Here is a 57,671-nt window from a genome sequence, read left to right as displayed (position 1 = left end):
CCGGGACGAGGAGCCGCTCGGCGAGGGCGCCGGGCCAACCGTGGCGGATGCCGATCTCGTGCCTGTGCGCACAGAGGTGCTGGCGGCCGCTCGTACACCTGAAGCAGCCGCCACAACCGAGCATGGTGTCGCCCGTGACGCGCCGGCCGACCCAGCTCGCGTCGACGCCGGGGCCTGCCTCGCGGACCACGCCGGACCACTCGTGCCCGATCCGGATGGGGTATTCGGCCTGCCCGTCGTGCAGGTAGGACATCTCGCCGGTGAAGAACTCGACGTCGGTGCCGCACACGCCGGCGCGCTCCACGTCGACGACGACCTGTCCGGCGCCGGCGACCGGCTCCGGGACATCCTGGACCTCGGCCCGGCCGGGACCGATGATGACGAATGCGCGCACGTTCCCATCTTCCGCCGAAGCAGGTGCCATGACACGACTGCGCAGCGCCGACTGGTACGCCGGCGACGACCGCAACGCGTACATCCACCGTGCCTGGATGCGGCGCGGCCTGCCCGCCGACGCGCTCGACGGCAGCCGGCCCCAGATCGCGATCGCCAACACCGCCTCCGACCTGACACCGTGCAACCGCCACCTCGACGAGATCGCCGAGCACGTGGCCCGCGGCGTCTGGGAGGCCGGCGGCGTCCCGCACAACCTGCCCGTCGTCTCCCTCGGCGAGACCCAGGTCCGCCCGACCGCGATGCTGTGGCGCAACATGGCCGCGATGGCGATCGAGGAGATGCTGCGCGCCAACCCCATCGACGGCGTGGTCCTTCTCGGCGGCTGCGACAAGACGATCCCGTCGCTGCTTATGGCGGCCGCGTCGGTCGACCTGCCGGCCCTGGTCGTCCCCGGCGGCCCGATGCTCACCGGCACCTTCCGGGGCGCGCCGCTCGGCTGTGGCACCGACGTCTGGCGGTTGTCGGAGGAGGTACGAGCGGGAACGCTCAGTCCGGAAGGGTTCCTGGACTCGGAGTCGTCGATGATCCGCAGCCGGGGACACTGCAACACGATGGGCACCGCGTCGACGATGGGCCTGCTCGCCGAGGCGCTCGGCATGACACTGCCCGGCACCGCCGGGATCCCCGCCGCCGACAGCCGGCTCCTCGTCCGCGCGCACGCGTCGGGCCGGCTCGCCGTCGACCTCGTGCACGCCGGGCGCCGCCCCTCGTCCGTCATGACCGCCGAGTCCTTCCACAACGCGATCGTCACGCTCGCGGCGACCGGCGGGTCCACCAACGCCGTCGTGCACCTGCTCGCGATCGCCGGGCGTCTGGGTGTACCGCTGAGCCTCGACGACTTCGACCGCATCGGCGCCGGCGTGCCGCTGCTGGTGGACCTGCAGCCGGCGGGCCGGTTCCTCATGGAGGACTTCCATCGGGCCGGCGGCCTTGCCGCTGTGCTGTCCGAGGTGCTGGATCTGCTGTCGCCCGCGGCGCTCTCCGTTACCGGTACCCCGTTCGTGTCGTCGCTGGCGGGCGCGTCCATCTGGGACAACTCGGTCATCCGGCCGCGAGTGGATCCGGTACTGCCCGCCGCTGGGATCGCTGTGCTGCGCGGCAACCTGGCGCCGGCCGGCGCGATCATCAAGCCCGCCGCGGCGACGCCCGCCCTGCTGCGGCACCGCGGCCCGGCGCTCGTCTTCGACTCCATCGAGGACTTCCACGCCCGCATCGACGACCCACTGCTGGACGTGGATGCGTCGTCTGTGCTTGTACTGCGTGGCTGCGGCCCGAAGGGCTACCCGGGCATGCCGGAGGTGTCCAACCTGCCGCTGCCCGAGAAGCTCCTGCGCGCCGGCGTCCGTGACATGGTCCGCATCTGCGACGGCCGGATGAGCGGCACCGCGTACGGCACCGTCGTCCTCCATGTCGCCCCCGAGGCCGCAGCCGGCGGCCCCCTCAACCGCATCCGCACCGGCGACATGATCGTCCTGGACGTTCCCGGCCGCACGCTCACCGTCGACGTGCCGCAGGCCGACCTCGACGCCCGACCGCCGTCCCAGGCCCTCCTCGACGCCCTGGCCCGGCCCGCCCGCGGCTGGGAACGCCTCTACGTCGACACGGTCCTCGGCGCCGACACGGGCGCCGACTGCTCGTTCCTGCTCGGCTCCTCCGGCCCCCGGGTCACCCGCGAATCCCACTGACCCTGCTTCCCGGAGCCGCCCTGTTTGTCTTGCCTGCAGTGGCACGTTCCCGGGATTCGGCGAGGTCAGCGGCTCCGTAATGTTTGGTGCATCGCAAGGAACACACCGCGAACCACCGACATACAAAGGGACATGACATGAGCGAGTACGGCGAGATCGAGACCGGCGAGCAGCACGAGTCGCTGGACCAGCTGCACCAGGTCGACGCGAGCGAGCAGAACTACGACGCGCAGTTCGGCGTGTACGAGCAGGACCACGCGGCGGCCGAGTCGACCTCCTTCGACCAGGGCCACCAGGTGTCGTACACCGACCCGAGCGGCGCGAAGTACGAGGAGTCGGACTTCACCTCCTACGACCACTCCTCCGCCGAGACGGACCACGTGTTCGCCGCCGAGGGCTCCGAGTCGTTCAGCTCCAGCGAGTTCCACCAGCTCGACGCCCTGCGCGCCCAGCTCGACTCCGCGTTCGCCCAGGCGACCGTGGTCCAGGACGGCCCGGCCGAGCTCGCCGCCTCCTGAGCTTCAGATGCGTGAATCCCAGCAGCGGTGCCGGTCAGCCTGAAACATGGCGGGCCGGCACTGACTCGTTGCGGGCCCCGCCGTGCAGGACGAACTCACCTCAGGACGAGGCCAGCGGCAGCGAGGACGCGCGGGCGAACTCACCTCAGGACGGACTCACGCGGTGTACGGGATCCGCATTGTCGACTGGTTGCCGTTGGCGGCGGACGCGTCGATCCGGACCGTGGTCGCGGCGTTGCCGATCGCGTTCCAGACCTCCAGGCGGACACGGCCGTTGCTCATCGCACCGAGCCTGCCGGAGGAGGGACGCTGTGCAGCTCGTTGGGGTGGAACACCTGCGTGAGGAGGCCCACCGGCGCAGCCCGTACAGCCGCAGCCTGGGCACCGGCCGCTCGAGCCGCCTGCGCGTACGTCTCCGTCCCCGGCACCGGTTCGGTGGCGAAGCACCGGTACGTCTCCACGGGTCCCCGCACCCGCCGCGAGGTACAGGCCGGCCCAGCGCGGCGCGAGCCCACGTCGTCGCCGGCGCCCGGGAACTGGCGCTGCGGCCGTTCCCAGCGGCCGTTCCGGCGCGGCCGTTCCAGCGCGGCCGTTCCAGCGCGGCCGTTCCAGCGCGGCCGTTCCAGCGCGGCCGTTCCTCGGCGCGGACGTTCCCCGGCGCGGCCGGTCGTGCGGGACCAGGCCGACGCCGGCGGCGATCGGCTCGGTCAATGCACTCGGACGCGGTGAGGCGCCGGGGGCGGATCGTCGATCGTCACGTGGTGGTGCCGGGGCGGCGGTGGAGCGGGAGCTTGAAGCCTGCGGTGATCAGCCAGGCGAGGGCGGTGAACCTTGCGACCGGCAGCAGGTACGTGGCGGGCTCGAGTAAGAGGCCCAGCGTGGCGACCTCGGCGACGGCGGCGATGGCCAGGCCCGTCCATGCGAGCCAGCGGGGCAGCAGGCCCGCGAGGAGGCCCGGGACCGCGATCCCGGCGAGCAGCAGGCCCAATGGCACCACGTGGCCGGGGCCGCCGGTGGCGAAGGCGAGCAGCTGCAGGGCGCGGATGACGCCCGGTTCGGCGGTCGCGGCCGGCTGGGAGAGTGCCCAGCTGACCAGGCCGGAGCAGGCCATGAAGGCGGCGGCGAGCAGGCCGCCGGCGAGGGCGATGGTGGCGCCCGGGGCGCGGATGCCGAGGCGGTGCAGGCGGGCCGAGGCGGTCGCGGCATAGATGGCGAGGGGGATGGCGGCGGCGAACTGGAGCGTGCCGCCGACGCGCACGGCGAGCTCGTGGTCCTGGAAGTACGCGACGATCTGCGCCGCGTCGCCGAACGGTGACGGGAACGGTGACCCGTCGGCCAACAGGGTGCCGAGCACCAGGCCGGCGAGGAACAGGGCGGTGACGACGACGCCGAGGACTCCGAGCGGTGGGCCGCCTTGCCCAGGCTGGGAAACCGGCCCGGCGGCAGCCCGTGCAGCAGGCGAGGCCATGGAGCGATCCCTTCATCGGATGAATCATTCACTGGAGTGAATTATTCAGTACACTAGCGCTGTGACTAGGCCTGGGCAACCCCCGCAGGGCGCGGCGTTTCTCATCGCGCAGGTCGGTGCGCACGCTGCCGGCAGGTTCGCCGAGCGTGTCGAAGCGCTGGGGCTGACGCCGCCCGAGGTCGGGCTGTTACGCATGATCGCCGGGGCGCCGGGGCGGAGTCAGCAGTCGGTGGCGGCCGACATGGGTGTGGTGCCGAGCCGCGTGGTGGCGATCCTCGACGCGCTCGACCACAAGGGCCTCGTCGAGCGGCGGCCCGGCGTGAGTGACCGGCGGCACCACGCACTGCACCTCACCGACGACGGCCGGCAGGTGCTCATGGAGATGCGGCAGCTCGCCCGCGCGCACGACGAGGACCTCTGCGCCGCGCTCGAGCCGGACGAGCGGGCGCAGCTCGCCGGATTGCTGCAGCGCATCGCCGACCAGCAGGGTCTCACTCCCGGTGTACATCCCGGCTACCGTCAGCTGAGCGCGAGGCGCAGGCGCTGACGTGAGCCAGTGCATCCACTACGGTCTACGACCATGACGGCACCGCAGCGCGCTGAGTTCACGGCGGCAGGCATGGGGGCCCGGGTCGTGGCGCTCGTCGGCGCGCTGGCCGCGGTGCTCGCCATGAGCATGCCGTGGGCCAGCGAGGACAACACGGGCGTCGCCGAGACCGGCGAGGTCCTGTTGCTGCGCGGCGGTGTCGAGTGGACCGGCTGGGGCATCTACGGCGCGAGCCGTCTCGACGGGCACCGCCCCGTGTCGCTGACCGTGGCGATGATCCTTATCGCGGGTACGGTGGCACTCGCGCTCGCGGCGTGGGTGGCGTTCGAGCGGACCCGCCGGCGGTGGTTACCCCCGGCAACGGCCGCCGCAGCCGTGATCATGCTGATCGTCAGCTTCCCGGGCTTGGACGGCGTCAACGGGCGGTTCGGCACAGGTCACCTCACGACGACCGAGTTCGGCATCGTCGTGTGGCGGCTCGCTGTGGCCGCGGTGGCCCTCGGCTCGACCCGCCTCGCGCTGTTACAGGAGGAGACCGCGCAGCCGCTGCGCCACGACGCCCCCTGACACCTCGGCGCCAGGGCTCGCCCTGTGGTGCATGCATCGCTGACCGGCGTCGCACCCGGCACGGCCCGGCCGTGGAACGCGAGGCCGAAGCAAGCGCAAGGCCGAAGCAAACGCGAGGCCGAAACAAGCGGGCCATGGTGGACGACGGCCTGTGCTGGCGGCGCCGGCCGTGTTGCGGTCGGATGGCGCTGGCTGGTGCTGTGGCGCCGGGATCCGTGACGTGGGTGGACCGGTCCTTGATCGGTGTGGTGGGCGGCGGGCCGTGGTGGTGGTGTAGGCAGTCGGGCTGGTGACGGCTGCGGAGTGGGCGGTCGGGGTGGTGGGACTGCGGAGTGGGCGGTCGGGGTGGTGGGACTGCGGAGTGGGCGGTCGGGGTGGGGACTGCGGGGTTGGCAGTCGGGGTGGGGACTGCGGAGTTGACGGTCGGGGTGAAGTGGACATGGGGTCGCGGTGGGTGATGGCTGGGGGATCGCTGTGGGTGGTTTTGTAGAGGTACGTCCGACTGGTGTCACTCTCCGTGTGCGGGTCCGCGCGGTGGGGGAGGGGTTGTCATCCGACCGGGGTGGTGGGGTGCCACTCGGTTGCTGACAACCTCGTCGCACCTGGGCGGCTACCTTAAGTGGACCAGCCACACAGGCTGGCGGGAAGCAGTGATCCGCCGGGCGTCTTTGGTCGCCAGTTTGGTCCGGTGGGGAGCCAGTGGCGAAACCGGGCCCGTCTTCAGGTGAGTATTCGCGGGGGAACCGGTGTGCGTATTTTTGCGCCTTCATGTGCAGCAGTGAATCGCTGACGTAACGCATTCCAAAGTCTTTGCTCTCGATGAATCGAGGGTTTCTCAAGCATGCCGTGCTGCGGCGGGACCGGGGGTTTTCCGTGCTGAAGAAAGCTGCGATGGGCTTCGGTTCCGCTGTTGCCGCAGTGGCGCTGGGTGCCGTGATCTACCTGGCGGCGGCGCATCAGACGCCTGCGGCGGACGCCGGTGTTGTTTCCCGGCCCGCCAGCCGGAGCGAGTTGCAGCCGCCGCCGAAGCCGGAACTGCTGAAGCCGTCCGAGCGCGTCGTCGTCACCAGTAAATAGCGAAGCAAGTCGTCACCGATATACGTACCGCCCCAGATTAGGAGAACTGCGTGTTCCGCTCGAAGAAGCAGAAGATCGCCGCCATCGGTGCGACCGCCGCGGCTGTGCTCGTCGGTGTCGGTGCTGCCGCTTACGGTGCTGTGCCGGCCAGCAACACCGGGGTCATCACCGGGTGCCGGGACAAGAAGACCAGCGCGCTGCGGGTCATCGACTACCAGGCCGGCTCGCGGTGCCGGAGCAGTGAGCAGATGGTGCAGTGGAACCAGACCGGGCCCAAGGGTGCGACCGGCGCGACGGGTGCCACTGGTGCCGTCGGCGCGACCGGTGCCACCGGCCCGAAGGGGGCGACCGGTGCGACCGGCGCGACGGGTGCCACCGGCCCCGCCGGCGCGAAGGGTGCGACCGGCGCGACGGGTGCCACCGGCGCTCAGGGCCCCGCCGGTGCCACGGGTGCCCAGGGTGAGAAGGGCGAGACCGGCGCTGCCGGCGCGCAGGGCGCTCAGGGTGAGAAGGGCGAGACCGGTGCCCAGGGTGCGCAGGGAGCCCAGGGCGAGAAGGGCGAGACCGGTGCCCAGGGTGCCCAGGGTGAGAAGGGCGAGACCGGCGCTGCCGGCGCGCAGGGCGCTCAGGGTGAGAAGGGCGAGACCGGTGCCCAGGGTGCCCAGGGCGAGACTGGCGCTCAGGGTGCGCAGGGTGAGACCGGCGCGCAGGGTGCCCAGGGTGAGAAGGGCGAGACCGGTGCCCAGGGTGCCCAGGGCGAGACTGGCGCTCAGGGTGAGAAGGGCGAAACTGGAGCTCAGGGCGAGAAGGGCGAGACCGGCGCTCAGGGCCTCCAGGGCATCCCCGGCATCAACGGCAAGGACGGCGACCCGGGTCCCAAGGGTGACAAGGGTGACAAGGGCGACCAGGGCGAGAAGGGCGAGACCGGCACCGCTGGTGCCGCCGGTGCCGCCGGTGCCGACGGCGTGACCGGTGCCCAGGGTGAGAAGGGCGAACAGGGCATCCAGGGCATCCAAGGTATCCAGGGCATGCCCGGCCTGAGCGCGTACGACCTGGCCCTCGCCAACGACCCCACCATCGGCACGGTGCAGGAGTGGCTCGCCTCGCTCGTCGGTGTGAACGGGGTCGACGGCAAGGACGCGTACCAGCTCGCGGTCGACATGAACGTGTTCACCGGCACGCCGGACGAGTGGCTGGCCTCCCTCAAGGGCAAGGACGGCGTCGACGGCGCCGCCGGTGCCAAGGGTGAGACCGGTGCCCAGGGTGCGGCGGGCGCGACCGGCGCCACGGGTGCCGCCGGCGCCCAGGGCCCCGCGGGTCCGGCCGGTGCGAACGGCTCGGTCTGGCTGACCGGCACGGGCGCCCCGGCGGGTGCGAACGGCGCGGTCGGCGACATGTACCTCGACACCGCGACGTACAACCTCTACAAGAAGACCGCCGCGACCACCTGGACCCCCAGCGGCAACATCAAGGGTGCGGCGCCCACGGCGACGTCCTCGACGAAGCCCGGCTCGCTCAACATCAGCAGCGGCACGTCGACGAACAACGTCCTGAACGTCACCTGCGACAACGCGGGCATCGCGATGGTCGGCACGTGGAGCGAGTCCGGCTCGGGCAACGTGACGCAGACCGGCGGCAAGCAGTCGGCCGACGGCAAGACCTGGCAGTTCACCTTCACGCACTCGGGCAGCTCCAACACCGTGACCGCGCTGGTCACCTGCGTCAGCTTCAGCTGAACCGAAGCAGCGGCCCCGGCGACCGTGCCGGGGCCGTTTCGTCAACAACGCCCAAACCAAGCGAAAGCGAGCACCTGTGCGCACTGTGGTGAAGCTGGTGGCGTCGACGATCGTCGGCACCATCGCCGCCGGTGGCCTGAGCGCGGCGGCCCACGCCGCGGGGCCGGCGGTCAGCGGGGTCACGCCGAAGAACGGGACGACCGGCGTCGCTGTCGGCGTCCGCCCGACGATCAGCTACGGCGACGCGGTCGACCCGGCGGCGATGCGGTACTCGTTCGTCAAGACCAGCGGTGGCGCCGCGGTCGCGAGCTACTACGCGTACGACGCGCCGACGCACACGTTCACGTTCACCCCGCGCGCCGCGCTCGCCGAGCAGACCAAGTACACGATGACGGTGAAGCTCAGCACGTCGACCTACACGTGGTCGTTCACGACCGGGGTCACCGACAAGGTGGCGCCGAGCGTGCCGGGCGCGCCGAGCGTCGCGGACATCACCACGACGGGCGCGACCGTCAGCTGGGGCGCCTCCACGGACGCCGTCGGGGTCACCGGCTACCAGGTGTTCGACAACGGCACCCTGAAGGCGACCGTCACCGGCACCTCCACGGCCCTCGCCGGCCTGGAGCCGGGCACCGCGCACAGCGTCACCATCAAGGCGCTCGACGCCGCCGGGAATGCGTCAGCGGCGTCGGTACCGGTGAGCTTCAGCACCCTGACCCCGCCTCCGGCACCGGACACGGCTGCGCCGACGGCCCCGGGCGCCCCGGTCGCGAGCGCGCTCACGTCGACCGGCGTGACGCTCACCTGGCCCGCCTCGACCGACAACGTGGGCGTCATCCGGTACACGGTCACCGGCGGCCCGGAGGTCGTGACCAGCACCGTCAACAGCGCCACGCTGACCGGCCTGTCGCCGCTGACCGCGTACTCATTCAAGATCACCGCCGAAGACGCGGCGGGCAACACGTCCCCGGCCTCGCCGAGCACGGTCGTGACGACGCCGGCCACGCCGATCGCGAACGGCGTCAACGGCACCGGCATCCCCGGCTCGACCGGCAAGACCCTGGTGCTCTACGACACCACCGGCCCGTACGGCTTCCTCGGTGAGCTGTACGCGACCGCCGCCGCGAACCTCAGCTCCCACTTCGGCGACTGGACCGCCCAGCCGGTGACCAGCTACGCCGCCGGTGAGCTCGACCAGTTCCAGGCCGTGGTGTACCTGGGGAGCACGTACGACGAGCCGCTGCCGCTGGCGTTCCTCGACGACGTGACTGCGACCACCAAGCCGGTCGTGTGGATCTACGACAACATCTGGCAGCTGACGGCCCGCGACCCGAACTTCGTCGCCAACCGCGGCTTCACGTGGACCGGCTTCGACGTGTCGTCGGTGTCCACGGTGAACTACAAGGCGAAGACGTTCACCCGGGACCCGCAGAACGGCGCCGGCATCATGAACACCACGATCAGCGACGCCACCAGGGCGACGCCGGTCGCGACCGCGGTCCGCGCCGACGGCACGACGCTGCCGTGGGGCGTGCGGTCCGGCAACTTCACGTACATCGGCGAGATCCCGTTCTCGTACATCAGCGCCGACGACCGGTACGTCGCCTTCTCCGACTTCCTGTTCGACGTGCTCGCGCCGTCGACCGCGGAGCGGCACCGGGCCCTCGTGCGCATCGAGGACGTCGGCCCGGACGCGGAGCCGAGCGAGCTGCGGGCGATCACCAACTACCTGTACAGCAAGAACGTCCCGTTCTCGGTGGCCGTCTACTCCCGCTACCGCGACCCGCTGGGCTCCGGCTCGGGCGGCGTCGCCGAGGACTACACCCTCGCCGACCGGCCGCTGGTCGTCGCCGAGCTCAAGTACATGCAGTCGCACGGCGGCACGCTGCTGATGCACGGCTACACGCACCAGTACGAGAGCATGATCAACCCGTACAACGGCGCCAGCGCGGACGACTTCGAGTTCTACACCGCGCACGTCGACCCGGTCACCAACTACGTGATCTACGACGGCCCGGTGCCGGCCGACTCGCAGGCATGGGCGCAGGGGCGCATCGACGGCGCGTTCGCGGCGTTCAAGGCGGCCGGGCTGGCCGCGCCGACCATCTTCGAGTTCCCGCACTACGCCGGCTCCGACGCGTCCAACCGGGCGGTCGCGGCGACGTTCAAGACGCGGTACGACCGCGGCCTGTACACCTCCGGCGCGCTGCGCGGCGGGGCGCTGGACAACAGCCGCATCTTCGGCCAGTTCTTCCCGTACACGGTGCGCGACATCTACGGAGTGCTGACCGTGCCGGAGAACGTCGGCAACATCGAGCTGGAGCCGTTCAACAACCACCCGGCCCACCTGTCGGCGGACATCATCAAGTCCGCGCAGCTGAACACGGTCGTGCGGGACGGTGTGGCGAGCTTCTTCTTCCACCCGTACGTCCCGCTGAGCTACCTGCAGGAGACCGTCACGGGCATCCAGGCGGCGGGCTACACGTTCGTCGCGGCAGGGTCCATGTAGTCACCACGGCAACACCCAGGAAGGCCGGTGCCCCCAAGCGCCGGCCTTTCTGGCTGCCCGGGGGACAGCTCCGCACCCCGATTGCACCTAAATTCGACATGTCAGCAAATTCCGCGCTTGTACCCGCAGGAGGCCCGCGTTGGTAGCGTCCCTGGAGATCTCCGAGGAGCCGGCGACGGCAACGGCTGAACAGACGAAGCCGCGTCGCACCCCGAAGCTCGCCGCCGGTGCGGCCCTGCTCGCCGTCGCGGCCGGCGTCATCGGCTGGCAGGCCCCGCGGGTCGTCGGCGAGCTGACGAAGCCCGCGTACATGGGTGAGCCCGCCGCCAAGGTCGCCGCCGACCTCGGCTGCGACAACTACACCCAGGCGACCACCCACGACGAGTCGGTGTACCGGTTCCACGACCAGGGCACCTGCTCCCTCGAGGGCACCGTCGTCACGATCACCACGTTCGACCGGGTCAGCGACGAGCAGGCGTTCGAGTCGGTGATGAAGGCGCTCATCCCCGTGGTCCACCCGACCTGGGAGGGGGCCACCTACGCGGCCGGCGAGGCGTGGAACGTCGCCGACGCCCGCAACCTCACCCCGGAGACCGCCACCCTCGTGGTGCAGCGCCTGGGCACCGGAGCCACGAAGGTCATCGCGTTCCCGAAGCGCTGAGGGGCGCCCCCACGAAGGTCATCGCGTTCCCGAAGCGCTGAGGGGCGCCCCCGCGGTGACCGGCGCCGCGAAGTCGATCGGGTGGTCGAACTGCCACCGCCACTTCGCGGGGTCGGCGAACAGGCGCATCATCGGCGGCATCAGCAGGTCGCGCAGGACCCGCGCGACCGGACCGGCGGCCTTGTCGCTGTTCGTGCGGGCCGCGGTCGCGATCACCCGTTCGACCCGGGCGCGGCGCAGCCGCTCGTACACCGTGAACGCCGACGGCACGGGAAGGTCGCGCAGGCAGCGGGCGAGCTGCACGGCGCTCTCGATGGCGAGGGACGCGCCCTGCCCGGAGCTGGGCGAGGTGGGGTGCGCGGCGTCGCCGATGAGGACGGCCCGGTCGCGGTGCCACACGGGCACCGACGGGATGTCCTCCAGGCCGCCGGTGACGACGAGGTCGGCCGGGTCGGTGCCGCGGATCAGCGCCGCGGCGGGGATCCGGTCGCCGGCGAACGCGTCCGCCAGGATCGGCAGCCACTCCTCGCGGCTGAAGGTCGCACCGTACGACGGATCCTTCGACGGCAGGTTGACGAACCAGCCACCGTCGGAGGCGGAGGTCACCTGGTAGCCGAAGAACGCGCGCCGGCCGAAGACCAGGTGCATCTTGTCGCCGGTCGGGGCCACCCCGGCCGAGCCGCAGCGGGCGCCGAAGCCGAGCAGCCCGACGTAGCGGGGAGCGGGCGCGGCGGGGTCGATGAGCCGGCGCACCGTGGAGCGGATCCCGTCGGCGCCGATGACGACGTCCGCCTCGGCGGTGCTGCCGTCGGCGAAGCCGGCGACGCCGCCTTGGACGGAGACCACGCGCTTGCCGTGCACGATCCGGACGCCGCGGGCGACGGCCTCGTCGTAGAGGGCGCGGTAGAGCTCGTGCCGCCAGACCAGCTGCATCGGCGGCAGGTCGTCGAACGAGCCGAACTCGGCGAGCCGCTTGCCGGTCCAGCTCTGCATGACCATCCCGGACATCGGCGTGCCGACCCGCTCCACGACGTGGTCGGCGTCGACGGCGGCGAGGGCGGTGCGCCCGTTCGGCGCGATGCTCAGCGCCCCGCCGACACCGTCGGCGACGCCGTCGTGCCCCTCGTACACGGTGGCGGCGATGCCGGCCTTCCGCAGGGCGAGCGCGGCGACCGGACCGGCGATGCCGCCGCCGACGACGATCGCGGACCTGACAGTTCCCATGACGAACCCCCGGCGAGACGATTGGTTGACACCAACTATCCGCCGCTGATTAGTCAGAGTCAACTATTGTCGTGGTGTGCGGCCCACATCGGACGCCAGCCGTCGGCCGGGTCGGTGATCTGCTCGATGAACCGTTCGACGAAGGCGATCTCCGCGTCGAGCAGGCCCACCCGGTACACCTCCTCGATCAGGAACAACGGGTGCGGAGACGGGCCGTCCGCGATCGCCGCGGCCGCCGCCCGCTGGTCGCGCAGGCGGGCCAGCCGCTCGTGCAGCAGCTCGACCACGACATCCGGATGCAGGGCGCTGACCAGGGACAGCGCCGACCCGAACGCCGGGTACTCGTGCCGCGGCACGCCGACCAGGTCGCGCAGCCATCCCTGCAGCTCGGCCCGCCCTTCGGGGGTGATGCCGTAGACGGTGCGCTCGGGGCGCTGCCCTTCCCGGGTCGTCTCCTGCTCGGCGATCAGGCCGGCCTTCAGCAGCTGCTCGACCACCATGTACACGGAGCCGTGGGTGAACTTGATGCTGCGGTCGTCGCCGTGGTTGCGCAGGGTCTTGGACAGCTCGTACGGGTGCATCGGCCGCTGGCTCAGGTATGCCAGCACGGCGAGGGCCAGCAGGTTCTTCCGGTTGCTCATCCGAGCTCGGCAAGCGCCTCGTCGTCCAGGACGACCCGCCCCGCGGCGACGTTCTCCTCCAGGTGCTCCAGCGAGGCGGTGCCGGGGATGAGCAGCGTGTTCGGCGCGATGGCGAGGATCCAGGCCAGGGCGACCTGCGCCGGGGTGGCGTCGAGGCGCAGCGCCGCGGCCTTCACCGCCGGGTGGCCGAGGACCCGTTCGCGGCCGAACGCCGCGCCGAGCGGGAAGAACGGCACGAAGGCGATCCCGCGGGCCGTGCACGCGCGCAGCACGTCCTCGCCGCCGCGGTCGACGAGGTTGAACGGGTTCTGCACGCACGCCACAGCGGTGCGGGTCAGCGCGTGCTCGAGCTGGGCGAGGGTGACGTTGCTGAGCCCGACGGCACCGATGAGCCCCTCGTCGCGCATGGCGATCATCGCGTCGAGCTGGGCGTCGAAGTCGCCGTCCGGGCCGGTCACCCGCAGGTTCACCACGTCGAGCCGCTCCACGTCGAGGGAGCGCAGGTTGTCCAGCACGCCCGAGCGCAGCTGCTCGGGCTCCTGCGCCGGCAGCCAGCCGCCCTTGTCGTCCCGCGCCGCGCCGACCTTGCTCACCAGCACGAGCCGGGAGTCGTACGGGTGCAGCGCCGAGCGCAGCAGCTCATTGGCCACGTCGGGGCCGTAGTACTGCGCGGTGTCGATGTGGTCGACGCCGAGCTCGACCGCGCGCCGCACGACGGCCAGGGCCTCGGCGCGGTCCCGGGGCGGCCCGAAGGCGCCCCGGCCGGGCAGCTGCATCGCCCCGAAGCCGACGCGGTGGACGGTCCTGTCACCGAGCTGGAAGGTCTTCACGCAGCCAGCCTACGACGGCGGTCGCGCACGACATCTGCACAACTCGCACACCCGCTCGCCCCGATCGATGCCTACGGTCGGTGACATGCGGGTGCTGATGATCCTTCCGGCCCTGACCGAGGCGACCAGCCCACTGTTCCGGCCGATCAAGTACAGCCTCTTCCCACCGCTCGGCCTGGCGACCCTCGCCGGCTACCTGCCCGAGGACGACGAGGTGCGCATCGTGGACGAGCACGTCGAGCGGTTCGACCCGGCGCTCGCCGAGCTGCCCGACCTCGTCGTCATCCAGGCCTACATCACCTCCGCGCGCCGCTCGTACGAGCTGGCGGACTGGTACCGGGCCCGCGGCGTCTTCGTCGCGATGGGCGGCCTGCACGTCACGTCGCTGCCCGACGAGGCCGCCGCGCACGCCGACAGCGTCTTCTGCGGTCCGGGTGAGGACACCTGGCCCGTCTTCCTGGCCGACCTGCGCCGGGGTGCCGCGGCGAAGCGGTACACCTCGAAGCAACGGACCCTCGCGGGGCTGCCGCCGATCCGGCGGGACCTCATCAAACGCCACCGCTACCTGGTGCCGAACTCCATCGTCGTCTCGCGGGGCTGCCCGCACCACTGCGACTTCTGCTACAAGGACGCGTTCTTCGAGGGCGGGAAGTCGTTCTACACCCAGGCGGTCGACGACGCGCTCGCCGAGATCGACCGGCTGCCGGGGCGGCACCTCTACTTCCTCGACGACCACCTGTTCGGCAACGCGCGCTTCGCCACCGAACTGTTCGAGGGGATGCGCGGCGCGGGCCGGGTGTGGCAGGCGGCCGGCACCGTCGACTCGATCCTTCGGCCGGGCCTGCTGGAGCGGGCCGTCGACGCGGGCCTGCGCAGCCTCTTCGTCGGCTTCGAGACCATCAACGCCGGGAACCTCGCCGAGCAGCGCAAGCGGCAGAACGTCGGGCGCGACTACGGCCAGGTCGTGCGCCGGCTGCGGGACGCGGGCGTGATGGTGAACGCCAGCTTCGTGTTCGGCATGGACTCCGACGGGCCCGACGTGTTCGACCGCACCGTGGACTGGGCGGTGCGGCAGGGGATCGAGACCGCGACGTTCCACATCATGACCCCCTACCCGGGCACCGGCCTCTTCCGCCGCATCGAGGCCGAGGGCCGGATCGTGCACCGCGACTGGGAGCTGTACGACACCCGGCACGTCGTCTACGAGCCGCGCGGCATGACCGCCCAGCAGCTCTCCGACGGCTACTGGCGGGCCTACAGGGACTTCTACCGCTGGTCCAACCTCTGGCGCGGCGCCTCCGCGAAGCCGCGGTTCGGCGACCGGCTGCGGCATCTGGCGTACGCGGGCGGGTGGAAGAAGTTCGAGCGGGTGTGGGACGTGCTCATCCGGTCGGGGCAGGTGCTGCACGCGCTGCCGCTGCTGGAGGCGGCACTGGCCAGCTTCGGCACGCGGTCCCCGGGTGGGACAATGCGGGGGAGTCGGGTGGAAGGGGCAGGGCATGACCGTCGCGGTGCTGGGGACCGGGATCATGGGCGCGGCCGTCGCGCGGAACTGGCTGCGCGCCGGTGAGACCGTGCGGGTGTGGAACCGCACGGCCGAGACCGCGGAGGCCCTGGCGCCCGACGGCGCGGTCGTCTGCGACACGCCGGCCTCGGCCGTCGACGGCGCCGACGTGGTCGTGACCGTCCTGTTCGACGCCGCGTCGGTGGAGACGGTCGTCTCCGCGGCGGCGCCCGCGCCCGGCACCCTGTGGCTCCAGCTGAGCACCGTCGGCGTGCCCGGCACCGACGACCTCGCCGCCCTGGCGGCCAAGCTCGGCCTGGTGTATGTCGACGCGCCGGTCCTCGGCACCCGGCAGCCCGCGGAGCAGGGCAAGCTCAACGTCCTCGCGTCCGGCCCCGCCGACGTCCGCGAGCGCGTCGAGCGGCTGTGCGCGCCGATCGCGGCCAAGGTCACCTGGCTCGGCGAGGCCGGCGCCGGCAGCCGGATCAAGCTCGTCGTCAACAGCTGGGTGCTGACCGCCGTCGCCGGGCTCGCGCAGAGCGTCGCGCTCGCCGACGGCCTGGGCGTCGACCCGAAGCTGTTCCTGTCCCTGGTCTCCGGCGGGGCCCTGGACATGCCGTACCTGCACGCGAAGGCACCGTCCATGATGGAGCGTTCCTACCCGGTGGCGTTCCCGGTGAGCGGCGGGGTGAAGGACGCGGCGCTGATCGGCGACCTCGCGTCGGCCGTCGGCGTCGACCGGTCCGTCGTGGACGCGGCGGCGGCGCTGCTGCGGACGGCCGCGGACCGGGGGTTCGCCGACGACGACCTGGCCGCGCTGTACGAGGCCGTGCGGTCCCCGTCGTAGTGCGCCGCCGTGCCCTGCTCGGCATCGGTCTGGGGGCTCTTGCGGGCTGCACCTCGCGGCCGGGTCGCGCGACGCCGGCCGCCGCGCCCTCACCGGCCGTGTCGCCCTGGACGCTGCCGGTCGCCACGCCGTCGCCGTGGCGGACCGGGAGGTCGCGTGCCGACCGGCTGCGGGACGCGGTGACGCCGTTCCTGTCCTCGTTGATGTTCCCGGGCGGCGTGGTGTTCGCGGCCGTCGACGGGGCGGTGGTCGCGCACTTCGGGTTCGGGGATGCCGTCCGGTACGACGCCGCGAAGGCCGAACTGCCGCTGGACCGGCGGATCCCGGCGACGACGGAGACGCTGTACGACCTCGCCTCGCTGACGAAGACGTTCACCGCCGTGCTGGCGCTGCGGCTCGTCGAGCAGGGTTCGCTGGCGCTGGACGCCCCGGCGGCCGGGTATCTGCCGTCCTTTGTGGACAAGCCGGCGATCACCGTACAGATGCTGCTGACGCACACGTCGGGGCTGTCGAAGGACGTCCCGCTGGCCGGCTCGACGCCCGCCGAGCGGATCGAGCACGTGCTGCGGGAGCCGCCGGTCGGACCGGCCGGCGGCGGCTACCTGTACGCCGACCAGAACTTCATCGCCCTCGGCGCGATCGTGTCCCGGCTGACCGGCAAGCCGCTCGACCTGCTGGTCCGGGAGCAGATCGCCGGGCCGCTCGGCCTGGCGAGCACCGGCTACAACCCGCCGCCGTCGCTGCCCACGGCCGCCACCGAGGGCGGGATCCGGGGGACGGTGCACGACCCGTCGGCGGCCGCGTTCGGCGGCGTGGCCGGGCACGCCGGGCTCTTCGCCACCGCCTCGGACGTCGCGCTGCTGGGCCGGGCGCTGCTGTCCGGCGGCGGCCCGCTGCTCCGTCCGTCCACAGTGGACCTGATGCGCACCGACGCCAACCGGCGCTTCGGCCCGGCCGCCGCCCACGGGCTCGGCGTCGACGTCGACCAGGCCTGGTACATGGGGAAGCTCGCCGGGCGGGGCGCCTTCGGCCACACCGGCTTCACCGGCACGTCGCTGGTCTGCGACCCGGGCCGCCGCATCGTCCTCGTCCTGCTCACCAACCGCGTCCACCCCGACGCCAGCAGGGGGAGCAACAACCCCGCCCGGCGTGCTGTGGCCGACGCCATGCTTCCGTAGCGCCGCTTCCGTAATGCTGCTTTGTCGGGTACGTTGGAGGGGATGTGATCCACTGACACCTCCCCGACCCGCGCCCGAGGCCACTTGCCCGGCGGGTTTCCGTTTGCTCAAACGCCGGTGGTGTCCGCATGTCCTCTTCCGCCCTGCTCGCGCATGACCTCGTCCGCACGTACGGCACCCGCCGCGTGCTCGACGGCGTCTCCCTGACCGCCTCGCCCGGCCACCGCATCGGCCTCATCGGCGAGAACGGCGCCGGCAAGTCCACCCTGCTGCGGATGCTCGCCGGCGCCGACGAGCCCGAGACCGGCACCGTCGTGCGCCCGCCGGACCTGGGGTACCTGCACCAGGAGATGCCGTTCGACGCGGACGCCACCATCGCCGACGTCCTCGACGACGCGCTGCGCTCGTCCCACGCGGACGTCGCGGCGCTCGAGTCCCCGTCCTCGATGACGCTCGAGGAGTACGGCGTGGTGCTGGAGCGCGCCCAGCTGCACGACGCGTGGGACGCCGACCGGCGCGCCGAGCTCGTCCTCGACGGCCTCGGCCTGGGCGCGCTGGCGCACGACCGCGCCCTCGGCTCGCTCTCCGGCGGGCAGCGCGGCCGGCTCGCGCTCGCCGCGGTGCTCATCCGCCGCCCGGCGGCCCTGCTGCTGGACGAGCCCACCAACCACCTCGACGACGACGCCGCCGCGTTCCTGGAGGCGCAGCTGCGCGACCTGCCCGGCGCCGTCGTCCTCGCCAGCCACGACCGCGCCTTCCTCGACGCCGTCTGCACCGACCTGATCGACCTCGACCCCGCCGTCGACGGCCCCACCCGGTACGGCGGCAACTACACCGACTACCAGGCCGCTCGCCGGGCCGAGCGGGAACGCTGGGAGCGCCGCTTCGAGCAGGAGCAGGAGGAGCTCGACGACCTGCGGCGCGCCGTCGCCGTCACGGCGCACCAGGTCGCCCCCGGCCGCGAGCGCCGCGACAGCGAGAAGATGGGCTACGGCCACACCGCCGGCCGCGTCCAGCAGCAGATCTCCCGCCGCGTCCGCAACGCCGGCCGCCGCCTCGACGACCTCACCCGCACCCAGGTCCGCAAACCCCCGCCCCCGCTGCGCTTCAACGCGACAGCGCTCGCTTCGGCGTCGGCGGATGGTGTACTGGTGGCCGCCCGCGCTATCTCCGTGCCGGGCCGGCTCGCCGTCGACCGCCTGGACGTCCTCGCCGGCGACCGGATCCTCGTCACCGGACCGAACGGTGCCGGCAAGTCCACCCTGCTGGCCGTCCTCGCCGGCCGGCTGCCGTCCACGGGCACCGTCGAGCGGCGCCGCGGCCTCACCGTCGGCCTCCTCACCCAGGACACCGTCTTCCCCGACCCCGACCGCACGGTGTCCGAGACCTATGTCGCTTCGGTCGGCCCGTCCCGCGCCGAAGCGGTGCCGCTGCGCTCCCTGGGCCTCATCGCCCCGCGCGACCTCGCCCGCCCGGTGGGGGAGCTGTCGGTCGGCCAGCGCCGCCGGCTAGCCCTGGCGCTGCTCATCGCCGACCCGCCGGAGCTGCTGCTCCTCGACGAGCCGACGAACCACCTGTCCCCGACCCTCGCCGACGAGCTGGAGGACGCCCTGGGCCCCGGCCCCGGCGCGATCGTGGTCGCCAGCCACGACCGCTGGCTGCGCTCCCGCTGGGCCGGCCGCGAGCTGCGCCTCAGCTGAGCCAGCCGTCGAAGAAGTTCACCGGCGGCGGCCGGACCCACGCCTCGGCGACCCCGTCGCGGACCGTGACCAGCCCCTTGTCGAAGAACTGCGCCGGAGCAGTTCTTCGAGGAGGTCGACGGCGGGCTGCACCGCCAGCTGGGCGACCAGCGCGGCGCCGTCCTCGGCCGGCATGCCCCGGATCCGCCGGGCCGCCGCCCGGGGATGCAGCGCCTGCAGGCCGGCGGCGGCCGGCGACTGCCCCAGCGCCGTGAAGTGGTTCGTCTGCGTGTTGTGGTCGCCGACCTGCACGCCGCGGGCGCCGGCATCACCGTCCGTCACTCGACGATTGTGCCGGACGGTGACCGCGCATCGACACGCCGTTCCGGTCCGTCGTGTGTCGAAAATCGGCTGACTGCCCCCGGCCGCCCAGCAACAAGGACGGCCGGGGGCGGCTCAGGCGGCGCGGCGGGCGCGGACGGCGGCGGCCAGGTCCGCCAGGATGGTCTCCGTCGTCTCCCACGACATGCAGGCGTCGGTGACGCTCTTGCCGTAGGTGAGCTCGCCGCCGAGGTCCTGCCGGCCTTCGACCAGGAAGCTCTCCAGCATCACCCCGGCGATGCCGGCCTGGCCCGCGGCGACCTGCTCGGCGATCTCCCGTGCCACCGCACCCTGGCGGACGTGGTCCTTGCCGCTGTTGCCGTGGCTGGCGTCGACCACGAGCCGCTGCGGCATGCCGGCCTTCTCCAGGCGGGCCAGGGCGTCGCTGACGTCCGCCGGGCCGTAGTTCGGGCCGGAGCGGGCGCCGCGCAGGATGATGTGGCAGTCGGGGTTGCCGGCGGTCTCGACGACGGCGGCGCGGCCGTCCTCGTCGACGCCGAAGAACACGTGCCGGCTCGCGGCCGTGTGGCAGCCGTCGATCGCGACCTGCACGTCGCCGTCGGTGGCGTTCTTGAAGCCGACGGGCATCGACAGGCCCGACGCCAGCTGGCGGTGGACCTGGCTCTCCGGGGTCCGGGCGCCGATCGCGCCCCAGGAGACGGCGTCGGCGATGTACTGCGGGCTCGTCGGCTCCAGGAACTCGCAGCCGACCGGCAGCCCGAGGCCCAGCACGTCCAGCAGGAGCCGACGGGCCAGCCGCAGGCCCGTGGGCACGTCGAACGTCTCGTCGAGGCCGGGGTCGTTGATGAGCCCCTTCCAGCCAACGGTGGTGCGGGGCTTCTCGAAGTACACCCGCATCACGACGCACAGGTCGGCGCTGTGCTCGGCGGCGACGGCGGCGAGGCGGCGCGCGTAGTCGACGGCGGCGACCGGGTCGTGCACCGAGCACGGGCCGACGACGACGAGCAGCCGGTCGTCGGCGCCGGTCACGATCGCATGGACCTCGTCCCGGGATCGTCGGACGACCTCGGCGCGGGCGTCGTCCATCGGCAGCTCGGCCTGTAGCTCGCGCGGTGTGACGAGCGGCCGGTACCCGGTGACGCGCAGGTTGCTGGTGTTCATGTCCCGTCCTCTTCCAGGGTGTGAGGCGGGTCCGGTGCTCCAGCCCGCCGTGTGACACGACAAAGGGGCAGAGACGCTGGTCTCTGCCCTTGCTGGCTCCGGGTGATGTCAGGTCAGCGCAATCGACCGCCGGCTCCACCCGGAGCCACGGTAAAGCGCCAATACGCCGTCATCACGCGGCCATCGTACGTCAAGAACACCGCCGCGCACCCTCAGCCGGCCCGGAGTTCGACCAAGGTCACATCTGGGGCCGCGCCGACCCGCACCGGCGGGCCCCAGAAGCCGGCGCCGTTGGTGACGTAGACGGGCATCCCGTCCACCGCGCCGAGGCCGCTGATCAGTGGCTGGGACATCCTGGTCACGTAGTGGAACGGCCACAGCTGGCCGCCGTGCGTGTGCCCGGACAGCTGCAGGTCGACGCCGCGGCGGGCCGCCTCGTGCGCCTGGACCGGCTGGTGGGCGAGCAGGACGACGGGCCGGGCCGGGTCGCGGCCGGCGAGCGCCAGGTCGTAGTCGGGCGGGTCGCCGACGGTGCCGCCGGTCGCGTCGTTGACCCCGGCGAGGTCGAGCCCGCCGAGCTCGACCCGCGCGTTGCGCAGCACCCGCAGCCCCAGCGTGCCGAGGTGCTCGACCCAGTCCTCGTGACCGGAGAAGTACTCGTGGTTGCCCGTCACGAAGTACGCGTTGCGCAGCGCCCGCAGCGGGGCGACGGCGTGGGCGAGGTCGCCGACCGTACCGTCGACGAGATCGCCGACCATGGCCACGATGTCTGCGTCGAGGGCCTCGACGGCCGCGACGACCCGCTCGGTGTGCGCCCGGCCGAGCAGCGCGCCGAGGTGGACGTCGGACACGAGCGCGATCCGGGTGCCGTCCATGCCGCGCGGCAGCTTCGCGAGGGGGATCCGGACCCGGCGGGTCCGCGGCGGGCCGAGCGCGGTGATCATGCCGGTGGCGGTGACACCCGTCGCGGCGAGCCCGGCGGCGATCGCGGCACCGCGTGCCACCAGCAGCCGCCGGCTCCGGTCGGCGTCCTCGCTCCTGTTCGCGTTTTCCGCTGATGTACGACGTGGGCCGCGGACCCACGTCGCCAACCGGACCGGTAGCTCGAGGACGATGAGCGCGAGGGACAGGTAGGCCGCTGCGGCGATCCACACGTAACCGGGCCAGCCGACGACGCGTTCCAGCGTCATCTCGTACCGGCGGGGGAGCGCCCTGTTCCCGACGGCGGTGACGGCGAAGAGCAGCGCCAGCGCGCCCAGCACCCAGGCGCCGATCCGCCGGGCCCTGGGATGGTGGGTCGTGTCGCGCACCAGCCGCAGCCACAGGTACCCGTGCAGCGCGGCGGCGGCGACGAGGACCAGCCCGGCGAACAGCATCCGGCGATCATGCCAGCCGCCCGCAACCCCGGCCGGTGACCGCGGCGGCCGCCTCCGTGCTGGTGTCGGCCGCCCGCAACCTCAGCCGGTGACTGCGGCGGCCGCCTCGGCGCCGGTGCCGGTCGCCCGAAACCTCAGCCGGTGACCGCGCCCGCCGCCTCGGCGCTGGTGACCACCGGCACGACCTCGAAGTCGACCAGGTCGGACCACTGGGCGATCCACGTCATGAGCAGCGTGAGGTCGTCGCACTCCATGAGCTGGAAGCAGCGGGCGAAGTTCGCCTCGACCCAGCTGTCGACGTAGCGCAGGCCGTCGGGCATGAGGCGGCCACGCTCACGGGCCCGGTCGTACACGGGCCGGGGCTGACCGTCCTTGAACCGCTCGATCACCATGAACAGCACCGGGACGAGCGTAGTGGACGGGGCGGCCGGCCCCGACCGCCCGCCCCGTCCGCCAGGCCCGGACGACCACCCCACCGTCGCCGTCCTCGCCCGGACACCCCTGCCGGGGAGCTGTAACAAATGAAACATCGGCGTGTAACATCGCCTGGAACCAGGAAACAGCCCTGGTCCGCCTACTGTCAAGTGTCCTTCCCAAAGACGCGTGAAACGGGGACCGCAACGGATGCGCAAGGTCACGGTGAGAGAGATCGCGGCGGCGACCGGCATGTCGATCGCCACGGTGTCGCGCGCGCTCAACGACCACGGCACGGTCGCCCCGCACACGCGCGACCTGGTGCGCCAGGCGGCGGAGCGGCTCAGCGCGCAGGGGTCCGCCCGGGAGCAGCGGCCGGCCGGTGACCGGGTGTACCTGCGCTGCCCGTACGTGCTGACGGACTACTTCGGGCTGATCGTGTCGTCGATCGCCGAGACCGTCCAGCTGCACGGGCGCCAGCTGGTCCTGACCGCGGGGGAGGCGGCCCAGCGCACCCCGCTGCTGCGCGACCTGGAGCGGCACGACGGGATCGGCGGCATCATCGTCATCCTGCCGCCCGAGCCGGGCGCGGACCTGGTCGAGCTGCAGCGGCGGCGGATCCCGTTCGTCGTCGTCGACCCGCGCACCACGCTGCCGCCCGACATCGTGTCGGTGTCGGCGGCGCACTTCGCCGGCGCCCGCAAGGTCACCGCGCACCTGGTCGGCCTCGGCCACCGCCGCATCGGCGTCATCGGCGGACCGACCGAGTGGCTGGCCAGCGACGCCCGCCTGGCCGGGCACAACGCCGCGCTCGCCGACGTCGGTGTCCTGCCGGCCGTCGAGCTGCTGCGGGCCATCGAGCCGACCACGGAGCAGGGCCGGCGGGCCGCGGGCGCGCTGCTGGACCTGCCGCAGCCGCCGACGGCGCTCGTCGCGTTCAACGACAAGGCCGCCGTCGGCGCGATGCAGGCGGCCGCCGAGCGGGGCCTGCGGGTGCCGGACGACCTGTCGGTGACCGGCTTCGACGACATCGACCTGGCCGAGGCCACCAGCCTGACCACGGTCCGCCAGCCGCTGCCGGAGATGGGGCGGATGGCGGTGTCGCTGCTCGTACGGCTGCTGGAGCGGCACCAGCTCGACGCCCTGCACGTGGAGCTCGCCACGCACCTGGTGGTCCGGTCGTCGACCGCGCCGCCGCGGGCTTAGGATCGTCGTCGATGTCGTTGCCTGTACGCGGCCCGTGGGTCGTGACCCCCACCTCGTCGTCCGTCGACTGGGTGGTGGCCGCGGCCGCCCTCGCCGCGACCACCGGCGGGAGCGCCGCCGCGGTGGTGCTCGGCGGGCCTTCGGCCGTGCCGGCCGCAACGCGGTCTCCATCCGTTGCGGCCCAACCTCCGGACGTCACGGCCCAGCCTCCGTCCGTTGCGGCGCCGGCTCCGGACGTCACGGCCCAGCCTCCGTCCGTTGCGGCGCTGGCTCCGCACGTGGCGGCGCAGTCTCCGGATGTCACGGCGCTGGCTTCACCCGTCGCGGCGCTGGCTCCACACGTCGCGGCGCTTGCGGAACTGCCGGCCGGGACCGGGCTGGACGCTGTCGCCGCGGTCGTGCGGGACCTCGACGCGAAGCACGACCGGGTGGTGATCCTCGTCGGCGACGGGGTCGTCACACCGACCGGCGGCGACTGGACGGTGGCCGACCTCGCGACCGCTGTCCGCGCCCCGGTGATCGTGGTGACCGGCGCCGGTCCGGACGCTGTCGGCCACACCCTCCTGGCGCTGGAGGCCCTCGACCGCCGGAAGGTCCCCGGGTCGGTGATCGTCGTCGGCGACGGCGGCGACTTCGACGCCCTGCCCGTCCGCCTGGCCGGACGCATCCCGGCCGGCCACGCCGCCTTCGCCGGCGACTTCGCGGTCGCGGCCGCCGGCTGGGTCGATGCCCTCGACGGCAGCCGCCCCGCTTCCGAGCAGCCGCCTGTCGTGACGGCCGCCCGCCCACGCGACCTGCAGACGCGGGTGGCGATCCGCGCGGCGTGGACCCTCGGGATCGCGTTCCTCCTCGCGATCGTGCTGCTGTGCCTCTGCGGCGGGTTGCGCTACCCCGGCTCGTACACCTAGGAAACCCGCCGCAGCGTCTGCTGCCGCCGCCGCACCTTGCGCTCCAGCGGTGCCAGCCGCCGGTGCCGCGGCCACGTCAGCGTCAGCTCGGCACCCACCTCGAGGCCGGCCCACGTCCGCTGCGCGGCCCGCAGCGCGGCGACCGCGCGCACCACGGCCGCCTTGTCACTCACGGCGAGCGGGTCCGCGCCCTGCTGGGCGGCGAGCCGGTCCAGGTCGAGATCCCGGTCCGGGACGGCGGCGGCCCGCTCGACGAACCCGCCGACCAGCTCGGCCCGCTGCAGCCGGTCCCGGTTGGCCCTGATCAGCTCCGCCGAACGCTCCGCCGCGTGCGGCGGCCGGCGCCCCGACACGTGCGTCATGCTGCGGAACACGACCCCGCCGGCGATCGCACCCCAGATCCCGTCGGCCATGCCGAGGGCGTCCTCGACGGTGAAGTGCACCAGGTCGTGCGGCGCGTGCGCCGTCACCGGACCCGCGTGCATCCGGTAGACCACCCCGTCGTCGCGCTCGATGAGCACATCGGCCCACTGGTGGTCGGCAAGCCGGTGAAAGGTGACCCGCATCGCTCCACGATCCCCGCCGCCGGCAAAGCGCTCAACCGATTTCACCGGCACGAAACGCGCGTCCACCAGCATGGGCACATGGTGGACGAACGGGCCAGGCTCGAGGTCAGGACGCTCGGCGAGAGCCGCATCGACTCACCCCTGGCGGCGCTGCTGCGCACCGGGCGCACCACCCAGCACTACGTCGACGAGTCCGACCGGGTGCTGCTCGACGACACCGTGTCCCTCGTCGCGGCGCGTGGAGTGCCCGTCGACGAGCTGCCCGGCTTCGAGCCCGGCGGCCCCCGTCGCAAGATCTTCTTCGACCCGTCGAAGACCCGCGTCGGGATCGTCACCTGCGGCGGCCTGTGCCCCGGGCTCAACGACGTGATCCGCGCGCTGGTCCTGGAGCTCACCAACCACTACGGCGTGCGGCGCATCTTCGGCTTCCGCAACGGCTACCAGGGCATGACCGCCCGCTACGGCCGGTCCGTGGTCGACCTCGACGCCGACGTCGTCGCCGGCATCAACGAGTACGGCGGCACGATCCTCGGCACCTCCCGCGGCAACCAGGACCCGGACGAGATCGTTGACTGCCTCGAGCAGCTGTCCGTCAACGTCCTGTTCGTCATCGGCGGCGACGGCTCCATGCGCGGCGCGCTGAAGATCGCCGAGGTCGTCGCCGAGCGCGGGCGGCGCATCGCCGTGGTCGGCGTGCCGAAGACGATCGACAACGACATCCCGTACATCGAACGCTCCTTCGGCTTCCAGACGGCGTTCGCCAAGGCCACGGAGGCGATCCGGGCGGCCCACGTGGAGGCGACCGCGTTCCCGAACGGGATCGGCCTCGTCCAGCTGATGGGGCGGCACTCCGGGTTCATCGCGTGCTACGCGGCGCTCGCCAACAACGACGCCGACTACGTCCTCATCCCGGAGGTACCCTTCTCCCTCGACGGCCCCGGCGGCTTCCTCGCCCACCTGCGCGCCCGCGTCGTCGACCGCGGCCACGCCATGATCGTCGTCGCTGAGGGCGCGGGACAGGAGCTGTTCGACGCCGCCTCCTCGCTTGACGCGTCCGGCAACGTGCGGCTGCAGGACTTCGGCCGGTACCTGCGGCACCGCATCGCCGAGGACTTCGCCGCGGCGGGCGTCGAGGCCAACCTGAAGTACATCGACCCGAGCTACACGATCCGCAGCGTGCCCGCCAACCCGTACGACAGCGTGTACTGCATCCGGCTCGCGCACGCGGCCGTGCACGCGGCGATGGCGGGGCGGACGGAGATGGTGGTCGGCAGGTGGCGGGGCCGGTTCGTGCACGTGCCGATCTCCCTCGCGATCAGCTCCCGCAACCTCGTCGACCCCGACGGTGACCTGTGGCTGTCGGTCCTGGAGGCGACGGGGCAGCCGCCGGTGTTCGCCTGAGCCCCCGTCCGGCCGCGACCCGGAATTGTCGGTGGGTCTGGTTAGGGTGACGCCGTGACTGGAACTCCGGTGTCCGGGTCCGCGTCGACGCAGGTCATGCCCGCGTCGGCGTTGCCGCCGGGTGTGTCCGTGTCGGCGTTGCCGCCGGGTGTGCCCGCACCGGCGCGGCTGGTGGTGCCGGCGTCGTGGCTCGTCACGCACGGCGGTGTGGACGTCGCGGCACGGCTGGCGGAGGACCGGACGCTCGCGAACGCCGCCGACGGGCCCGTCCTGCTCGCCGACGACGACGTCGTGTCGGTGGCGCATCCCGTACACCTCGACGTGCCGGAATGGTCGGAGGTGTTCGCCGACTACGAGATCCTGCAGCCGCTCCGCCAGCTGTCCCGCGACGTCCACGCGTTGACGGCCCAGGAACGCGCTGCGACACGGCTGGACCGGTTCGACGGCAGGAAGGCGCTCACGGTCAAGCTGCTCAGCCTGGAGCGGCGCGGCTGGCGCCGGTCCGGGCAGGGCGGCGGGTACCAGAGCCGCATTGAGCGTGACCTGCCCGCCGGCCCAGGACTGCCCGGCGGCAGGACCCTGATCGCCGACCTCGACCCCGGCATCATGTTGGGCGTCCCGGGCGAGCACCCGGAGCAGTCCCTGACGATCTGGATCTGCCCAGCCGGCGGCGGCCAGTGGCCCCGCAAGCCCACCGTCCCGTTCTCGGCAGTGGACCAGGTCTCAGCCTCGGAAATCCTCCGCGACCAGGGAGAGTGCCACTGAAACAGGACTGAGCGAACCGCCGGCGTCGCGATGCGACCCGTCGCGGTGAGAGGCGGGCCGTAACGGGTCTTGAGGCAGGCGTCGCGGTGTGCGGCGTCGCATCACGGTGCAGAGCGGCAGGTTGCGGTGCGGGCGTCGCCGGCGAGGAGTGGGGCGGCGGGTTGTGAGCCGGGCGGCGCGGTGGGAGGAGGTGCGGCGGGTTGTGAGCCGGGGGTCGCGGTGGGAGGAGGTGCGGCGGGTTGTGAGCCGGGGGTCGCGGTGGGAGGCGGAGCGGCGGGTTGCGAGCCTGGTGTCGCGGTGAGGGTGGGTTTGCGAGGGCGAGGCGGAGGTCTCGGGGCGTTGCGAGCCGGGCGTCGCGGTCGTGGTGAGGGGTGGGCGTCGCGTTGAGGCGTGGGAGGCCGCGTTGCGGCGAGTTGCAAGGTGGGCATGGCAGCGCGCGGGGCGGCGTCGTGGTGACGGGCGTGGCGAGGCGGGGCGGCGTCGTGGTGACGCGTGGTGACGTGCGGGGCATGGCGAGGCGGCGCGTGGCGTGGCGGCGTGGGCGGGGCGAGGCGGCGCGTGGCGTGGCGGCGTGGGCGGGGCGAGGCGGCGCGTGGCGGCGTGGGCGGGGCGAGGCGGCGCATGGCGAGGCGAGGTGGGGCGGCGCGAGGCGGCGCATGGCGAGGCGAGGTGGGGCGGCGCGAGGCGGCGCATGGCGAGGCGAGGTGGGGCGGCGCGAGGCGGCGCGTGGCGAGGCGGCGCGTGGGCGAGGCGGGACGGCGCGGGGCGTGGCGAGTGGGGCAGGACGGCGAGCGCGAGGCGTCCTCGGGATTGCCCAGACGAGCTCCGAGCCGGTCGCGGAGCGGAAATCGGGTTGCCGGGGCGGGGTGGTGGGTCGATTGTCTGGGGGGCGGAGGTGGCGATGACCGGGCAGCGGCAGATCCGGGCCGACTTCGACGCGAGCACGATCGTGGTCTATCAGGCGTACCCGCGGGCGATCGCCGACGCGGCGCTGGTGGCGGGGAGGTTCGTGGCGCCGTTCTCGTTCGGGAGAATGACGTGGATCAAGCCGTCGCTGTTGTGGCTGATGCACCGCAGCAACTGGGCGCGCAAGGCCGGGCAGGAGCGGATCCTCGCGGTGCGGATCAGCCGGGCGGGGTGGGAGCGGGCGCTCGGCGAGGCGGTGCTGACGAGCGACCCTGAGCTGGCGCGGGCGCGGGTCCACGTGCAGTGGGATCCGGAGCGGTCGCTGCGCGGCGCGGCGCTCAACCACTACAGCATCCAGGTGGGGGTCGGGCGGGAGCTGATCCGCACGTACGCGGACGAGTGGGTCACCGGGCTCACCGACCTCACCCCGGTGGTGCACAGGATCGCCGCGCTGGTGCGTGGGGGAAGGGCGGCCGAGGCGCAGCGGCTGCTGCCGGTGGAGCGGCCGTTTCCGCTGGAGCCGGCCCTCGCCCGCCGGATCGGGGCGGACTGAGGACCGGGGCACCCCGGCGCGGTGGCCCCCACGCCGGGGTGGAGGCCACCGGGGAGGAGCTAGCCGCAGACCTTCGTCATGGCGTCGGTGGCGGTGGTCAGGGTCGCCTCGAGCTTGGTGACGTCGGCGGCGGACTTGAAGTCGGCCAGGTACTGGTCGGAGGCGAGCGTGGTGATCGCCGTGACCAGGGTGCCGAGGGCGGTCTTCAGCGCCGGGTCGGCGGCCTCCTGCTGCATGGCGCCGAGCTCCTTGACCCACACGTCGGTCTTGGCGCGGATCGCGGTCTTCGCCTTCGCCTCGGCGTCGGCGTTCTTCTGCTGGCGGGCGGTGATGATGAGGCCGATCTGCCGGCCGACCTCGCGCATGTCGGTCTCGTTGACCAGCTTCTCGGAGCGTTCGCAGATGTCCTTCGTCTGCGCCGCCACGTCGATCGACGGGGTCTTCGAAGGGGCTGCCGCGGCGCTGGTCGTGCCCGTCGCAGCGGAGTCTTCGGCCGGGTCGCCGCAGGCGCCGGCGGTGCCGACGATCGCTACGAGCAGTGCCGCGGTCAGGAACCGTCGCATGATGGAGGTGCTCCTCAGGTCGGTGCTGCGACCGGGCGTCGCCGGCCGGTCGCGGGGACGCCGGATGGTAGCCCGCGGCGCACATGCGTGTCGATTCGTACCGCCCTCATGGGGCACGTCATGCATTGCGACAATGCCCGGCAGCTCCGATGCGTTTCGTGACCTCAGCGATGAACGATTGAGGTAGCGTACGGGGGGCGTGTTGTCGTGATCACCTTCGGTGAGGATGCGTTCATTGTCGCGCAGACCCGTGTCCGTTCCGCTCGCCGTCGCCATGGCCGGGGTGTTCGGCGCCGTCGGTCTGGGCGGCTCGGGGCTGCTGAGCCCGTGGTGGTCGCAGTTCGTCGACGACCTGGCGCAGTTCGGCGCCGGGCTGGCCGCCACCCTCACCTGCTGGCTCACCGCCCGGCGGCACACCGGCGCCCAGCGCCGCTGGCGGCTGTGGATGGGCGCGGGCGCCTGCGGCTGGTCGATCGGCCAGTTCATCTGGTCCTGGCACCAGCTGTTCGGTGACGACGCGCTGCCCTCGCCGTCGCTCGCCGACGCCGGTTACCTGATGCTGCCGGTCTTCGCGCTGCCGGCGCTCGTCGCGCTCGCCGCGGACCGCCCCGGCCGCGGGCCCCGGCGGCTCGCCGCGCAGCTGGTGATGGTCCTGGACGGGCTCATCGTCGTCGGCGCGCTGTTCGTGCTGACCTGGGCCACGTCGCTCGGCGCGGTCGTGCGGGCCGGGGCCGCGACCCGGTTCGCCTACACCGTGGCGATCGCCTATCCGGTCACCGACCTGCTGCTCACCGTCATCGTGATCCTGCTGCTGGCCAGGTCCACGGCCGTCAACCGGCGGCAGCTGTCGCTCCTCGGCATCGGGCTGTTCTGCCTGTCGTTCTCCGACAGCGTGTTCGCCTACCTGGTCGCCGCCGGTGCGGAGCGCATGCCGCCGCTCGCCGACGCCGGGTTCATCGCCGGTCAGGCCCTCGTCGCCGTGGCCGCGGTGACCCCGACCCGGGAGCCGTCCGCGGCGACCACCGACGAGGCGACCACCGACAAGCAGGCCACCGACAAGCAGGCCACCGACAGGCAGGCCACCGACAGGGAGACCACCGACAGGCAGACCACCGACAGGCAGGCGACCGACAGGGAGACCACCGACAAACGGCCGCACCACCGCTGGGGGCACCTGCTGCTGCCGTACGTGCCGGTCGCCGGCACCGGCGTCCTCTTCATGATCCAGCTGGTGCAGGGCCGGCCGATGGACATGTTCGAGATCGCCGTCGAGACGGCGGTCATCTCGCTGCTGATCATCCGGCAGGCGGTCACCCTGGTCGAGAACGCGGTGCTGCTCGACCGCCTCTCCGAGAGCCAGGCCAGGCTCAGCCACCAGGCGTTCCACGACGGCCTCACCGGGCTGTCCAACCGGGTGCTGTTCCACGACCGGCTCGACCACGCCCTCGCCCTGCACCACCGCGACAACCGCCCCCTCGCCGTGCTCTTCCTGGACCTCGACGACTTCAAGGCCGTCAACGACCGCTACGGCCACCACGCCGGCGACCGGCTGCTGCGGCAGGTCGCCGACCGGCTCCGCGGCGCGGTGCGCGACGGCGACACCATCGCCCGCGTCGGCGGCGACGAGTTCGCGGTGCTCCTGGAGGGCGGCGGCGACCCGGGCGTCCCCGCGCAGCGGATCATGGCCGCGCTGCGGGAGCCGTTCGACCTCGACGGTGCCGTGGTCGGCGTCGCCGCGTCGGTCGGGCTCGTCGAGGCGGGCACCCACGGGCCGGTGCACAGCGCCGACATGCTGCTGCGCCGCGCCGACGCCGCCATGTACGCCGGCAAACGCCAGGGCAAGGGCACCCTCGTGCGCTACCGCGTCGACCTCCCCGACGGCACCGGCAGCTCCGACCTCGCCGAGATGCTCGCCGACACGCTGCGCGACGGGCGCGGCCTCGACGTGCACTACCAGCCGATCGTGCGGCTCAACGACGGCACCGTCGTCGCCGTGGAGGCCCTCGCCCGCTGGACCCATCCGAGCCTCGGCCCGGTGAGCGCCGACATGTTCATCGCCACCGCCGAGGAGATCGGCCTGATCCGCCTCGTCGACGACTTCGTGCTCGACCGGGCCTGCCGCGACGCCGCCGCGTTCCGCGGGCCGTGGGCGAGCATCGCCGTGCACGTCAACACGTCCGCCGCCCGCCTCGGCCGGCCCGAGCACGAGGAGACCGTCCGCGCCGCCGTGCTGCGCCACGGGCTCGCCCCGCACCGGCTGCTGCTGGAGCTCACCGAGACCGCGCCGCTGCCCGACCTGTCCGCCGCCGCGGGCGCGGTGCGGCGGCTCGGCCGCTTCGGCGTGCGCTTCGCCCTCGACGACTTCGGCACCGGGTACAACGCCCTCGCCCAGCTGCACGCGATCCCCGTCGACGAGGTCAAGCTCGACCGCAGCTTCACCCTCGCCGACGGCGGCCGCAGCGAGGCGATCTGCCGCTCCATCGTGTCGATCTGCGCCGGCATGGGCGTGACCGTCGTCGCCGAAGGCATCGAGACCGACCGTCAGGCCGCGACGATGGCGGCGCTGGGCTGCCGGTACGGCCAAGGCCACCGCTACGGGCTCGCCGGCCCGCTGCACGAGGTGGCACCCCCGGGCGCACGGGACCCCGAGAACAGCCTCGTGTGACGTAAGGTCCTCTACGTGTTGGGCCTGATTCTCGCCGCGCTGCGGGCCCGGCGCGCCACCGCGGTCGTCATGTTCGTCCTCGCCGCGGTCACCATGGGTGCGGCCGTGGGCGCCGACGCCGTGTCCGGGCGCCTGGAGCGCAGCGCCGCCACCGCCAGGGTCGACGACGCCACCCCCGTCGAGCGCACCCTGTCCGTCCGCGCCTCGGTCGCCCTCGGCAAGGCACCCGACGACATCGTCAGCCGGTTCCAGGCGACGATCACCCGTGTCCCCGCGGACCGGACCCTGATCGGCGTGCGGTACTCCGGCGTCCTGCGCACCGAGACCTCGCGCCTGCCGGTCGAGCTGCGGGCGGTGGAGGGGTTCTGCGACAACATCACCCTGCTGCAGGGCCGCTGCGCCGAGCAGGACGGCGAGATCGTCCTCGCCCCCGACATCGCCCGGCAGCTCAACCTCGCCGTCGGCGGCACGCTCAAGCAGGACGGCGGCTCCGGCACGGCCGTGGTCCCGCTGACCCTCGTCGGGCTCTTCGCGCCCAGCGACCCGCTCGGCTGGTACTGGTCCGGGCTCGACGGCGTCGCCGCGTACACGACGCGTAACACCGTCGCGATGCCCGGCGGCGCGGCGGTCGCCACCTACGACGCCCTGCTGCCCGCCACGGCCTTCGACGACCCGGCCGCGATCGAGGCCACCGTCGCCCGCCTGCGCAGCGGGTCCGTCGACGTCTCCTCGGCCGCGGGCACGCTCGCCGCGACCGTCGCCGCCGACCGCCGCGGGGTCCGGCGCGGTCTGCTGCTGGTCGAGCTGCAGGTGCTGCTGTGCGGCGGCCTGGCGGTCGCGGTCGCGGCGGCCTACGCCGCGCAGGAACGCCGGGCCGACGCCGCCCGCATGGCGATCCGGGGCATGCCGCCGTGGCGCATCCTCGCCGGCACCGCCGGGCAGAGCCTCGTGCCGCTGCTGGCCGGCGCCGCGTGGGCGGTCGCGCTGCGCCCCGCGCTGTGGCCTGCCCTGGCCGCCGGGGTCGTCATCGTCGTGGCCGCCGAGTGGCCGGCGACGCGGGCGGGCGTGCCGGCGCTGCTGCGGGTCGTGCAGCCCCGCCTCCCGCTGGTCGCCGCGACGCTCGAGGTGTGCGTGCTCGCGATCGGCGCCGCCGCCGTCTTCCAGCTCGTCGCGGAGCCGGCCGCCAACGTGCGGCGCGACACCGGGTTCGGCCTCGGTCAGGCCGCCGTGCTCCTGATCGCGTTGGCGGCAGGTGTACTGGCGACCCGCGCGTTGCTGTCCATCGCCGGGTTCGCCGGCCGGACCGCCCTCGCCGCCGGGCACGTCGGGGGTGCCCTCGCGGGCCTGACCCTCGGACGCCGGCGGACCGCGTACCGGATCGTGCCCGTGCTCGCGGCCGCCACCTGCGTCCTCGCCGTCGCCGCGCAGGACTGGGCCGGGGCCGCGGGCGCCCGCGCCGACCGGGCCGCCGTCGAGGTCGGCGCCGACCGCGTGCTGCGCGTCGCGCCGATGGACCGGGAGCGGCTTCTCGCCACGGTCCGCGCCACCGACCCCGGCGGCCGCGACGCGATGGCGGTCGCGATCGGCGGCGGCATCGGCGCCCCGGTCATCGCCGTCGACGGCACCCGCCTGCGGGCGGTCACCGGCACCGACCTGCCGACGCTGCGCGCCGAGGCGCCCGCGCCGCTGACGCTCACCGGCACCAGGCTGACGCTGCGTTTCGTCTCGCCCGGCACGGCGGTGACCATGCTGCTGGCCGGTGACGCGGAACGCGTGACGGCCGTCTTCCGGCCACCGGGTGCCGGACCCGCCGCCGTGCCCGTCGACCCTGCCGCGCCGCCGCCGCCGGCCGTCGAGTCCACAGTGGACGTCTCGGTGCCGCAGTGCGCCGCCGGCTGCCGGATCGTCTCCGTCGAGATCAACCGCGGCCCCGTCGACCTGCTCGAGCTGCGTGCCGACGGCAAGGTCGCCGTCGACGGGGCCACGTTCGCCGACCCGGCCCGCTGGCGGACCACGCTCGGCCGGGCCGTCAGCACCGTGCAGGCCGGCCAGCGCGACGGCCGGCTCCGCCTGCTGGACACCGACCCGGCCAGCGAACGCCCCCGCGACAACCGCCTCTACGTCGTGGACACCCCGGTCCCGCTGCCCGCGCTCGTCGCGGGCGACCTGGAGCTGTCCGACGACAACGACGTGCCCCGCGTGCAGCTCTTCGGCGCCGATCTCCCCGTGGCACCGCACGCCGTCACGTCGATCCCGCGCGGCGGCGCCGAAGGCGTGCTCATCGACCTGGAGTACGCCGCCCGCATCGCCGGCCCGACCGGCGGCGCCACCTCCGGCTCCCGCGAGCGCCTCGAGGTGTGGCTCGGCCCGTCCGCCCCCGCCGACCTGCCCGACCGGCTCAGGGCCGCCGGCCTCACCATCATCGGCGGCGACAGCGCCGGCGCGGCCACGGCCCGCGCCGACCGGCTCTCCCCGGCCGTGACCCTCCGCGCCGGCCTCGCCGGCGGCGCCGTCGCGCTGCTGCTCGCCGCCGTCACCGCCGCGGTCGTCGCCGCCGTCGACCGCCGCCGGCGCGGCGCCGAGCTCACCGCCCTGCGCCGCCAGGGCCTGCCGGCCCCGACCGCCCGCACCGTCGGCCGCTGGACCGCGGTCGCCCCGGTCCTCGTCGCGGTGCCCGTCGGTATCGCCGCCGCCGTGCTGGTCCGGCTGCTCGCACCGGCACCGGTCCGGCCGTTCGCCGACCGGTGGCCCGTGCCGGTCGCGCCGGTGCAGTGGCTCGCGCTCCTGGCCGCGGCCGCCGTCGTCTTCGCGGTCCTGCTGCCGCCCGCGCTGTGGTCCCGCTCGGGCGACCGGGCACGAGGAGCCGCGCCGGCGGCGGGGAGGGGGTCGCGGTGATCGGGCTCGTGCTGGCGATGCTGTGGTCGCGGCGGGGGAGGGCCGCGACCGTCATGCTGCTGACCGCGCTCGCCACCGCCGGCGCGCTCGCCGCGCCCGCGTACCTCGCCGCCGCCGACGACCGGATCGTCCGCTCCGAGGTGGCGGCCGCCACCCCCGGCGAGCGGACCGTGCTCATCACCGGTGAGGTGCTGTCCTCCGGCGGCGGCAGCATGGCCACGACGTTCCAGAGCCTCGCCGGCCGCTGGCTCGACACCCCCGGCTACGCGACCGTCTTCTCCGCCCAGTTCACCGCCCAGCCCGCCGACCTGGAGATGGCGACCGCGTCGCAGCTGACCACCATCTTGTTCCGCGAGAACATCTGCGCGCACGTCCGGGTCGTCGCCGGTCGCTGCCTGATGGGCACCGGCGACACGATCCTCTCCGGGCGCACCGCGGACCGGCTCGGGCTGCGCCCGGGCGACACCGTGTCGCTGGCCGGCTCCAGGTACGACCAGCAGAGCGGCCGGTACACGCCGGCCGGGCCGCCGACCGCGCTCACCGTCGTCGGCGTCGTCGAGCCCCGCGACGGCGGGGAACCCTACTGGGGGCGCACCGGCGGCATGCGCGACGCGTTCCAGGTCGACCGGCGCACCGTGGACATGTTCTCGCGGCCGGCGGAGCTGCAGGCCTACGACGCGTACCCGCTGCCCGGCGCCATCACCGTCGACACCCTCCCCGCGCTGAGCGAGTGGGCCAAGAAGGCGCAGCAACGCAGCACCGACGAGGCGCGGCTCAACACCGACCTCGACGTCCTGCTCGACCGCATCGCCGAGCGCCGGGCCGAGGTCCGCGCCGCCGTCCCGTTCGCGGTCGCGCCCGTGCTGCTGCTCGCCTGGGCCGTCATCACCCTCGCCGTGTCCACCGTCATCCGGGCCCGCCGCTTCGAGCACGGCGTCATCGCGCTGCGCGGCGTCGCCCGCCCCGGCCGGTGGTGGCTGGCGACGGGGGAGACGCTGCTGTCGGTGCTCACCGGGGCGGCGCTCGGGTTCACCGCCGCCGGCGGCTGGCAGATCCGCGGTGCCTGGCCGTACGCGGCCGTCGCCGTCCTCGGCGCGCTCGCCGTCGCCCTCACGGTCGCGCTGCGCACCGTCTCCGCGCCCGTGTCCGCGCTGCTGCGGCAGGTCGACCGGCACACCGCGCGCTGGCGTGGCGTCGCCCTGGAAGGCGTCCTCGTCGTGGCCGCCGCCGTCGCCGTCGCGCAGGTCCGCGGCCGGCCCGGCGGCGTCGCCCTGCTCGCGCCGGCCCTCGTGCTGCTCGCGGTCGCCGTCCTCGCCGGCCGGGTCGGGCCGGTCCTCAGCGGGCTGTCCGCGGCAAGGGCGCTGCGCCGCCCCTCCGCCGGCCGGTTCCGGCTCGCCGGGGCCCTCGCCGGGTTCCGGCTCGCGCGGCGGCCCGTCGGCGCGCGGCTCCTCGCGCTGCTCACCCTCGCCGTCGGGTCCCTCGCGTTCGCCGCGGGCGCGACGTCCGCCGTCGACCAGCGGCAGGGCACCCAGGCGGCCCTCGACACCGGCGCGCCCGTCGTCCTCGACGTCGACGCGACCAGCCGCACCCAGCTGCTGCGGGCCGTCCGCGCCGCCGACCCCGAGGGGCGGTCCGCGATGGCGGTGGTGCCGATCCGCGACTCCGACGACAACTCCGGGGCCGTCGCCGTCGACGCGGCCCGCCTGCCGGCCGTCGCGCTGTGGCCCGCCGGCGCGCCACCCGTCGCCGACGTGGCCGCGCGGCTGCACCCACCGGCGCCCGCCGAGGCGGTCACACACACCGGCGCCAAGATCGCCTTCGACGTCACCGTCTCCGCGCTCGACCGGCCCGACGTCGATCTCACCGCCGTCCTCACCCCGCTCGACGGCCAGGCCACCGCCAGCGCCGACCTGGGCAAGCTGGTGCTCGGGCGGAAGTCGTACACCGGCGAAACCCCCATGTGCGTGCGCGGCTGCCGCCTCGTGGAGATCGCCGTGAAGCTGCCGCCGTACGTCGGGCCGACCATCGTGGTGACCCTGCACTCGCCGCCGGCGACCGACTGGCGCACCGCACCGGGCGCGACCGCCGTGCGCGGCGCCGACGGGGTCACCTTCAGCCTGCCGATGACCTCCCAGCCGGGCGCCGGCGCGCTGCGCCCTGCCTACGGCCCGGCCGAGCTGCCGGTCGCGACCACCGCCCCGCTGCCCGACGCCGAGTTCAAGACGTTCGGCGGCAAGGCCGTCCCGGTCGCCGAGGTCAGCGCCAGGCGCCTGCCCCGCGTCGGCACCACGGGCGCCCTCGTCGACCTGGAGTACGCCGACCTCTTCGCCGAGGACGACGGCCGCGCCACCGGCGCCGAGGTGTGGCTGTCGGCGACCGCGCCCCCGGGCATCGTCGACGCCCTGCACGCCCAGGGCCTCACGGTCACCGGCCGCCGCACCGTCGCCGACACCCGCACCGCCATCGCCGCCGGCGGCACCGCGCTCGGCCTGCGCTTCTACCTGCTGGCCGGCTGGCTGTCGGCGGCCCTCGGCGCGGCGGGCCTCGCGGTGGCCGCGATCGGCACCAGCACCCACGACCTGCGCGCCCTGCGCGTCCAGGGCCTGCGCCGCTCGACCGGCACGCTGGTGGAGCCGTTCGTGGTCCTGGCGCTCGTCGCGGCGGCCGGCGTCGCGGGCGTGCTGGGGGCGGGGCTCGCGTGGTTCGCCGTCGGCGGCACGCTGCCCGGCCTGAAGGGCGCCGGCCTGCCCCCGCTCGGGGTGCCCGCGGCGACGGTCGCGGTGGCGTCGGCGGCGCTGGCCGTGGCGGGCCTCACCGCCCAGGCGGCCGCCTCCCGCACCCGCACCCCCCGCGTTTCCGTGATCCGGAAGACTTATGGTCGCCAGGGCGACAAAAAGTCTTCCGGATCATGAGAGGTCGCGTGGCATTCAACCATGTCCACAGTGGACGGAAGCAGCGCACGAACGGAGAAACACGAACGCCGGAAGAAGTGGCATCGTGACAGCCACTACCGGAAGGGGAGCGACATGGCACACATCGATCTCGGGGTCGACGAGAAGCAGTTCCCAGGCATCACGGGCCGATGCGGTTCCGCCCGGAGACGGCGAAGCCGCTCAACGAACTGGCCGAAGTACTGCTGCGCGCCCCGCACTCGCTGCCGGCCGGCGAGCGGGAGCTGATCGCCGCGTACGTGTCCGGGCGCAACGACTGCAACTTCTGCTGCGCGTCGCACTCGGCGTTCGCCGCGGTGCAGCTCGACGAGGGGTACACGCTCGTCGACCAGGTGCGCGCCGACCTCGACACCGCCCCGGTCTCCGCCAAGCTGCGGGCGCTGCTGCGCATCGCCGGCGCGGTGCAGGTCAGCGGCCGCGAGGTGACCACCGGGCTCGTCGAGGCGGCCCGCGCGGAGGGTGCGACCGACGTGGAGATCCACGACACGGTCCTCATCGCCGCAGCGTTCTGCATGTTCAACCGGTACGTGGACGGGCTCGGCACGTTCGCGCCCGAGGGCCGGGACGCGTACGCCGAGTCCGCCCGCCGCATCGTCGAGGTCGGCTACGGCAACGCCATCCCGATGGACTGAGCAAACACAAGGGTGACCCCGCGCCGATCCAACTGCGATCGTCGATGGATGGATCGCCTGCTCAAGTCCGCGCAGCAACTCCGGGCAGACATGGTCGACCGGCTGGCCGCGCTCGTCGCGTGCGAGTCGGCCCCGGGCTCGCTGCCCCATCTCGAATCCTGTGCCGACCTGCTGACCCGCTGGGGCTCGGAAGTGCTCGGCCGGCCCGCCCGGCGGGTCGTGATCGACGGCCTGCCGCACCTGCTGTGGCCGGCCGCCGATCAGCGGGTGCTGCTCCTCGGCCACTTCGACACGGTCTTCCCGGCTGGCACGACCAGGTCAAGGCCCTTCACCGTGCGCGGCGACATCGCGACGGGGCCCGGTGTGCTCGACATGAAGGGCGGCATCGTGCAGATGCTCGCGGCCCTGCGCCTGATCGAGGACACCTCGGCGGTCGGCGTGCTGCTCACCTGCGACGAGGAGACCGGGTCGGTCACGTCGCGGCCGCTGATCGAGGCGGAGGCGCGCCGCTCCGCCGCCGTGCTCGTCTGCGAGGCGGCCACGCCGGAGGGGCACGTGAAGGTGGCGAGGAAGGGCGGCTCGGTCTACAGCGTCACCGTCCAGGGCCGCGCCGCGCACGCCGGCGTCGAGCCGCAGCGCGGGATCAACGCGACGGTCGAGGTGGCCCACCAGGTCCTCGCGCTGGGCCGGCTCGGCGTGGCCGACAGCGGCGGCACGTCCGTCACACCGACGCTGCTGTCGGCCGGCACCACGACGAACACGGTGCCCGAGAGCGCCAGCCTGGCCGTCGACGTGCGGGCCTGGACGAGGGACGAGCTCGAGCGCGTCGACCACGCCATCCGCGGGCTGGTGCCGGTCCTGTCGGAGGCGACGCTGGCGGTGGGTGGCGGGATCAACCGGTACCCGATGCCGGCGGAGCTCGCCCGGCCGCTGCTGGACCTGGCCCGGTCGACCGCGCGGCGGCTCGGCATCGCGGACCTCACCGGCGCGTACGCCGCCGGCGCGTCCGACGGCAACTTCACCGCCGCGCTCGGCGTGCCGACCCTCGACGGCCTCGGCGCGGTCGGCGGCGGAGCGCACGCCGCCGACGAGTACATCCGCCTGGACCGCATGCCGGAGCGGGCCGCACTCCTCGCCGGGCTCACAGAAACACTCGCCGCGGCCAGGCGCGCCGAGGCGGCAACGGCGGGCGGGATCCCGTAACGTGCGTCGGCATGACCTCGGCGCAGCGCCCGGCATCGTCAGTCCCTCTGGTCGGCGTCGAGGAGGAGTTCCTCGTCGTCGACGCCGCCACGGGTGAGGTGGTCCCGGAGGCCGCGACGGTCGTCGACGCGGCGCGCCCGGCCCTCGGCGCCAGGGTCGGCGGCGAGATCACCAAGCTGCAGGTCGAGACCCGCACCGACCCGTGCCGCAGCGTGGACGACCTCGCCGCGCAGCTCGCCGGTGCCCGCGCCGCGGTGCAGGCCGCGGCCGTGCCGGCGGGCCTGCGGGTGATCGCGAGCGGCTCGCCCGTGCTCGGCCGGGCCGTGCCGCCGCCCATCACCGAGGGGGCCCGCCAGGACCGCGGTAACGCCACCTTCCGGGGCCTGCACGACGAGCTCGCGATCTGCGCCGTCCACGTCCACGTGGAGGAGCCCGACCGGGACCGCGCCGTGCTGATCGGCAACCACCTGCGCCCGCACCTGCCGGTCCTGATCGCCCTTACGGCCAACTCGCCCTACTGGGCCGAGCGGGACACCGGCTACGCGAGCTGGCGCAGCGTGACGTGGGGGCGCTGGCCCGTGGCCGGCCCGCCGCCGTTCCTGACCTCCGCCCGCCAGTACGACGACCACGTGGACCTGCTGCTCGAGGCGGGCGCACTGGTCGACCGGGGCACGATCTTCTGGGACCTGCGGCTGTCGGCGAACCACCCGACCCTCGAGGTCCGGGTGGCTGACGTGCCCGTCACCGCCGGCGAGTCCGCGGCGCTCGCGGCGCTGGTGCGGGCACTTGTCGTGGTCGCCGGCGACGCCGTGGACAAGGGCGACGAGGGGCCGAGGCCGCTCCCTGAGCTGTTGCGGCTGTCGTACTGGCGGGCCGCCCGCGACGGGATGGGCGGTCACGGCGTCGACGTCGCCACCGGACGGCTGCTGCCCGCGGCGGCGCTGGCCGAGCGGCTGGTGGCGCTCGCCCGGCCGGCGCTGGACGAGGCGGGCGACCGCGTGCGGGTCGAGGACTGGCTGGCCCGGCTCGCCACCGGCGGTGACGGCGCCACCCGCCAGCGCGCCGCCGCCGCGCGGCGCGACCGTCTCGCGGACGTCGTCGACGACCTCGTCACCCACACCGCCCCGGGCGTACCCGTGACATCGATGACGTTCGAAGAGAGCACGTCCGCGTAGCGACGAACCGCACCGGTCTCCGCGACGCTGGAGGAACCGGGCGCCGCCTGGGCGACCGGCCGACCGTTGCAGGGAGGCCACTGGTGACCGACGCAGAGCTGCTCGCCACCGTTCCGATCCGGCACGACCGCAGGCCACCGGCGGACATGGTCCGCGCGGCGGAGGGGTTCGCGGAGCGGATGGCGCAGCGCCGTTCGGTGCGGGACTTCGCCGCCGACCCGGTGCCCGACGGGGTGATCGAGGCCGCGATCCGCGCCGCCTCGACCGCGCCCAGCGGCGCGAACGTGCAGCCGTGGCGGTTCGTCGTGCTGACGGATCCGGCCCGCAAGCGCCGGCTGCGCGAGGCGGCGGAGGCGGAGGAGCGCGAGTTCTACGAGCAGCGCGCCCCGCAGGAGTGGCTGGGTGCGATCTCCGCGCTCGGCACCGACTGGCACAAGCCGTTCCTGGAGACCGCACCCGCCGTCATCGTCGTGTTCGAGGTGCACCGGGGGCCGCACAGCCCGAAGCCGTACTACGTCAAGGAGTCCGTCGGCATCGCGGTCGGCCTGCTGATCACCGCGCTGCACCACGCCGGCCTGGTCACCCTGACGCACACGCCCAGCCCGATGCGGTTCCTCAACGAGGTGTGCGAGCGCCCGCCGGAGGAGCGCCCGTACGTGGTGATGCCCGTCGGCTACCCCGCGCCGGACGCCCGCGTCCCGGACCTGACCCGCAAACCCCTCGAGGAGGTCATGGTCCGCTGGTGAAGTCCTTGGCCAGGAAGTCGACGAGCGGCTCGACGTGCCGGTCGGGGCGCCGCCACTCCGCGAGGAGGTCCTCCAGCAGGTGCTGCTCGGCGACCAGCTCCGTGCCGCGGTACCGGCGGATCACCGGGTGGATGAAGGCGCTCTCCCTCGCCCGGTCGGGGGTCGGGTGGCGCTCGATGGCGAAGACGTCGCCGTAGTCGTCCCGCCCCCACCGCAGCGCGAGCGTGTACCAGTGCCCGGCGTCCGCGAACCGGTCCACGGCGTAGTCCTCGGGCAGGTCCTCGTAGTGGTGGAAGTCGCCGGTGGCGTCGTCGCGGACGAAGACGTCGCACAGGTACTCGAACTGGGTCCACAGCGCCGAGCTCCAGTTGACCCGGTCGAGCATCAGCTCCGCCAGCGACCCGGGATCGGCCGGCGTCGCCGTGCGCGGCAGCGGCACGCCCTCGTACCGCTCCCGCAGGATCCGGGTGAACGTCCGCAGGTTGTACCGGAAGCCGTCGATGAACGGCGACGACGCGTGCTTCACGTCCCGCGCCTGCGCGATGGTGCCGGCGAAGTACAGTCCGTTGACGTCGCTGGACTGCCAGTCGGGGCGCAGCCCGGGCATGCGCCCGTCGCGGATCATCTGCGGGCTCGTCGTCTCGTCGAAGATGCCGGTGTCCATCCGGAAGCCGGTGCAGCGCAGCACCGTGTGGTAGTCGAGCACGGCGGTCTCGCCCTCGGCGTGGGTGTACGTGATCGACACCTGGAAGCGTCCGTCGACGGGCCGGATCTCGTCGATCGTGCAGTCCAGCACCGAGTGCAGCGTCTTGAACTGGTAGCTGTCGAGGATCGCGCCGTACTGCCCGCGGACGTCCCCGGGATGCTTGGTGTTCCACGCGAGCCGCAGCGGCTGACGGCTGGCGAGGTGCACCATCGACGCCCGCCCCAGGATCGCCGACGCCGTCTCGAACGCCGAGTTGCCCTTGCCGATGATCAGCACCCGCTGGTTGTCGTAGGCCTTCGGGTCGATGTCCATGTCCTCGTACCCGACGGCGTGCTCGATGCCCTTGATCGCCGGCACGAACGGTGCCCCCCAGCCGGTCGCGACGATCACGCACTCCGCGCGCACGTCGCCCTGCCCGGTGCGCACCGTGAACCCGCCATCCGTCCGGCTGATCCGCTCGACCGTCGTGCCGAAGCGGATGTTGAGCCGGTGCACCCGCTGGAACTCCGCGAGGTAGCCCACGAGGTCGTCGGCCGCCGGCAGGTACTCCTCGCTGAACTTCGGGAACAGCAGCTCCGGGTCGTCGTTGAGCAGGGAGTTCCAGTCCCACCGCAGCCGGATCTCCGGATCGGTGCTGTCCGTGTGCACCTTGTTCAGCGAGATGAGCCGCCGGTGCCGGGGAAACCTGGTGAAGAAGCCGCCGGGCGCGTCCCCGCTCTCGAGCGTCAGGTAGTCGGCACCGTGCTGCTGAAGGTAGTAGCTCAGTTGAACTCCGGCGGGTCCCGCCCCGACGATGACGTACCTGTGCTCGCTCTTGGCCATCCTTAGCCCTTCCGCTCTCCCGACGGCGATGCGTTGCACCGAACCTTGGTGGGGAAGAGCGACGGGTGTCAAGGCTCACGCGGCCATGCGGGTCCAGCTGTCGTAGTCGTGGATCGCGATGCCGTTGAAGGAGGTGTACCGCGCGGCCTCGCTGTCCACAGTGGACAAGGCGGTGGACAGGGCGGACCGGGTGCCCGAGGCGAACGTGCAGTAGGCGCAGTCGACCAGGGGCTGAGTCTCCGCGGCGAGGCGCACCGGGCGGCTGGCGCTCTGCCCGCGGGCGAGCAGGTCCGCGCCGACGTCGGCGACGCCCGCCGCGCTGTCGCGGTAGGACATGACCGTGATCGCGTGCACCCTCGCGATGACGGCGTCGGCGAGGTTGCCCTTGCCAGCGGGCACGGTCGCGAGCCAGAAGGGCACGTCCACGTCGAGCGGCTCCGGGCCGGCGGTGCGGACCGCGTCGAGCATCGCCAGGTAGCCGGCGACGATCCGCGGCTGGTCGGTGGTCCAGCCGGGCAGCAGGTACGGCTCGACGTCCAGATGGACCCCGTCGAACAGGCCGGTGGCCGTGGCCCGCTTGCGCCAGGCGACGGCCGACGCGGCGTCTAGGGCCCACGACGGGTCGCCGCCGAGCGCGGAGAGCCGGATGCCGGCGGCGCGCGTGCGGGTCCGCAGGTCCTTCAACCGGGCGAGCTGCGCGGCGGTCGGCTGCCACGGCACCGCCACGAAGATCTCGGTGACGCCCTGCGCGGTGGCCCACGGCACGACGGCGGCCGGGTCCGCCTGCGACCACAGCCACATCGCCCGGGAGCTGGACATGGTCGTCGCCGTCGTGCCCGTCTTGGCCGGCGCGGCGGCCGGCTTCGTCGTGGCGGTCGGTGTCGCGGCGGGCCTCGCCGTCGTGGTCGTCGCCGCGGTGGTCTCCGGCGGAGTCGTCGTCGCCGTGGGCTTCGCCGTCGTGGTCTTCACTGCGGCGGGCTTCGCCGTCGTGGTCTTCGGCGCGGTGGGCTTCGCCGCCGCGGGGGCGGGCCTGTTCGTGGCGGCGGACGCCGCGGCCGGGGCGAGCGCCACCCCGACCGTCACCGCCGCGGCCAGCGCCCACAGCTTCCGTGCCATGCCCGACCTCCATGTCTGCCCCTGCCGTGCCTGCTGGGCAAGCGTCACGGCCGGCCGTTGCGGGCCGGTGGCGGGCACGGGCCCGGACCGGTTCGATCCGGTTGCCGTGGCACGGGTCGGGCACATCCTGTGATACTGCGCCGCTCGCGACGTGCGGCCGGCCGGATCCCGATGACCGACCGGCCGACACGCCCGGGGCGTCGCTACGGAGTGCAGCAGGTCATGGCGTACACCTGGAACGCCTTCGCGTAGGCGGCCTCCCAGTTCAGCACGACCTTGTTGACGTTCATGACAGTGCCTTCAGCGACCCGCAGCCACTGCGGGTCGCGGAAGGCGCTCGACCAGCGGGTGGTGCCGCTGCCGTCGGTGGCGCAGGCCGGGCAGCCCGCTCCGCCTTCGGACGACGACGCCGTGGTCGGCTTGCCCAGCGCGACGTTGTTCGTCGGCGGCACGGTGCCGGGGCCCTTGTTGGAGACGGCGACCCAGTCGATGTTCAGCTGCCCGCCGGAGACCGTGGCGGCGTTGGGCCCGCCGCCGAACGCGTCGGGGAAGCCGCCACCGATCGCCAGGTCGTAGATGATGAAGGTGGGAGAGCGCTCTCTCGGCACGGTACAACGCGCGGCGCCGGGTGGAAACCCTCGTTCTGTTCGCGGCGGGGCACAATCGGGGACGTGCGGATCGGGGTGCTGGGGCCGCTCGAGGTGCGGGCCGCGTCCGGCGCGCCCGTCGAGATCGGCGGTGCGCGGCTGCGGGTGCTGGTCACGCTGCTCGCGCTGGACGCCGGGCGGCCGGTCACCGGCGCCCGCCTCGCCGACGGCATCTGGGGCGGCACCCCGCCCGGCGACGCCACCAACGCCCTGCAGTCCCTCGTGTCCCGCCTGCGCCGGATCCTGCCTGACGGGACGCTGGTCGCCCGCCCGTCCGGCTACCTGCTCGACGTCGACCCCCGCGACGTCGACCACCTCCTGTTCGCCGACCTGGTCGAGCGCGCCAGGACGCTGCTGGCCGAGGACCCGGCCGCCGCGGTGGCACTGTTCCGCGACGCGGAGTCGCTGTGGCGGGGCCCGGCGCTCGAGGACGCGGGGGAGGCGCCGTTCGTGCTCGGCCGGCGGGCCAGGCTCGACGAGCTGCGCCTGTCCGCGACGGAGGACCGGACCGCCGCCGAGCTGTCCCTCGGCCGCCGCGTCGTGGCCGACCTGGAGGCCGCCGTCGCCGCCCACCCGCTCCGGGAGCGCCTCGTCGACCTGCTGATGCGCGCCCTGCACGCCGAGGGTCGCACCGCCGACGCGCTGCGCGCCTACGCCCGCTGCCGCGAGACCTTGGCCGAAGAGCTGGGCGCCGACCCGTCCGCCGCGCTGACCTCCACCTACCTGGCGATCCTGCACAACACGCTCCCGGCGGGGGCGGGTGTCCCCGCCGCGCCGGGCCTGACGCACGGGCCGGCGCCGCACGATGCGCCGTCGGACCACCCCGCCCCGGCACGCCACCGCACCTCCACCCCCGCGACTCCGGCGAGCGACCCAGCCTCGCCCACCACCGCCCCGGGGAACCACCGGTCCTCCGAGGTGCCTTCGGTGCGGCTGGACCAGCGCGCGGCGAACGGCGGCGGGAATCTGCGGGCGCCGCTCACCAGCTTCGTCGGGCGGGGCGAGGAGCTGCGGACGCTGCAGGAGACGCTGGGGACGGCGCGGCTGGTGACGCTCGTCGGGCCCGGGGGAGCGGGCAAGACGCGGCTGGCGACCGAGGCCGGCCGGGCCGCCGCGCCGCGGGACGGGGTGTGGATCGTCGAGCTGGCCAACGTCACGGACCCCGGAGACGTCGTGCAGGCGGTGTGGACCGGGCTGGGCATGCGGGACCCGTCGGCGGCGGCCGGGCCGGTCCGGCGGGCGACGGCGGCGGCCGCCGAGAGGACCGCGGCGTTGCTGAGGATCGCGGAGGCACTGTCGTACCGGCGGATCCTCCTCGTCCTCGACAACTGTGAGCACGTCGTCGAGGCCGCCGCGGCGCTCGCGGACCGGCTCCTCGGCGACTGCCCGCACCTGCGCATCCTCGCCACCAGCAGGGAGCCGCTGGGCATCACCGGGGAGGTGCTGCTGCCGGTCGGGCCGCTGCCCGCGGACGCGCTGGACTCGGCGGCGGTGCGGCTGCTGTCGGATCGTGCGGCCGCTGTACGACCGGGCTTCCGGCTGGACGGATCCGCCCTCCGGATCTGCCGGGCGCTGGACGGGATGCCCCTCGCGATCGAGCTGGCGGCGGCGCGCTGCCGGTCGATGACCCCGGCGCAGGTCGCGGACCGGCTCGACGACCGGTTCCGGCTGCTGACCCGGGGGAGCCGCACGGCGCTGCCACGCCACCAGACGCTGCGGGCCGTCGTCGACTGGAGCTGGGACCTGCTCACCGAGCCCGAGCGGGCGATGCTGCGCCGGCTCGCCGTCTTCCCGGGCGGCGCGACCCTCGAGGCGGCCGCGGCCGTCTGCGACCCGGACGGCGCGCTCGGCGACCCGGTCGAGCTGGTCGCCGCGCTGGTCGACAAGTCGCTGCTGGTGGAGGCCGGCGGGCGGTACGGGATGCTGGAGACCATCCGCGCCTACGGCCTGCAGCGCCTCGACGAGCACGGCGAGACCGCGCGGCTGCGGCACCGGCACGCGACCTGGTTCCTGGCGCTCGCCGACCGTCTCGAGCCGTCCTTGCGCACCGCCGGGCAGCTCGAGTCCCTCGCCGTGCTGTCCGCCGAGCACGACAACCTGCACGGTGCGCTGCGCCGCGCGATCGCCGACGGGGACGCCGACCTCGCCGTCCGGTTCGTGCTGGCGCTCAGCTGGTACTGGTGGATGCGCGGCCACCGGGTCGAGGGCGGCGCCCTGGCCGTCGCCGCCCTCGCGCTCGACGGGCCGTGCGACCCCGGGGCGCGCGCGATGGCGTGCGGGGTCGCCGCCGTCAACGGGTTCGACGGCGTCGGCGAGGCCACGCAGGTGAACGAGTGGTTCGACGAGGCGTTCGCCCACCAGGGCGACCATCCGATGTTCCGGCTGTTCCAGGCCGTCGCGATGCTGTTCCGCCAGGGGTCGACGGAGGCCACCATCGAGCGCATCGGGACGCTCCTCGACGACCCCGACCCGTGGCTGGCGAGCCTCGGCCAGCTGCTGCTGTGCCACGCCGAGATGAACGTGGGCATCCCGTACGACGCCGCGGTCGCGCGCTTCGACCGTGCGCTCGCCGGGTTCCGGGCGATCGGGGAGCGGTGGGGGATGGCGGCGTCGCTGCAGTCCCTCGGCGAGATCCACGCCCGCCGCGGCGACCACGCGGCCGCCGCCGGGCACATCGAGGAAGGGCTGCGCCTGTTCGACGTGCTCGGCGCCACCGAGGACCGGCCGCCCGCCGAGGTGCGGCTCGCCCAGCTGTACGAGCTGCTCGGCCGCACGGAGGAGGCGGAGGCGATGCTGGCCCAGGCTCGGCGGACGGCGCTCGATGTCGGGCTGCCCGACGGGATCGCGTACGTCGAGTACGTGCACGCCGACCGGGCGCTGCGGGCCGGCCGGCTCGCCGATGCCCGGCAGCGGTACTACCGCGCGGCCGAGGTGCTCGGCGCCGACCGCGCCTCGCCGCAGCTGCTCGCGGCCGTCCACGGTGGACTGGCCGTGGTGCGCGCCCGGGAAGGAGCGACGGCGGCCGCTCGTACCATGGCCGCGGTCGCTCTTGAACACGCCCGCGACGCGTTCGACGGGCCCGTCGCCGGAGCGGTGCTCGAGGACGCGGCGGAGGTCCTGCTCCTCGACGGCGACCCGGCCACGGCCGTGACGCTGCTCACGGCGGCCCGGAAGACCAGAGGTGGCCCCGACCGCACCCGCCCGCACGTGGCCACGCTCACGGCGGACGCCGAGGCCGCCCTGCCGGTCGCGGAGCGTGCCGCGGCGGTCGCCAGAGGTCACGCCCTGTCGATCGAGACGGCGGTCGATCTCCTGTAAATGGTTTGAAAATACCCCGCGTCGAGGCGCAGGCTGAGAGGCCGCCACAACGATCCGGGGGGATCCCACCATGCGCCTGCTCCGTGACCTCTGGGCCACGTCGCCGCGCCGCACCGGTCTCGTGGTGGTCCTGATCATCCTCGGCGCCGCCGGTCAGGCCCTCGCCGCCGGCGTCGCCGGAGCGGTCCTGATCCATCGATCATGGACCATGTTCGTGGTGCTCGCGGTGGCGCTCTTCGCCGCCGTGGCCACCGACCTCGTCGTCGGGCTCGTCATGGCCAGGGTCACCGCCGACTGGTCCGCCGACGTGCGCCGGCGGCTGTGCCAGGTCGCGTTCGGCCAGGACCTGCCGACCCTGGAGACCACGCCGGTCGGCGAGCTGCTCGACCGCATCGACGGCGACGTCTACCAGGTCGGCTCCGAGCTGCGCGGCAGCGGCGTGCGGATCGCCCAGTCGATCGCGTTCGGGGTGCTGTCGATCGGCACCACCTTGTACGTCTGGTGGCCCGCCGGCGTCGCGATGGTCGTGCTCGTGGCCGGCCTCACCGCCGTGCTCCGCAAGCCGACGTCGAAGATCGGCACCGCCCGCATGGGCGAGGAGGAGGCCTGGTCCGACCTCGCCGCCGTCATGGAGGAGTCCATCCACGGCCAGGACGACGTGCGCACCAGCCTCGCCCGTCCGTACGTGCTCCGCCTGTACGCCCGGCGCGCCAGCGTCGTGCTCGAACGCGGCCGCCAGGTGTGGACCCGCTCCGGCGCCGTCACGGCCGTCGCCGCCGGGACCGTCCGGGCCGGCATCGCGGTCATCGTCGTCGCCGGGCTGTGGGCCCTGACCTCCGGACACATCGACGGCGCGCGCCTCACCGCCGTGTGGCTGCTCGCCCTCGGCTTCGGCGCGACCGTCGAGCACACCAGCCGGATGGTGCCGGAGCTGCAGTACGCGCTGGGCGCCTGGGGCCGGGTCCAGCTGCTGCGCGACTCGCCGCAGGAGCCCGCGGGCGGCGCCGAGCCCTCGGCCGGTGACCTCGTCGTGCGGGACCTGACCTTCCGCTACGGGGCGGACTCCGCGGCGCGGGCCGCGCTGCGCGACGTCAGCCTCACGTTCGCGCGCGGCCGCTCGTACGCCCTCATCGGCCGGACCGGCTCCGGCAAGTCGACCCTGGCGAAGGTGCTCACCCGCGCCGTCGACCTGCCCCGCGGCACCGTCTTCCTCGGCGGCGCCGACCTGCTCGACCTCGACGTGGAGGCGCTGCGCCGCTGGATCGCCGTCGTGCCGCAGCGCACCGAGATCCTTGCCGGCACCCTCGCGGAGAACATCGCCCTGTTCGACCCCGCGCTGCTGCCCCGGGCCGCCGCCGCGCTGGAGGAGCTGGGCCTCGCCTCCTGGGTCGCCGAGCTGCCGGACGGGATGGACACGAAGCTCGGCGAGGGCGGCCACGCGCTGTCCGCCGGGCAGGAGCAGCTCGTCGCGTTCGCCCGCATCGTGGTGCGCGACCCGCAGGTCGTCATTCTCGACGAGGCCACCGCGCGGCTCGACCCGGTCACCGAGGCGCAGGTCCAGCGGGCCACCGACCGGCTGCTCGTCGGGCGCATCGGCATCATCGTCGCGCACCGGCTGTCCTCGGTGCGCCGCTGCGACGAGGTCGTCGTCCTCGCCGACGGCGCCGTGGTGGAGGCCGGTCCCATGTCGTCCTCCACCCGGTTCGCCTCGCTGCTGGCGCAGTCTTCCGTCCGTGTGCCGGTCACGCCGTCCGGTTCCGCGGTCGCCGTCCTCGAGCCTCCGCCGTTGCCGGGGTCCCTGGTCTCGGCCGTCACGGACAAAACGGACCCGCCGCCGCTGCCGAAGCTGCCGCGCGCCCGCACGCTGTGGAACATCTACAAGCTCGCCACCAACGACGCCCGGTACGGCCTGGTCTCCGTCGCCATGTTCTCCCTCATGGTGTTCCTCGGCCTCGACGGCTCGGTGCTGCCGTGGCTGTGGGCCGACCTCGTCGACGGCACCGGCGACCTGCTGTGGCCGGCCGTCGGGATCGTCGCCGGCCTCCTGCTGCCGTTGCCGCTGCCGTACTACACCGGCAAGTGGTTCCCCGAGTGGTGGGTCAGACAGCTGCTGCGCATCAGCCTGCGCCTCGTGCACGGCCAGACCGGCCCGCGCCGGGTCAGCAGCCACACGCCCGCCGAGGTCGTCGCGCAGGGCGGCGACACCGAACGCGTCGTCGTGCTCGCCGACAACCTCATCGACCAGTGGATCTGCGCCTTCGTCCTGGTCTCGATGACCCTCGTCTCGGGCTCCCTGGTGCCGGCCGCGTTCATGGCCGCCACGATCGTCGTCTCGGGCCTCGCCGCCACCCTCTTCGGCCCCGTCCTGAAGCGCTCGGCGACCTTCACGGTGGCGGCGCGTGCCGCGTTCGCCACCGCGCTCGTCTCGTCGCTGTCCGCCGCCCGGACGGTGAAGCTCGCCGGCGCCACCCGTCCCGTCCTGGCCCACCTGGCGAAGCTCGACGAGATCCGCAGCGCCCGGCAGCGCTGGGAGATCTCGATGCAGGTCTGGGCCCGCTCCACCCCCGCCATCGCCAGCGGCCTGCTGCCGATCGGCGCGTGGGCGCTGCTGCTCACCGGCCACCTCACGCCGGGCGCCACCCTCGTCGCCGTCTCCACCCTGGGCTCGGCCCGCTGGTTCGCGTGGACGACCGCGTCACTGGTCTCGCAGCTGCCCTCCGCCCGCGTCTGGACCCGCCGCACCGTCGCGATGACCGGCGAGTCCGAGTACGCGGCGCTGGTTCCCGGCGTCGACCTCTCGCGGGGGATCGCTCCCGCCCCGGTCGCGCCGCCGCGCCGCCCGCTGCGCCGCCTCGACCTCGACGGCTTCACCGCCGTCCACGAGGACGGCACCGTCGCCGTGCGCGACCTCGACCTCACCGTCTCCCGCGGCGAGCTCGTCCTCGTCGTCGGCCCGGTCGGCTCCGGCAAGTCCTCGCTCCTGCGCGCCCTGGCCGGCATCGTCCACCACACCGGCGCCCTGCGCTGGAACGGTGAGCCCGTCACCGAACCCGAGATGTTCCTGCGCCCCAACCAGATCGGCTACGTCGCCCAGCTCCCGCGCGTGCTGTCCGGCACCGTCGCCGACAACATCAGCCTCGGCCACGAGGTCGACCCCGACGACGCCGTCTCCACCGCCCAGCTCACCCACGACCTCGCCGCCGCTGGTGCCGGCCTGGGCCTGCTCATCGGCCACAAGGGCACCCGCCTGTCCGGCGGCCAGCTCCAGCGCCTCGCCCTCGCCCGCGCGCTGGCCCCCCGCACCGAGCTCCTCATCGCCGACGACGTGTCCTCCGCCCTCGACGTCACGACGGAGCTCGCCCTCTGGCGCGCGCTCCGCGCCCACGGCGTGACGGTGATCGGCTCGACCTCCAAGCGCGCCGCCCTCACCCAGGCCGACCGCGTCGTCGTCCTCCTCGACGGCACCGCCGCCGCCCAGGGCACCTGGCACGACCTCGAACCCCAATGGGGCCACCTGGCCGGCTAGCTGCAATTCCCCCACCGCTGCCGCGGCGCCCCCCGGCGGGGATTCTCACCCACACCCCAGCGCGCCGCTGCGCGGCGCACTGCCCCGCGCTGATGCACGAGGCAGGGCAAACGGCGCATGCGCGCCGCATCCGGTGCCCGGGCCAATGCATGCGCATGCGCGCTGCATTCCCTCCGCCGCCGCTCTGACCGGTGATCGGCCTGCGCATGCGCACCGCACCCTGTGGCCGGCCGCCGCCCCACTCCGCGGTCTCCACGCTCCCTCCCCTGCTCACCGCCGCCGCTCTGACCGGTGATCCAAGTCGTCTGGTGGTCGTCCGGACGACCGCGGTTGTCCTTGGATCACGAACGGGCGTCGGGGTCGCGTCGGGCGCGATGGAGCGACCGACGTGACGGCGGCGGGCGGGCTCGCAGCGGGCCGCGTGGTTCCGCGTGGTGGTGCCCGCGGCGACAGCGGTTCGGCCATCCCCTCGTGATCGAAGTCGTCTGGTGGTTGTTCGGACGGCCACGGCTGTCCTTGGCTCACGAGCCGGCGTTGGGGTCGCGTCGGGCGTGGTGGGGCGACCGAGTCGGCGGGCGGGCTCGCAGCGGGCCGCGTGGTTCCGCGTGGTGGTGCCCGCGGCGACAGCGGTTCGGCCATCCCCTCGTGATCGAAGTCGTGGGGTGGCCGTTCGGACGGCCACGGCTGTCCTTGGATCACGAGCCGACGTCGGTTCGTGCCGGGCGCGATGGAGTGACCGAGGTGACGGCGGCTAGCCTCCACCCCACTCCACCGCTCGCCGCCAATGCTCCGCCCCGTGATCGAAGTCGTGGGGTGGCCGTTCGGACAGCCACAGCTGTCCTTGGATCACGAGCCGAGCTCGGGGTCGCGTCGGGCGCGATGGAGTGACCGAGGTGACGGCGGCTGGCCTCCACCCCACTTCATCGCTTACCGCTAACGTTCCGACCGGTGATCGAAGTCGTCTGGTGGTTGTTCGGACGGCCGCGGTTGTCCTTGGATCACGAGCCGAGCTCGGGGTCGCGTCGGGCGTGGTGGGGCGACCGTGGCGGCGGGCGGGCTCGGAGTGGGCCGCGTGGTTCCGTGTGATGCCCACGGCGACGGCGGCCCGGCCATCCTCTCGATGATCGAAGTCGTTTGGTGGTCGTTCGGACGGCCACGGGTGTCCTTGGATCACGAGCCGCGTCGGTTCGCGTCGGGCGCGGCGGAGCGACCGAGGTGACGGCGGTTGGACTTCACCCCGCTCCATCACTTGCCGCCAACGTTCCGATCCGTGATCGAAGTCGTGAGGTGGCCGTTCGGACAGCCACAGCTGTCTTTGGATCACGAGCCGAGCTCCGGGTCGCGTCGGGCGCGGTGGGGCGACCGAGGTGACGGCGGTTGGACTTCACCCCGCTTCATCGCTTGCCGCCAACGCTGCGACCCGTGATCGAAGTCGTGTGGTGGTTGTTCGGACGGCCGGGGTTGTCCTTGGATCATGAGTGGGGTGGACGGGCGGGCCTGGGCCTCACCGGGGGACGGTGCGGATCGGAGGTCTGGGGTTGGCGGTGAGGCGGGCGAGGTAGCTGCGCTCGACCGAGGCGACGAACCACGCTGGGTCGCGGTGGATCTGCTGGGGCGAGAAGTGCAGGACCACGGCGCCCGCCTCGGCGAGCCGGGCGTGCCGGCGGAGGGTGCGTTCCCAGTCGGCAGGGGACAGGTGGTACGCGCGGGAGTCGACCTCCAGCGCGAGGCCGACGTCGGGGATCCAGCCGTCCGGTGAGGGCAGCGCCGTGCCGTCGAGGGCCTTCAGCACGGGGTTCCACAGCAGGGGCGGCAGCACCGTGGACCTGGCGAGGAGTGCCCGGGCGTCACCCTCGGCGACCGACCTGACGCCGGCGAGCACCTCGGCCACGGCTCGGCGCAGGACGGCGGTGCCGGCCTTGGGTGCGGCCTCCAGCTCCCGGGTCAGATCCTCGACGGTGCAGTGGGCGGACTGCACCGCCTCGGCGACCATCGCCCGCACCCTGCCCGGGTCGGCGCACAACCTGGACGCCTCGACCACGCACCGCTCAGGGGAAGCGACCCGCAGCGGCCCGTAGCGCCGGCCGAAGGAATCCGGGCGGATCGTACGGTGGACGCGGACGAAACCGGTCGAAGGGACCCGGCGGTTGCAGGGGACGACGATTCGGACGCAGCGCTCGCGGGGTGCGGTGTCGAAGCCGTGCACGACGAGCGCCGCGGCGCCGGTCAGGCAGGCGGAGGGGCCGCCGTAGAGCAGGGCGGCGATCGCCTGCTGGTGACCACTGAGCTCGCCGCTGAATGTCGCGTACACGCCGGGCAGCGGGGCGGTCCACCGACCGGAGCGCAAGCGCCAGCGCAGCTGCGATCTGGTCACGCCGGCGGCGGTGAGCTGTGAACGGGCGATGAGGCCATGCTGAGCGTCCCCCATGAGGCCCGACGGTGCCGCAACACCTCGCGGAGCGGAAGGGTCTGGCTGGGGCTGTGGAAAACGCGGAGAACGACCACGAACGTGGTCTCCGTAACGTCGGCGCGTGATCCAAGGACAGCCGTGGCCGTCCGAACGGCCACCGCACGACTTCGATCATGGGTCGGAGCGTTGGCGGTGAGTGGTGGAGGGGTCGCGGAGGCCGGCCACCGGATGCGGCGCGCATGCGCCGCTTGCCCTGCCTCGCGCCTCGGCGCGGGCAGTGCGCCGCGAAGCGGCGCATTGGGGTGCGGGTGAGAATCCCCGCCGGGACCCGCCGCGGAAGCGGTGGGGCGGAAGCACAGCGTGAGGATCCCCGCCGGGACCCGCCGCGGCAGCGGTGGGGGGAATTACAGCCTGGCGTTGACGCTGGTGGCAAGGTTTACGGTTGGCGGCATGCGGATCGGTGAGCTGGCGGAGCAGGCCGGGACGAGTGCGCGGGCGCTGCGGTACTACGAGCAGCAGGGGTTGCTCAGCGCCAGGCGGACGTCGAACGGGTACCGGGACTACGACGAGGAAGACCTGCGGCTGGTGCGGGAGATCCGCGCGCTGCTGGAGATCGGGTTCAACCTCGAGGACACCCGGCCGTTCGTGGAGTGCATCCGCGAGGGGCACAGCTCGGGTGCGGAGTGCCCGGCGTCGGTCGAGGTGCTCACCCGCCGGCTCGCCGAGATCGACGACTACATCGTGCGGCTGCGGCGGATCCGGGCCACGATCGTGAAGGAGCTGGGCTGAGTCATGCAGGACGTCACGGATGCCACGTTCGCCGAGGAGGTGCTCGGCAGCGAGCTGCCGGTGCTGGTGGACTTCTGGGCCGAATGGTGCCCGCCGTGCCACCGGCTGTCGCCGGTGCTGGAGGAGCTGGCCAGGGAGTACGAGGGCAGGGCGAGGATCGTGAAGATCGATTCGGATGCGAACCCTGAGACGGTGCGGGCCTACGGGGTGCTGTCGATGCCGACGCTCAGCCTGTTCCGCGGCGGGGAGCTGGTGTCGCAGGTCGTCGGCGCGCGGCCCAAGTCCCAGCTGCGGGCGCAGCTGGACAGCGTGAGCTGAAGCACCCTCAGCTCGGGGAAGCCCCCGCCGAAGTACCACAGGTGCGGGGGAAGCTTTGGATGTGGTGGACGGTCGCCGGGCTGCTGGCGACCGTCGGCTACTTCACGCTGCCCGCGGGGTCCCTGTCCGCCAGCCTGCTCTACGACGGGCTCGGCGCGGCCGCCGCGACGGTGATGATCGCCATCGCCCCGAAGCAGGTCGCGAAGGAACGGCTCGCGTGGTGCCTGTTCGCGGCCGGCACGCTGCTGTGGGCGGGCGGCGACGCGGTCTACAGCTACTACGAGCACGCGCTGCGGCAGGACCCGTTCCCGTCGGTGGCGGACGCGCTCTACCTGGCCGCGTACCCGCTGCTCGCCGCCGGCGTGTTCGTGCTGGTCCGGCAGCGGGCGGTGCGCAGCCGCGCGGCGGTGCTGGACGCCTCGATCGTGGCGACCGGCGCGGGGCTGGTGCTGTGGACGTTCGTCATGCAGCCGATCGCGCACGACGGCAGCGTCGGCGTCGGCACCCGGGTGGCCGCGCTCGCGTACCCGGCGTTCGACGCGCTGCTGCTGGCCATGCTCGCCAGGCTGTTCGTCTCCGGTGCCGTGCGTGACACCGGGATCGGTCTGCTCGCCGCTTCGCTCGCCGTGGTGACCTGCGCCGACGTCGGGTACTCGATCGTCACGTCGTACACCTCCTATGACGGTGGACTGGTCGACGCAGGCTGGCTGCTGTCCTACGTGCTGTGGGCGGCCGCTGGGCTCCACCCGTCGTCGAGGACGCCGCGGCCGAAGGCGCGGGAGACGCAGGCGACGGTCGGGTGGGTGCGCCTGCTGACCCTGGCCAGCTCGTCGCTGCTGGCCCCGGGCGTGCTCCTCGTGCAGGGCATCACCCGGCCGCACGACATCGACTGGCTGCCCGTCGGCACCTGCGCCGTCGTGTTGTTCCTGCTGGTGGGGGTACGCATGGCGGGCCTGGTCCGGCAGGTGCACCGGCTCGCCATGCTCGACGACCTGACCGGGCTGGCCAATCGGCGGGCGCTGGAGGCGCGCATCCGGGCGGCGCTCGACACCCCGGCGGCGGTCGCGCTGATCGACCTCGACGACTTCAAGGGCATCAACGACCGGCTCGGCCACGGTGTCGGCGACCGGCTCCTCGTCGCCGTCGCCGAGCGGCTGCGGTCGGTGGCCGGCCCGGGCGACACCGTGGCGAGGCTCGGCGGCGACGAGTTCGCGCTGCTGCTGCCCGACGGTGACGTGGCCGCCTACGCCGCGGCCCTGGAGCGGCCGTTCCAGGCGGGCCCGCACCGGCTGCTGGTGCGCGCCAGCGTCGGCGTCGCGGACTGCCTGGGCACCGGCGAGGAGTTCGAGCCGCTGCGCCGCGCCGACGTCGCCATGTACGCGGCGAAGAAGACCGGTGGCCGGGTGCTGCGCTACGACACCACCCTCGACCAGCAGGCGTCCGAGCACGCCGAGCTCGGCGCCGAGCTGCGCACCGCCCTCGACGAGTCGCAGTTCTTCATGGCGTACCAGCCGATCGTCGCACTCCCGTCGGGGGAGACCGTCGCGGTGGAGGCGCTGGTGCGCTGGCAGCACCCGCAGCGCGGCCTCGTCAGCCCCGCGGACTTCGTCCCGGTCGCCGAGCACAACGGCCTGATCCTCGAGCTCGGCGCCTGGATCCTGCGCGAGTCGTGCGCCCGGATGGCGCACTGGCGGGCGACCCTCGGCGCCGACGCGCCGCAGCGGGTGAGCGTCAACGTCTCGGCGCGGCAGCTGTCGGAGCCCGGCTTCGCCGAGTCGGTCGCCGCCGTGCTCGCCGACACCGGACTGCCGCCGCAGCACCTGGTCGTCGAGGTGACCGAGACCGCGGTCTTCGACAGCGGCACCGCCCTGGACACGCTGCGCGCGGTGCGCGCCCTCGGCGTGCGGATCGCCCTCGACGACTTCGGCACCGGGCACTCGTCGCTCGGCCTGCTGCAGACGGCGCCGGTCGACATCCTGAAGGTGGACAAGTCGTTCGTGGACCACGTCGGCTCGCCCGGTCGGCAGGCCGTGATCGCGCGGGCCCTCATCGACGTGAGCAACCATCTCCAGCTGACCGCGATCGCCGAAGGGGTCGAGACCGCGGCGCAGGCCGAGGAGCTGTACCGGCTGGGTTACCGCTTCGTCCAGGGGTACCTCTATGGCCGGCCCGCGCCGGACCTCGCAACCTCAGGCCGCCACCTCCGCCCAGCGGAAGCGACGGCGACGGCGACGGCCTGAGCCACAGCCGGCGGCGGCCGGCGACACCCGAGCCACAACCGGCGCTGCCTGAGCGGAAGCCGGCGCCGGCCTGAGCCGCGGCCGGCCACGCCCGAGCCCACAACCGGCGACACCCGAGCCACAACCGGCGCTGCCTGAGCGGAAGCCGGAGCCGGCCCGAGCTGCAGCCGGCCACGCCCGAGCCGCAGCCGGCCACGCCCGAGCCGCAGCCGGCCACGCCCGAG

At 73.7% G+C, this 57,671-nt stretch carries 45 protein-coding genes and 1 pseudogene (1 of these 46 running past the window's edge); 30 read left to right on the top strand and 16 right to left on the bottom strand.

Annotated elements, in window-relative coordinates:
• Window positions 1–394, bottom strand: partial view of a zinc-binding dehydrogenase gene (locus ACFY3L_RS35070; protein ID WP_389334115.1) — the 5' end (the start) only. The gene continues 623 nt to the left of window position 1, outside the view; the window shows 394 of its 1,017 coding nt (coding positions 1–394); the start codon lies at window positions 392–394; its stop codon lies off the left edge, out of view.
• A 28-nt stretch (window positions 395–422) separates the two neighbouring features.
• On the opposite strand from ACFY3L_RS35070, the gene ACFY3L_RS35065 reads away from it, so the two are divergent.
• Together ACFY3L_RS35065 and ACFY3L_RS35060 are read left to right on the top strand one after the other, a co-directional pair.
• The gene (locus tag ACFY3L_RS35065; RefSeq protein ID WP_389334112.1) at window positions 423–2,141 is read left to right on the top strand and encodes a dihydroxy-acid dehydratase; all 1,719 of its coding nucleotides are present in this window, start codon (window positions 423–425) and stop codon (window positions 2,139–2,141) included.
• A gap of 137 nt (window positions 2,142–2,278) precedes the next feature.
• Window positions 2,279–2,659 carry a hypothetical protein gene (locus ACFY3L_RS35060; protein ID WP_389333850.1) on the top strand — a complete coding sequence of 127 codons (381 nt, stop codon included), beginning with the start codon at window positions 2,279–2,281 and terminating at the stop codon, window positions 2,657–2,659.
• A 156-nt stretch (window positions 2,660–2,815) separates the two neighbouring features.
• Here ACFY3L_RS35060 and ACFY3L_RS35055 read toward each other — a convergent pair whose 3' ends face one another.
• Both ACFY3L_RS35055 and ACFY3L_RS35050 read right to left on the bottom strand, forming a co-directional pair.
• The gene (locus tag ACFY3L_RS35055) at window positions 2,816–2,941 is read right to left on the bottom strand and encodes a hypothetical protein (protein ID WP_389334109.1); all 126 of its coding nucleotides are present in this window, start codon (window positions 2,939–2,941) and stop codon (window positions 2,816–2,818) included.
• Between the two features lie 472 nt (window positions 2,942–3,413).
• Complete coding sequence (locus tag ACFY3L_RS35050) at window positions 3,414–4,127, bottom strand: DUF4386 domain-containing protein (protein WP_389334106.1); 714 nt, start codon at window positions 4,125–4,127, stop codon at window positions 3,414–3,416.
• Window positions 4,128–4,188: 61 nt separating this feature from the next.
• Here ACFY3L_RS35050 and ACFY3L_RS35045 point away from each other — a divergent pair, with 61 nt between their 5' ends.
• The 6 genes from ACFY3L_RS35045 to ACFY3L_RS35020 all read left to right on the top strand — a co-directional run bounded on the left by ACFY3L_RS35045 (window position 4,189) and on the right by ACFY3L_RS35020 (window position 11,224).
• On the top strand, window positions 4,189–4,674 hold the full coding sequence (locus ACFY3L_RS35045; RefSeq protein ID WP_389334103.1) for a MarR family winged helix-turn-helix transcriptional regulator: 486 nt from the start codon (window positions 4,189–4,191) through the stop codon (window positions 4,672–4,674).
• A gap of 33 nt (window positions 4,675–4,707) precedes the next feature.
• Entirely contained in the window at window positions 4,708–5,241 is a 534-nt protein-coding gene (locus tag ACFY3L_RS35040) for a hypothetical protein (protein WP_389334100.1), read from the top strand.
• Window positions 5,242–6,060: 819 nt separating this feature from the next.
• Window positions 6,061–6,318: a hypothetical protein gene (locus ACFY3L_RS35035; RefSeq protein WP_389334097.1), complete on the top strand. Its 258-nt coding sequence runs from the start codon at window positions 6,061–6,063 to the stop codon at window positions 6,316–6,318.
• A gap of 50 nt (window positions 6,319–6,368) precedes the next feature.
• Entirely contained in the window at window positions 6,369–8,054 is a 1,686-nt protein-coding gene (locus tag ACFY3L_RS35030; protein ID WP_389334095.1) for a hypothetical protein, read from the top strand.
• 76 nt (window positions 8,055–8,130) lie between these two features.
• Window positions 8,131–10,563 (top strand): DUF2334 domain-containing protein, encoded by a 2,433-nt coding sequence (locus ACFY3L_RS35025; protein WP_389334092.1) that lies wholly within the window; start codon window positions 8,131–8,133, stop codon window positions 10,561–10,563.
• 139 nt (window positions 10,564–10,702) lie between these two features.
• The gene (locus ACFY3L_RS35020; protein ID WP_389334089.1) at window positions 10,703–11,224 is read left to right on the top strand and encodes a hypothetical protein; all 522 of its coding nucleotides are present in this window, start codon (window positions 10,703–10,705) and stop codon (window positions 11,222–11,224) included.
• An 18-nt stretch (window positions 11,225–11,242) separates the two neighbouring features.
• On the opposite strand, the gene ACFY3L_RS35015 is transcribed toward ACFY3L_RS35020, so the two are convergent.
• Genes ACFY3L_RS35015 through ACFY3L_RS35005 form a run of 3 tightly spaced genes read right to left on the bottom strand, consistent with a single transcriptional unit; the run spans window position 11,243 to window position 13,919 of the window.
• The gene (locus ACFY3L_RS35015) at window positions 11,243–12,448 is read right to left on the bottom strand and encodes an FAD-dependent oxidoreductase (RefSeq protein WP_389334086.1); all 1,206 of its coding nucleotides are present in this window, start codon (window positions 12,446–12,448) and stop codon (window positions 11,243–11,245) included.
• Between the two features lie 59 nt (window positions 12,449–12,507).
• Window positions 12,508–13,089, bottom strand: a complete 582-nt coding sequence (locus tag ACFY3L_RS35010) for a PadR family transcriptional regulator (RefSeq protein ID WP_389334083.1) — start codon at window positions 13,087–13,089, stop codon at window positions 12,508–12,510.
• Entirely contained in the window at window positions 13,086–13,919 is an 834-nt protein-coding gene (locus ACFY3L_RS35005; protein WP_389334080.1) for an oxidoreductase, read from the bottom strand. The genes ACFY3L_RS35010 and ACFY3L_RS35005 overlap by 4 nt, the downstream gene beginning before the upstream one ends.
• Window positions 13,920–14,004: 85 nt before the next feature.
• On the opposite strand from ACFY3L_RS35005, the gene ACFY3L_RS35000 reads away from it, so the two are divergent.
• The 4 genes from ACFY3L_RS35000 to ACFY3L_RS34985 all read left to right on the top strand — a co-directional run bounded on the left by ACFY3L_RS35000 (window position 14,005) and on the right by ACFY3L_RS34985 (window position 19,148).
• The gene (locus ACFY3L_RS35000) at window positions 14,005–15,489 is read left to right on the top strand and encodes a B12-binding domain-containing radical SAM protein (protein WP_389334077.1); all 1,485 of its coding nucleotides are present in this window, start codon (window positions 14,005–14,007) and stop codon (window positions 15,487–15,489) included.
• Window positions 15,419–16,270, top strand: coding sequence for an NAD(P)-dependent oxidoreductase (locus tag ACFY3L_RS34995; RefSeq protein WP_389334074.1), 852 nt, complete (start codon window positions 15,419–15,421; stop codon window positions 16,268–16,270). The genes ACFY3L_RS35000 and ACFY3L_RS34995 overlap by 71 nt, the downstream gene beginning before the upstream one ends.
• Before the next feature lie 98 nt (window positions 16,271–16,368).
• Window positions 16,369–17,448 (top strand): serine hydrolase domain-containing protein, encoded by a 1,080-nt coding sequence (locus ACFY3L_RS34990; protein WP_389334071.1) that lies wholly within the window; start codon window positions 16,369–16,371, stop codon window positions 17,446–17,448.
• Window positions 17,449–17,576: 128 nt separating this feature from the next.
• A complete protein-coding gene (locus tag ACFY3L_RS34985) occupies window positions 17,577–19,148 on the top strand; it encodes an ABC-F family ATP-binding cassette domain-containing protein (protein ID WP_389334068.1) in 1,572 nt (523 codons plus the stop codon).
• Between the two features lie 18 nt (window positions 19,149–19,166).
• Here the strand turns inward: ACFY3L_RS34985 and ACFY3L_RS34980 are convergent, their stop codons facing one another.
• The 4 genes from ACFY3L_RS34980 to ACFY3L_RS34965 all read right to left on the bottom strand — a co-directional run bounded on the left by ACFY3L_RS34980 (window position 19,167) and on the right by ACFY3L_RS34965 (window position 22,398).
• Window positions 19,167–19,469: a hypothetical protein gene (locus ACFY3L_RS34980; protein ID WP_389334065.1), complete on the bottom strand. Its 303-nt coding sequence runs from the start codon at window positions 19,467–19,469 to the stop codon at window positions 19,167–19,169.
• A 114-nt stretch (window positions 19,470–19,583) separates the two neighbouring features.
• Complete coding sequence (locus tag ACFY3L_RS34975; RefSeq protein ID WP_389334062.1) at window positions 19,584–20,630, bottom strand: 3-deoxy-7-phosphoheptulonate synthase; 1,047 nt, start codon at window positions 20,628–20,630, stop codon at window positions 19,584–19,586.
• A gap of 212 nt (window positions 20,631–20,842) precedes the next feature.
• On the bottom strand, window positions 20,843–22,006 hold the full coding sequence (locus ACFY3L_RS34970) for a metallophosphoesterase (RefSeq protein WP_389334059.1): 1,164 nt from the start codon (window positions 22,004–22,006) through the stop codon (window positions 20,843–20,845).
• Between the two features lie 134 nt (window positions 22,007–22,140).
• Entirely contained in the window at window positions 22,141–22,398 is a 258-nt protein-coding gene (locus ACFY3L_RS34965; RefSeq protein WP_389334206.1) for a DUF3303 domain-containing protein, read from the bottom strand.
• 247 nt (window positions 22,399–22,645) lie between these two features.
• Between ACFY3L_RS34965 and ACFY3L_RS34960 the strand changes: the two genes are divergently transcribed.
• Together ACFY3L_RS34960 and ACFY3L_RS34955 are read left to right on the top strand one after the other, a co-directional pair.
• Window positions 22,646–23,626 (top strand): LacI family DNA-binding transcriptional regulator, encoded by a 981-nt coding sequence (locus ACFY3L_RS34960; RefSeq protein ID WP_389334056.1) that lies wholly within the window; start codon window positions 22,646–22,648, stop codon window positions 23,624–23,626.
• 11 nt (window positions 23,627–23,637) lie between these two features.
• Entirely contained in the window at window positions 23,638–24,534 is an 897-nt protein-coding gene (locus ACFY3L_RS34955; RefSeq protein ID WP_389334053.1) for an AAA family ATPase, read from the top strand.
• Here ACFY3L_RS34955 and ACFY3L_RS34950 read toward each other — a convergent pair.
• Complete coding sequence (locus ACFY3L_RS34950; RefSeq protein ID WP_389334050.1) at window positions 24,531–25,100, bottom strand: hypothetical protein; 570 nt, start codon at window positions 25,098–25,100, stop codon at window positions 24,531–24,533. The two genes, ACFY3L_RS34955 and ACFY3L_RS34950, sit on opposite strands and share 4 nt — an antisense overlap.
• Before the next feature lie 78 nt (window positions 25,101–25,178).
• On the opposite strand from ACFY3L_RS34950, the gene ACFY3L_RS34945 reads away from it, so the two are divergent.
• From ACFY3L_RS34945 to ACFY3L_RS34935, 3 genes are all read left to right on the top strand, one after another.
• Window positions 25,179–26,501 carry an ATP-dependent 6-phosphofructokinase gene (locus tag ACFY3L_RS34945; protein WP_344504216.1) on the top strand — a complete coding sequence of 441 codons (1,323 nt, stop codon included), beginning with the start codon at window positions 25,179–25,181 and terminating at the stop codon, window positions 26,499–26,501.
• 54 nt (window positions 26,502–26,555) lie between these two features.
• Window positions 26,556–27,266: a DUF4132 domain-containing protein gene (locus ACFY3L_RS34940; RefSeq protein ID WP_389334047.1), complete on the top strand. Its 711-nt coding sequence runs from the start codon at window positions 26,556–26,558 to the stop codon at window positions 27,264–27,266.
• 901 nt (window positions 27,267–28,167) lie between these two features.
• Window positions 28,168–28,725: a DUF4291 domain-containing protein gene (locus ACFY3L_RS34935; protein WP_389334044.1), complete on the top strand. Its 558-nt coding sequence runs from the start codon at window positions 28,168–28,170 to the stop codon at window positions 28,723–28,725.
• A gap of 59 nt (window positions 28,726–28,784) precedes the next feature.
• Here the strand turns inward: ACFY3L_RS34935 and ACFY3L_RS34930 are convergent, their stop codons facing one another.
• Entirely contained in the window at window positions 28,785–29,288 is a 504-nt protein-coding gene (locus ACFY3L_RS34930) for a hypothetical protein (RefSeq protein ID WP_389334041.1), read from the bottom strand.
• 235 nt (window positions 29,289–29,523) lie between these two features.
• Between ACFY3L_RS34930 and ACFY3L_RS34925 the strand changes: the two genes are divergently transcribed.
• The 7 genes and pseudogenes from ACFY3L_RS34925 (at window position 29,524) to ACFY3L_RS34895 (ending at window position 41,555) form a co-directional block, all read left to right on the top strand.
• Window positions 29,524–31,953, top strand: a complete 2,430-nt coding sequence (locus ACFY3L_RS34925) for a putative bifunctional diguanylate cyclase/phosphodiesterase (RefSeq protein ID WP_389334038.1) — start codon at window positions 29,524–29,526, stop codon at window positions 31,951–31,953.
• A gap of 15 nt (window positions 31,954–31,968) precedes the next feature.
• Window positions 31,969–34,848, top strand: a complete 2,880-nt coding sequence (locus tag ACFY3L_RS34920; RefSeq protein WP_389334035.1) for a hypothetical protein — start codon at window positions 31,969–31,971, stop codon at window positions 34,846–34,848.
• On the top strand, window positions 34,845–37,760 hold the full coding sequence (locus tag ACFY3L_RS34915; RefSeq protein WP_389334032.1) for a hypothetical protein: 2,916 nt from the start codon (window positions 34,845–34,847) through the stop codon (window positions 37,758–37,760). Before ACFY3L_RS34920 ends, ACFY3L_RS34915 begins: the two co-directional genes overlap by 4 nt.
• A gap of 114 nt (window positions 37,761–37,874) precedes the next feature.
• Window positions 37,875–38,431 (top strand): annotated as a pseudogene (locus tag ACFY3L_RS34910) (carboxymuconolactone decarboxylase family protein).
• A gap of 48 nt (window positions 38,432–38,479) precedes the next feature.
• Window positions 38,480–39,634, top strand: a complete 1,155-nt coding sequence (locus ACFY3L_RS34905; protein ID WP_389334029.1) for a M20/M25/M40 family metallo-hydrolase — start codon at window positions 38,480–38,482, stop codon at window positions 39,632–39,634.
• 11 nt (window positions 39,635–39,645) lie between these two features.
• Entirely contained in the window at window positions 39,646–40,809 is a 1,164-nt protein-coding gene (locus ACFY3L_RS34900; RefSeq protein ID WP_389334026.1) for a glutamate--cysteine ligase, read from the top strand.
• Between the two features lie 146 nt (window positions 40,810–40,955).
• Window positions 40,956–41,555: a nitroreductase family protein gene (locus ACFY3L_RS34895; protein WP_389334203.1), complete on the top strand. Its 600-nt coding sequence runs from the start codon at window positions 40,956–40,958 to the stop codon at window positions 41,553–41,555.
• On the opposite strand, the gene ACFY3L_RS34890 is transcribed toward ACFY3L_RS34895, so the two are convergent.
• Window positions 41,539–43,083 carry an NAD(P)-binding domain-containing protein gene (locus tag ACFY3L_RS34890; protein WP_389334023.1) on the bottom strand — a complete coding sequence of 515 codons (1,545 nt, stop codon included), beginning with the start codon at window positions 43,081–43,083 and terminating at the stop codon, window positions 41,539–41,541. The two genes, ACFY3L_RS34895 and ACFY3L_RS34890, sit on opposite strands and share 17 nt — an antisense overlap.
• Before the next feature lie 75 nt (window positions 43,084–43,158).
• Window positions 43,159–43,902, bottom strand: coding sequence for a hypothetical protein (locus tag ACFY3L_RS34885; protein ID WP_389334020.1), 744 nt, complete (start codon window positions 43,900–43,902; stop codon window positions 43,159–43,161).
• Between ACFY3L_RS34885 and ACFY3L_RS34880 the strand changes: the two genes are divergently transcribed.
• Window positions 43,901–44,332: a hypothetical protein gene (locus ACFY3L_RS34880; protein ID WP_389334017.1), complete on the top strand. Its 432-nt coding sequence runs from the start codon at window positions 43,901–43,903 to the stop codon at window positions 44,330–44,332. The genes ACFY3L_RS34885 and ACFY3L_RS34880 overlap by 2 nt on opposite strands.
• A gap of 70 nt (window positions 44,333–44,402) precedes the next feature.
• Here the strand turns inward: ACFY3L_RS34880 and ACFY3L_RS34875 are convergent, their stop codons facing one another.
• Complete coding sequence (locus tag ACFY3L_RS34875) at window positions 44,403–44,807, bottom strand: discoidin domain-containing protein (RefSeq protein WP_389334014.1); 405 nt, start codon at window positions 44,805–44,807, stop codon at window positions 44,403–44,405.
• Window positions 44,808–44,870: 63 nt separating this feature from the next.
• Between ACFY3L_RS34875 and ACFY3L_RS34870 the strand changes: the two genes are divergently transcribed.
• Both ACFY3L_RS34870 and ACFY3L_RS34865 read left to right on the top strand, forming a co-directional pair.
• Window positions 44,871–48,164 carry a BTAD domain-containing putative transcriptional regulator gene (locus ACFY3L_RS34870; protein WP_389334011.1) on the top strand — a complete coding sequence of 1,098 codons (3,294 nt, stop codon included), beginning with the start codon at window positions 44,871–44,873 and terminating at the stop codon, window positions 48,162–48,164.
• Window positions 48,165–48,234: 70 nt separating this feature from the next.
• Window positions 48,235–51,690: an ATP-binding cassette domain-containing protein gene (locus ACFY3L_RS34865; protein ID WP_389334008.1), complete on the top strand. Its 3,456-nt coding sequence runs from the start codon at window positions 48,235–48,237 to the stop codon at window positions 51,688–51,690.
• Window positions 51,691–53,194: 1,504 nt separating this feature from the next.
• Here the strand turns inward: ACFY3L_RS34865 and ACFY3L_RS34860 are convergent.
• Window positions 53,195–54,064, bottom strand: coding sequence for a hypothetical protein (locus ACFY3L_RS34860; RefSeq protein ID WP_389334005.1), 870 nt, complete (start codon window positions 54,062–54,064; stop codon window positions 53,195–53,197).
• A 486-nt stretch (window positions 54,065–54,550) separates the two neighbouring features.
• Here ACFY3L_RS34860 and ACFY3L_RS34855 point away from each other — a divergent pair, with 486 nt between their 5' ends.
• Genes ACFY3L_RS34855 through ACFY3L_RS34845 form a run of 3 tightly spaced genes read left to right on the top strand, consistent with a single transcriptional unit; the run spans window position 54,551 to window position 57,447 of the window.
• Complete coding sequence (locus ACFY3L_RS34855; protein ID WP_389334002.1) at window positions 54,551–54,889, top strand: MerR family transcriptional regulator; 339 nt, start codon at window positions 54,551–54,553, stop codon at window positions 54,887–54,889.
• Window positions 54,890–54,892: 3 nt separating this feature from the next.
• Window positions 54,893–55,207, top strand: coding sequence for a thioredoxin (gene trxA / locus ACFY3L_RS34850; RefSeq protein WP_389333999.1), 315 nt, complete (start codon window positions 54,893–54,895; stop codon window positions 55,205–55,207).
• 41 nt (window positions 55,208–55,248) lie between these two features.
• Window positions 55,249–57,447 (top strand): putative bifunctional diguanylate cyclase/phosphodiesterase, encoded by a 2,199-nt coding sequence (locus tag ACFY3L_RS34845; RefSeq protein ID WP_389333996.1) that lies wholly within the window; start codon window positions 55,249–55,251, stop codon window positions 57,445–57,447.
• Window positions 57,448–57,671 lie beyond the last annotated feature (224 nt).

The organism is Dactylosporangium sp. NPDC000521 (assembly GCF_042898305.1).
Classification (GTDB): domain Bacteria; phylum Actinomycetota; class Actinomycetes; order Mycobacteriales; family Micromonosporaceae; genus Dactylosporangium.
Note: the sequence above shows the minus strand (reverse complement) of the source record. Positions and strands in the feature narration are given on the sequence as shown.

Coding starts and splice junctions, on each gene's coding strand:
- ACFY3L_RS35065 (WP_389334112.1), top strand. CDS start 423: ATGACACGACTGCGCAGCGCCGACTGGTACGCCGGCGACGACCGCAAC.
- ACFY3L_RS35060 (WP_389333850.1), top strand. CDS start 2,279: ATGAGCGAGTACGGCGAGATCGAGACCGGCGAGCAGCACGAGTCGCTG.
- ACFY3L_RS35055 (WP_389334109.1), bottom strand. CDS start 2,941: ATGAGCAACGGCCGTGTCCGCCTGGAGGTCTGGAACGCGATCGGCAAC.
- ACFY3L_RS35050 (WP_389334106.1), bottom strand. CDS start 4,127: ATGGCCTCGCCTGCTGCACGGGCTGCCGCCGGGCCGGTTTCCCAGCCT.
- ACFY3L_RS35040 (WP_389334100.1), top strand. CDS start 4,708: ATGACGGCACCGCAGCGCGCTGAGTTCACGGCGGCAGGCATGGGGGCC.
- ACFY3L_RS35035 (WP_389334097.1), top strand. CDS start 6,061: ATGAATCGAGGGTTTCTCAAGCATGCCGTGCTGCGGCGGGACCGGGGG.
- ACFY3L_RS35015 (WP_389334086.1), bottom strand. CDS start 12,448: ATGGGAACTGTCAGGTCCGCGATCGTCGTCGGCGGCGGCATCGCCGGT.
- ACFY3L_RS35010 (WP_389334083.1), bottom strand. CDS start 13,089: ATGAGCAACCGGAAGAACCTGCTGGCCCTCGCCGTGCTGGCATACCTG.
- ACFY3L_RS35000 (WP_389334077.1), top strand. CDS start 14,005: ATGCGGGTGCTGATGATCCTTCCGGCCCTGACCGAGGCGACCAGCCCA.
- ACFY3L_RS34995 (WP_389334074.1), top strand. CDS start 15,419: ATGACCGTCGCGGTGCTGGGGACCGGGATCATGGGCGCGGCCGTCGCG.
- ACFY3L_RS34985 (WP_389334068.1), top strand. CDS start 17,577: ATGTCCTCTTCCGCCCTGCTCGCGCATGACCTCGTCCGCACGTACGGC.
- ACFY3L_RS34975 (WP_389334062.1), bottom strand. CDS start 20,630: ATGAACACCAGCAACCTGCGCGTCACCGGGTACCGGCCGCTCGTCACA.
- ACFY3L_RS34970 (WP_389334059.1), bottom strand. CDS start 22,006: ATGCTGTTCGCCGGGCTGGTCCTCGTCGCCGCCGCCGCGCTGCACGGG.
- ACFY3L_RS34965 (WP_389334206.1), bottom strand. CDS start 22,398: ATGGTGATCGAGCGGTTCAAGGACGGTCAGCCCCGGCCCGTGTACGAC.
- ACFY3L_RS34955 (WP_389334053.1), top strand. CDS start 23,638: ATGTCGTTGCCTGTACGCGGCCCGTGGGTCGTGACCCCCACCTCGTCG.
- ACFY3L_RS34950 (WP_389334050.1), bottom strand. CDS start 25,100: ATGCGGGTCACCTTTCACCGGCTTGCCGACCACCAGTGGGCCGATGTG.
- ACFY3L_RS34945 (WP_344504216.1), top strand. CDS start 25,179: ATGGTGGACGAACGGGCCAGGCTCGAGGTCAGGACGCTCGGCGAGAGC.
- ACFY3L_RS34935 (WP_389334044.1), top strand. CDS start 28,168: ATGACCGGGCAGCGGCAGATCCGGGCCGACTTCGACGCGAGCACGATC.
- ACFY3L_RS34930 (WP_389334041.1), bottom strand. CDS start 29,288: ATGCGACGGTTCCTGACCGCGGCACTGCTCGTAGCGATCGTCGGCACC.
- ACFY3L_RS34905 (WP_389334029.1), top strand. CDS start 38,480: ATGGATCGCCTGCTCAAGTCCGCGCAGCAACTCCGGGCAGACATGGTC.
- ACFY3L_RS34900 (WP_389334026.1), top strand. CDS start 39,646: ATGACCTCGGCGCAGCGCCCGGCATCGTCAGTCCCTCTGGTCGGCGTC.
- ACFY3L_RS34895 (WP_389334203.1), top strand. CDS start 40,956: ATGGTCCGCGCGGCGGAGGGGTTCGCGGAGCGGATGGCGCAGCGCCGT.
- ACFY3L_RS34890 (WP_389334023.1), bottom strand. CDS start 43,083: ATGGCCAAGAGCGAGCACAGGTACGTCATCGTCGGGGCGGGACCCGCC.
- ACFY3L_RS34880 (WP_389334017.1), top strand. CDS start 43,901: ATGGTCGTCGCCGTCGTGCCCGTCTTGGCCGGCGCGGCGGCCGGCTTC.
- ACFY3L_RS34885 (WP_389334020.1), bottom strand. CDS start 43,902: ATGTCCAGCTCCCGGGCGATGTGGCTGTGGTCGCAGGCGGACCCGGCC.
- ACFY3L_RS34865 (WP_389334008.1), top strand. CDS start 48,235: ATGCGCCTGCTCCGTGACCTCTGGGCCACGTCGCCGCGCCGCACCGGT.
- ACFY3L_RS34855 (WP_389334002.1), top strand. CDS start 54,551: ATGCGGATCGGTGAGCTGGCGGAGCAGGCCGGGACGAGTGCGCGGGCG.
- trxA (WP_389333999.1), top strand. CDS start 54,893: ATGCAGGACGTCACGGATGCCACGTTCGCCGAGGAGGTGCTCGGCAGC.